General features: G+C 59.8%; 38 protein-coding genes and 1 pseudogene. 22 read left to right on the forward strand and 17 right to left on the reverse strand.

All coding sequences use genetic code 11. The features are described 5' to 3' along the window. Window positions 1-73: 73 nt before the first annotated feature. The 5 genes from F8N49_RS04705 to F8N49_RS04725 all read right to left on the reverse strand — a co-directional run bounded on the left by F8N49_RS04705 (window position 74) and on the right by F8N49_RS04725 (window position 2,605). Window positions 74-412: a HopJ type III effector protein gene (locus F8N49_RS04705; protein WP_151550915.1), complete on the reverse strand. Its 339-nt coding sequence runs from the start codon at window positions 410-412 to the stop codon at window positions 74-76. Continuing rightward, complete coding sequence (locus tag F8N49_RS04710) at window positions 405-701, reverse strand: DUF1244 domain-containing protein (protein ID WP_056782977.1); 297 nt, start codon at window positions 699-701, stop codon at window positions 405-407. Before F8N49_RS04710 ends, F8N49_RS04705 begins: the two co-directional genes overlap by 8 nt. A 121-nt stretch (window positions 702-822) precedes the next feature. Next, window positions 823-1,194 carry a dihydroneopterin triphosphate 2'-epimerase gene (folX, locus tag F8N49_RS04715; RefSeq protein WP_016771653.1) on the reverse strand — a complete coding sequence of 124 codons (372 nt, stop codon included), beginning with the start codon at window positions 1,192-1,194 and terminating at the stop codon, window positions 823-825. A gap of 72 nt (window positions 1,195-1,266) precedes the next feature. After that, window positions 1,267-1,977, reverse strand: a complete 711-nt coding sequence (gene folM / locus F8N49_RS04720; RefSeq protein ID WP_151550916.1) for a dihydromonapterin reductase — start codon at window positions 1,975-1,977, stop codon at window positions 1,267-1,269. Window positions 1,978-2,035: 58 nt separating this feature from the next. Beyond that, window positions 2,036-2,605, reverse strand: coding sequence for an antibiotic biosynthesis monooxygenase (locus F8N49_RS04725; protein WP_041477999.1), 570 nt, complete (start codon window positions 2,603-2,605; stop codon window positions 2,036-2,038). Window positions 2,606-2,816: 211 nt separating this feature from the next. Here F8N49_RS04725 and F8N49_RS04730 point away from each other — a divergent pair, with 211 nt between their 5' ends. Next, a complete protein-coding gene (locus F8N49_RS04730) occupies window positions 2,817-3,776 on the forward strand; it encodes a MerR family transcriptional regulator (protein ID WP_256675400.1) in 960 nt (319 codons plus the stop codon). A gap of 4 nt (window positions 3,777-3,780) precedes the next feature. Here the strand turns inward: F8N49_RS04730 and F8N49_RS04735 are convergent, their stop codons facing one another. Together F8N49_RS04735 and F8N49_RS04740 are read right to left on the reverse strand one after the other, a co-directional pair. Then, window positions 3,781-4,386: a hypothetical protein gene (locus F8N49_RS04735; RefSeq protein WP_024011639.1), complete on the reverse strand. Its 606-nt coding sequence runs from the start codon at window positions 4,384-4,386 to the stop codon at window positions 3,781-3,783. Between the two features lie 54 nt (window positions 4,387-4,440). Next, complete coding sequence (locus tag F8N49_RS04740; RefSeq protein ID WP_151550918.1) at window positions 4,441-4,917, reverse strand: PAS domain-containing protein; 477 nt, start codon at window positions 4,915-4,917, stop codon at window positions 4,441-4,443. Window positions 4,918-5,071: 154 nt separating this feature from the next. On the opposite strand from F8N49_RS04740, the gene F8N49_RS04745 reads away from it, so the two are divergent. The 4 genes from F8N49_RS04745 to F8N49_RS04760 all read left to right on the forward strand — a co-directional run bounded on the left by F8N49_RS04745 (window position 5,072) and on the right by F8N49_RS04760 (window position 8,451). After that, a complete protein-coding gene (locus F8N49_RS04745; RefSeq protein ID WP_056782981.1) occupies window positions 5,072-5,527 on the forward strand; it encodes a flavodoxin in 456 nt (151 codons plus the stop codon). 175 nt (window positions 5,528-5,702) lie between these two features. Continuing rightward, complete coding sequence (locus tag F8N49_RS04750; protein WP_151550919.1) at window positions 5,703-6,485, forward strand: class II aldolase/adducin family protein; 783 nt, start codon at window positions 5,703-5,705, stop codon at window positions 6,483-6,485. After that, window positions 6,485-7,387: an alpha/beta fold hydrolase gene (locus F8N49_RS04755; protein ID WP_122747696.1), complete on the forward strand. Its 903-nt coding sequence runs from the start codon at window positions 6,485-6,487 to the stop codon at window positions 7,385-7,387. Before F8N49_RS04750 ends, F8N49_RS04755 begins: the two co-directional genes overlap by 1 nt. Window positions 7,388-7,539: 152 nt before the next feature. Next, window positions 7,540-8,451 carry an SDR family oxidoreductase gene (locus tag F8N49_RS04760; RefSeq protein ID WP_056782986.1) on the forward strand — a complete coding sequence of 304 codons (912 nt, stop codon included), beginning with the start codon at window positions 7,540-7,542 and terminating at the stop codon, window positions 8,449-8,451. Window positions 8,452-8,492: 41 nt separating this feature from the next. Here F8N49_RS04760 and F8N49_RS04765 read toward each other — a convergent pair whose 3' ends face one another. Next, window positions 8,493-8,750 carry an immunity protein gene (locus tag F8N49_RS04765; protein ID WP_073473734.1) on the reverse strand — a complete coding sequence of 86 codons (258 nt, stop codon included), beginning with the start codon at window positions 8,748-8,750 and terminating at the stop codon, window positions 8,493-8,495. Next, on the reverse strand, window positions 8,747-10,783 hold the full coding sequence (locus F8N49_RS04770) for an S-type pyocin domain-containing protein (protein WP_241149624.1): 2,037 nt from the start codon (window positions 10,781-10,783) through the stop codon (window positions 8,747-8,749). The genes F8N49_RS04765 and F8N49_RS04770 overlap by 4 nt, the downstream gene beginning before the upstream one ends. Window positions 10,784-11,580: 797 nt before the next feature. Here F8N49_RS04770 and F8N49_RS04775 point away from each other — a divergent pair. The 4 genes from F8N49_RS04775 to F8N49_RS04790 all read left to right on the forward strand — a co-directional run bounded on the left by F8N49_RS04775 (window position 11,581) and on the right by F8N49_RS04790 (window position 21,075). Then, complete coding sequence (locus F8N49_RS04775; RefSeq protein ID WP_038860649.1) at window positions 11,581-13,374, forward strand: DUF1302 domain-containing protein; 1,794 nt, start codon at window positions 11,581-11,583, stop codon at window positions 13,372-13,374. A 23-nt stretch (window positions 13,375-13,397) separates the two neighbouring features. Continuing rightward, complete coding sequence (locus tag F8N49_RS04780) at window positions 13,398-14,765, forward strand: DUF1329 domain-containing protein (protein ID WP_016771641.1); 1,368 nt, start codon at window positions 13,398-13,400, stop codon at window positions 14,763-14,765. Window positions 14,766-14,903: 138 nt separating this feature from the next. Then, the gene (locus F8N49_RS04785) at window positions 14,904-17,459 is read left to right on the forward strand and encodes a LuxR C-terminal-related transcriptional regulator (protein ID WP_122747693.1); all 2,556 of its coding nucleotides are present in this window, start codon (window positions 14,904-14,906) and stop codon (window positions 17,457-17,459) included. 151 nt (window positions 17,460-17,610) lie between these two features. Further along, the gene (locus F8N49_RS04790) at window positions 17,611-21,075 is read left to right on the forward strand and encodes a dermonecrotic toxin domain-containing protein (protein ID WP_122747692.1); all 3,465 of its coding nucleotides are present in this window, start codon (window positions 17,611-17,613) and stop codon (window positions 21,073-21,075) included. Window positions 21,076-21,102: 27 nt separating this feature from the next. On the opposite strand, the gene F8N49_RS04795 is transcribed toward F8N49_RS04790, so the two are convergent. Next, window positions 21,103-21,882 carry an IclR family transcriptional regulator gene (locus F8N49_RS04795; RefSeq protein ID WP_024011648.1) on the reverse strand — a complete coding sequence of 260 codons (780 nt, stop codon included), beginning with the start codon at window positions 21,880-21,882 and terminating at the stop codon, window positions 21,103-21,105. A gap of 163 nt (window positions 21,883-22,045) precedes the next feature. On the opposite strand from F8N49_RS04795, the gene hmgA reads away from it, so the two are divergent. From hmgA to F8N49_RS04815, 4 genes are read left to right on the forward strand one after another with little or no spacing between them, the layout of a single operon-like run. Next, entirely contained in the window at window positions 22,046-23,350 is a 1,305-nt protein-coding gene (gene hmgA / locus F8N49_RS04800; RefSeq protein ID WP_122747691.1) for a homogentisate 1,2-dioxygenase, read from the forward strand. Between the two features lie 3 nt (window positions 23,351-23,353). Next, entirely contained in the window at window positions 23,354-24,658 is a 1,305-nt protein-coding gene (gene fahA / locus F8N49_RS04805; RefSeq protein WP_122747690.1) for a fumarylacetoacetase, read from the forward strand. A 12-nt stretch (window positions 24,659-24,670) separates the two neighbouring features. Beyond that, window positions 24,671-25,309, forward strand: a complete 639-nt coding sequence (gene maiA, locus F8N49_RS04810) for a maleylacetoacetate isomerase (RefSeq protein WP_151550920.1) — start codon at window positions 24,671-24,673, stop codon at window positions 25,307-25,309. A gap of 55 nt (window positions 25,310-25,364) precedes the next feature. Further along, the gene (locus F8N49_RS04815; protein ID WP_122707503.1) at window positions 25,365-26,735 is read left to right on the forward strand and encodes an aromatic acid/H+ symport family MFS transporter; all 1,371 of its coding nucleotides are present in this window, start codon (window positions 25,365-25,367) and stop codon (window positions 26,733-26,735) included. A gap of 90 nt (window positions 26,736-26,825) precedes the next feature. Here the strand turns inward: F8N49_RS04815 and F8N49_RS04820 are convergent, their stop codons facing one another. Further along, window positions 26,826-27,629, reverse strand: coding sequence for a SirB1 family protein (locus F8N49_RS04820; RefSeq protein WP_110646384.1), 804 nt, complete (start codon window positions 27,627-27,629; stop codon window positions 26,826-26,828). A gap of 184 nt (window positions 27,630-27,813) precedes the next feature. Between F8N49_RS04820 and F8N49_RS04825 the strand changes: the two genes are divergently transcribed. Next, complete coding sequence (locus tag F8N49_RS04825; protein WP_071174427.1) at window positions 27,814-28,833, forward strand: Glu/Leu/Phe/Val dehydrogenase dimerization domain-containing protein; 1,020 nt, start codon at window positions 27,814-27,816, stop codon at window positions 28,831-28,833. A 155-nt stretch (window positions 28,834-28,988) separates the two neighbouring features. On the opposite strand, the pseudogene F8N49_RS04830 reads toward F8N49_RS04825, so the two are convergent. Then, window positions 28,989-29,243 (reverse strand): annotated as a pseudogene (locus tag F8N49_RS04830) (YebG family protein); the annotation flags it as partial. A gap of 336 nt (window positions 29,244-29,579) precedes the next feature. Between F8N49_RS04830 and F8N49_RS04835 the strand changes: the two are divergent. Beyond that, window positions 29,580-30,080 (forward strand): phosphate-starvation-inducible protein PsiE, encoded by a 501-nt coding sequence (locus F8N49_RS04835; RefSeq protein WP_039759287.1) that lies wholly within the window; start codon window positions 29,580-29,582, stop codon window positions 30,078-30,080. Here F8N49_RS04835 and F8N49_RS04840 read toward each other — a convergent pair. Together F8N49_RS04840 and F8N49_RS04845 are read right to left on the reverse strand one after the other, a co-directional pair. Next, entirely contained in the window at window positions 30,077-30,394 is a 318-nt protein-coding gene (locus tag F8N49_RS04840; RefSeq protein ID WP_016771632.1) for a DUF3509 domain-containing protein, read from the reverse strand. The genes F8N49_RS04835 and F8N49_RS04840 overlap by 4 nt on opposite strands. Before the next feature lie 263 nt (window positions 30,395-30,657). Next, window positions 30,658-32,034 carry an L-serine ammonia-lyase gene (locus tag F8N49_RS04845; RefSeq protein WP_151550922.1) on the reverse strand — a complete coding sequence of 459 codons (1,377 nt, stop codon included), beginning with the start codon at window positions 32,032-32,034 and terminating at the stop codon, window positions 30,658-30,660. A gap of 135 nt (window positions 32,035-32,169) precedes the next feature. Here F8N49_RS04845 and F8N49_RS04850 point away from each other — a divergent pair, with 135 nt between their 5' ends. Beyond that, window positions 32,170-33,117, forward strand: a complete 948-nt coding sequence (locus tag F8N49_RS04850) for a LysR substrate-binding domain-containing protein (RefSeq protein ID WP_016771630.1) — start codon at window positions 32,170-32,172, stop codon at window positions 33,115-33,117. A 200-nt stretch (window positions 33,118-33,317) separates the two neighbouring features. Then, complete coding sequence (locus F8N49_RS04855) at window positions 33,318-33,725, forward strand: HPF/RaiA family ribosome-associated protein (RefSeq protein ID WP_016771629.1); 408 nt, start codon at window positions 33,318-33,320, stop codon at window positions 33,723-33,725. Window positions 33,726-33,998: 273 nt separating this feature from the next. Here the strand turns inward: F8N49_RS04855 and fecA are convergent, their stop codons facing one another. The 3 genes from fecA to F8N49_RS04870 form a co-directional block, all read right to left on the reverse strand. Continuing rightward, the gene (fecA, locus tag F8N49_RS04860; RefSeq protein ID WP_151550923.1) at window positions 33,999-36,332 is read right to left on the reverse strand and encodes a TonB-dependent Fe(3+) dicitrate receptor FecA; all 2,334 of its coding nucleotides are present in this window, start codon (window positions 36,330-36,332) and stop codon (window positions 33,999-34,001) included. Between the two features lie 88 nt (window positions 36,333-36,420). Continuing rightward, window positions 36,421-37,353, reverse strand: coding sequence for a DUF4880 domain-containing protein (locus tag F8N49_RS04865; protein WP_151550924.1), 933 nt, complete (start codon window positions 37,351-37,353; stop codon window positions 36,421-36,423). Beyond that, window positions 37,350-37,880 carry a sigma-70 family RNA polymerase sigma factor gene (locus tag F8N49_RS04870; RefSeq protein WP_110646388.1) on the reverse strand — a complete coding sequence of 177 codons (531 nt, stop codon included), beginning with the start codon at window positions 37,878-37,880 and terminating at the stop codon, window positions 37,350-37,352. Before F8N49_RS04870 ends, F8N49_RS04865 begins: the two co-directional genes overlap by 4 nt. Window positions 37,881-38,025: 145 nt before the next feature. Here F8N49_RS04870 and F8N49_RS04875 point away from each other — a divergent pair, with 145 nt between their 5' ends. The 5 genes from F8N49_RS04875 to F8N49_RS04895 are packed head-to-tail and all read left to right on the forward strand — an operon-like array spanning window position 38,026 to window position 41,791. Then, on the forward strand, window positions 38,026-38,331 hold the full coding sequence (locus tag F8N49_RS04875; RefSeq protein WP_041479671.1) for a DUF3649 domain-containing protein: 306 nt from the start codon (window positions 38,026-38,028) through the stop codon (window positions 38,329-38,331). Further along, complete coding sequence (locus tag F8N49_RS04880; protein ID WP_122747685.1) at window positions 38,328-39,911, forward strand: PepSY domain-containing protein; 1,584 nt, start codon at window positions 38,328-38,330, stop codon at window positions 39,909-39,911. Before F8N49_RS04875 ends, F8N49_RS04880 begins: the two co-directional genes overlap by 4 nt. Continuing rightward, window positions 39,911-40,237, forward strand: coding sequence for a DUF3325 domain-containing protein (locus F8N49_RS04885; RefSeq protein ID WP_073473707.1), 327 nt, complete (start codon window positions 39,911-39,913; stop codon window positions 40,235-40,237). Before F8N49_RS04880 ends, F8N49_RS04885 begins: the two co-directional genes overlap by 1 nt. A 1-nt stretch (window position 40,238) precedes the next feature. After that, window positions 40,239-40,805 carry an RNA polymerase sigma factor gene (locus tag F8N49_RS04890; protein WP_016771621.1) on the forward strand — a complete coding sequence of 189 codons (567 nt, stop codon included), beginning with the start codon at window positions 40,239-40,241 and terminating at the stop codon, window positions 40,803-40,805. Next, window positions 40,802-41,791 carry a FecR family protein gene (locus F8N49_RS04895; RefSeq protein ID WP_151550925.1) on the forward strand — a complete coding sequence of 330 codons (990 nt, stop codon included), beginning with the start codon at window positions 40,802-40,804 and terminating at the stop codon, window positions 41,789-41,791. Before F8N49_RS04890 ends, F8N49_RS04895 begins: the two co-directional genes overlap by 4 nt. The last annotated feature ends 47 nt before the right edge of the window (window positions 41,792-41,838 follow it).

The following is a 41,838-nucleotide window of genomic DNA, read 5'->3' on the forward strand; positions in this document are numbered from 1 at the left end:
CGTCCCAAAGCGGACGCAGAGCGTCCAATGAGGCATTCCCACGCGGAGCGTGGGAACGATCCGAATCCCGTTGTTAGCGGCGGGTCAGGGGTTGTGCGGTGAATTTCACCCCGGCCAGGCCGTGCTTGATCAACGCGCGGATATTGCCGTGATCGCTGCCCTCAGGCGTCGCCAGCACCGAACGGTAATGCTCGCCGAAAGCCAGCAGTGCTTCTTCATCGCTCAGACCTTCCAGCAGTGCCAGACCCAGGGTCTTGCAGGAGCCTTCGTTCTGCCCGGCAGCGTTTTCCACGCCGCCGTTGTTGAACGTTTGAGGCTGGTAGTCGTAACCGGCGGCGATGAACGCCAGGGTGTCGGCGAAAGCATGCTCGCCACTCTTGAGGCTGGCGCGCAGGGTGTTCAGATCAGTCATTGGGTTTTCCTTTGGCAAACGCCGCTTGTTGTTCGGCGCTGGCTTCTTGCTGGTATTGGGCTTTCCACTCGGCGTAGGGCATGCCGTACACCACTTCGCGGGCGTCATCGAGGCTGACCTCGATCTGGCGCTGATCGGCTTCGGCCTTGTACCACTTCGACAGGCAGTTGCGGCAGAACCCGGCAAGGTTCATCAGGTCGATGTTCTGCACGTCCTTGCGGCTGTCGAGGTGGGCGACCAGTCGGCGAAAGGCGGCGGCTTCGAGTTCCAGGCGTTGTTGATCAGTCATGGGGGGTCTCTTCGAGACAGCTTTGAGCGGCAAGCTTCAAGCTGCAAGATTGGATCGGGGTCGGCGGTTAGCTTACCGCTTGAAGCTTGAAGCTTGAAGCTTGAAGCTTGACGCTTGACGCTCAGCGACTCGCCGCGAGCGTAATCGATACCGACTCGGCAAAGCGCAGGGCGTGCGGTTTGTCGACTTCGACTTCGGCGTACAGCACCGATGCATTGGTCATCACCAGGTCGAGCAATTCCTGGGTCAGGCGTTCGAGCAGCGCGAAGCGGTTGCCTTCGACGTGGGCGATGATCGCTTTGGTGATGGTGCGGTAATTCAGTGCGTGGTCGATGTCATTGTCACGCACCGCCTCCTGCGCTGCGTACAGGATGGTCAGGTTGATCAGCACATCCTGCTTGTTGAGGATTTCGTCCTCGTTGATGCCGATAAAGGTGCGCAGGCGCAGATCCTTGACCCGGATGCGCGCCATTCCCGGTTGAAGTTGTGGCATTGATTTGCTCCGTCCAGTCTATTGCAGGCGTTCTGGTGGATCTTACTCGACTCGCGGCCGAAGCGGGACGGCCTATTTGACGTGCCGTCCACCGTTGACGGTGAGGGTCGTGCCGGTGACATAGGGATTGTCGAGCAGATAGCGCAGGCTCTGATAGATCACCTCGCTGCCCGGCTCGATACCCAGCGCGGACTTGGCCAACGCCTTGGCGCGGTACGCCGTGTCATCGTCGGGGTTGAACAATAACAGCGCCGGGGCGATGCCGTTGACCTTGATGGCCGGCGCAAAGCGCGCGGCAAACGACAGGGTCAGACTGTCGAGCCCGGCCTTGCTGGCGCAATAACCGATGTGCTTGCTGCTGCCTTTGCGGGTGACATCGTCGCTGATGTGGATGATGTCGGCAGGTGTCGAGCGCTGCAGCAACTCGGCGCAGTGCAGGTTGATCAGGTAAGGCGCGAGCATGTGAATGTTGAACATGCGATTGAAGGCTTGTGCTTCGCTGCCCTGGGTTTCCGTCAGCCATTCGGAGGCGTTGTGCACGACGGCGCGCAAGCTGTCGGTGTGGGCTTTCAGCGCGTCGATGAAGGCAAGAATCCCGGCCTCGCTGGAAAAGTCCGCGAACAGCGCTGTCGCGCCAAGATCGCGAAGGGCCTGCACGCCCGGTCGCTCGGTGCGGTAAGTGAAAATCAGCGGGTGGCCGTCCTCGATCAAGCGCTGCGCGCAGTGCAAACCGACACGCTGGCCGGCGCCGGTGATGAGGATCGGGGCTGCGGAATCTGGCATGGGCGGCTCGCATCGCGGTTGAAGCGAAAACTATAACAGGCTCGCCGCCCGCTGCAGATCAGCGATTCTGCGCCGACGGTGCGCCAGCCAATGGCCTTGTCGGCGTGCTGTTCAACCAGTTCGCCAGCAGACGCGTCGACAACGGGATGAAGAAATACACCATCAGCGGTGTCAGGCACGCCGTGCCGATCAAGATGCGCGGCAACAGGCTCAGCTCAGCGAGCAGCGGGCCGAGGGCAAAATTGAATATCAGCGACACCGGAAAAAACGCCAGCCAGATCGCCACGGCCTGTTTCCAGCGCGGTGGACGTTGTCCGGCAGCACCAAACCAGCCTTCAATGCCGCTGACCCGATGCTCTTTAGGGTGTTCGAACAAATCGCTGCCACGATTCAGCCAGGCGGTACGCGACGCCGAGTATTCCCAAGCATGCAGCGTCTGCTCATCGACAAAGCGAAAGATAATCTGGAATTCGTTGTCACCTGGCGGTGGCGCAAGGACGCCGGAGCCGAGGTAGCCGGGGAAGTCGGTGGCCAGTTGCTCACCTTCGCGCAACCATGCAATGAGATCGTGATAGCGGCCATCAGCGACGCGACGCGCTACCATCAACGTAACGGGGGAAGTAGACATTTTGTATCTCCGTATTTCGAGTGCGTCGTTCCGGGTAAGAACTTCGCCTGACGCAGGCCGGGGTAGCGGCCTGCGCTTTACAACAAGCAAGGATTATTCCTGAATTTGCCGATTAAACCAGCCACTTTCGTCGCAGATCACTACTTGAAGGTATCCAGCCCATCATGTTTAAAATGGGATCCAATGAACCGACATGGAAGTTGACCGCCAGATGCCTGTAAACACGGACACTCGCCCGGCTTCAACAGTACTCGGCACGATCGAGCGCGAAGAGCTTTTCCCTATCCGCGAAGTGGCGCGCCTGACCGGCGTCAACCCGGTGACTCTGCGTGCCTGGGAGCGCCGTTACGGACTCATCCAGCCGACCCGCACCGAAAGCGGGCATCGTTTGTATTCCATGAACGATATCGAGCGCGTGCGCAGCATCGTCGACTGGATCGATCGCGGCGTGGCCGTGAGCAAAGTCGGCAAGATCCTGGCGAAAACAGAGCCTCTGAAGGTGCTGGCAAACTTCATCCCCGATGACCATGTGCAGGCCGATTACAAGCAATGGCAGGAGCAGGTTCAGCAGGCGGTCAGTGCGTTCGACGATCAGCAGCTGGATCGCGTCTACGGGCAGATTTTCTCGTCCTACGCGCTGCCGGTGGTGTTCGAAGCCATTCTGATGCCGTTGTGGCGTCAACTGCTGCAGCGCCAGGACGCTTTCGGGCAAACCAGCGAATGGTTGTTTCTCGACGGATTTCTCAGGGTGCGTGTGTTGCAGCGCATTGTCATGTTGCGGAGTGCGCAACCGCGTCGGGTGATTGTCAGCGCGCTCGCGGGGCAATGCAGAGAGCTTGAGTTGCTGGTCGCGGCGCTGTTTCTCAGCGGCAACGATTCTGGCGTGCGGGTGCTGACCACGGGCCAGCCTTTCGATGAATTGACGCTGGTCTGCGAAAAGGTCAAGCCTGACGCACTTGTGCTGTTTTCCAATCATGCCCCCGGCCCAGAACTGCCCCGGCGCCTGAATCGTCTGGCACTGAGTCTGGATTGCCAATTGATGCTGGCTGGCGATGCCTCGGAACTGGCCGAAGACAGTCTGGCCGGTTCATCGGTGGCATGTCTGGGGAATGAGGGCGCGACAATGCGTCAACGCATGAAGCAATTCATGGCGGGCAAACTGGATACCTGAAAACTCAGGCGTGCAGGGCGGGGTGGGTCAACCGATGCTGTTGCAGAATGAACTGGCGCAAGCGCTCGGTTTCGTCGGCATCGGTCTGGCTCAGTTCGTAGGCGAAGAAACCTTGCTCGGTTTCACGCTCGAAATGGCCGCGCAACGAGATGCGCTCATAACCGGAAGGGCTGAACCACAGGGCGAAATGTTTCGGTGGTTTGGTCTTGTTGCGCACTTCCAGCAACACGCCTTTGTGCGACACCTCGTGTACCCACAGCGTGCCGGGCTGGCCTTTGGCGTTTTCCAGCGCCACGGGCTCTTCAAGAACCAGGCGCCATGGGCGCACCATCGGGCCGTCTTCGTAGATGCTCGGCACACCGAGACGCAGATGCAGCGCGTGGAACTCGTCTTCCACCAGATGCAGCGGAAAAGTCATCTGTTGATTTTCGAAGTTGGCCTGGATCGTCACCTGCTCGTGAGCAGCCAGACGTGTCAGCAGGTCACGGATCTGCGAACCACCATTAACCAGCAGACTCGACGTTGCATCCCGCACGTTAAGTTGCGGGTTGTGCTGCATGGTCTGGATAAAATCCAGCTCGTCCTGAGTGAGGAGGGCGTCGCGCTGCATGGCTAACTCGAAGTGAATAGTTACAAAGTCATTGGTGATTGTAGTTAATGACCATCAGTTCGCGGTTTTGTTTGCGCCGTTCGTCGCTTTCAACGCCGCAAGCTCGCTTTGCAGCGCCGCGACTTGCGCTTCCAGCTGCGCAACCCGCTGCTGCGCCTTGACCTGAAGCGTTACATCTTTTTGCACGCCGATGAAATAAGTCTGCCCGTCATCGGCATTTTTTATCGTCGACAATGACAATTCGTTCCAGAACGGCGTGCCATCCTTGCGATAGTTGCGCAGGGTCTCCCGGCAGGATCCTCCTTCACGCAATGTCTCGCGAATCAGCTGCAGACTTGGTTGATCACGGTCTCCAGCCTGCAAAAAACGACAGTCCTGGTAGAGGATTTCCTCACTGCTATAACCGGTCATGCGCTCGAAGGCAGGGTTGACGTAAATAAGGATGTTGTCCTGCTCGCCTTCCTTTTCAGCAACCACGATTCCGTCATTCGACGCGTTGATCACCATTTGCAGCAGGCTGGCGTTGATCATCCGAGAATCCCTTCCGTTATGTCAGTGGCAGGCATTCTAGAAGAAAGCTGCGGACTGTCTATAGGCCAGCAGCTTGCATTGAGAGCCAATCGCAACTTCGCGGCATGGGCTGTTACTATCGCGGCTCTTTTTTTTCAGTTCCAGGATCAGATTGATGAAAGTCGCCATCCTCTCAGGTTCGGTCTACGGCACCGCCGAAGAAGTCGCCCGCCACGCCCAGAACCTGCTGAAAGCCGCCGGCTTTGAAACCTTCTACAACTCGCGGGCCGCGCTGGCCGATATTCAGGCGTTCGCTCCTGAGGCTCTTTTGGCCGTCACTTCGACCACTGGCATGGGCGAGCTGCCGGACAACCTGCAACCGTTGTATTCGACCCTGCGCGATCAGTTGCCTGCTTCGTTGCGCGGCCTGCCCGGCGCGGTGATTGCCCTCGGTGACGCAAGCTACGGCGACACCTTCTGCGGCGGTGGCGAGCAGATGCGCGAACTGTTTGCCGAACTGGGGGTAAACGAGGTTCAGGAAATGCTGCGCATCGACGCCAGCGAAAGCGTCACGCCGGAAACCGATGCCGAGCCGTGGCTGGCGCAGTTGATTGAAGCGCTCAAGGGCTGATTGCGGGCAGTAATCGCTGCACCTTTTAAGCGTTGTTGCGTTGAAACGGGTCAAGGCTGTTTGCCCGGCTGACTCGTTCAGTCATCAAGCTGGCTGCCAATGCAACTACGCGATTCCCTGCGCCTGACTAGACTGCTGACACGAGCAGAACAAGAAGAACGCAGAGGTGCATACAGTGAGCGTAGCCCCCGTCCAATCGTCACCGAACGTCAAAGATCAGGTCAGCGCTGCCGAGTGGCAGACCCGTGTCGATCTTGCCGCCTGTTATCGCTTGGTCGCGCTGCACGGCTGGGACGATCTGATCTTCACGCATATCTCGGCCAAGGTGCCCGGCACCGAAGATTTCCTGATCAATCCGTTTGGCCTGATGTTCCACGAGATCACCGCTTCGAGCCTGGTGAAAGTCGATCAGGCCGGCAACAAACTCATGGACAGCCCGTACGAAATCAACCCCGCCGGCTACACCATTCACAGCGCCGTCCACGAAGTGCGCCACGATGTGGTTTGCGTGCTGCATACGCACACTGCGTCAGGCGTTGCGGTGTCGGCGCAAAGGCAGGGGGTGCTGCCGATCAGTCAACAGTCACTGTTTGTGTTGTCGAGCCTGGCCTATCACGCCTACGAGGGCGTGGCCCTGAATCATGAAGAAAAGGCGCGCCTGCAAGCCGACCTCGGCGACAACAATTTCCTCATGCTGCACAACCACGGTCTGCTGACTTGTGGCGGCACCATTGCCGATACCTTTCTGATGATGTTCACCTTCCAGCGAGCCTGCGACATTCAGGTCATGGCGCAGACGGGAGGTGCCGAACTGATCGCTATCGGGCCGCAGATTCTCGCCGGCGCCAAGGCAATGATTGCCGGCGTCACCAAAAGCGCTCAAGGCATGGGCGGCGCGCTGGCGTGGCCGGCGCTGCTGCGCAAACTCGACCTGCAGGATCCGGGGTATAAATTCTAATGCCACTCGCCGAGATTCCTCTGAGTGTCTGGCGCAAGCGCAGCCGGACTTTAGTCTTTCGTGGCCAGTCGATCCGCTACTGGACAGTCGGGCAGGGTGAACCGCTGTTGCTGATTCACGGTTTTCCCACCGCCAGTTGGGATTGGCACTACCTGTGGCAGCCACTGGCGCAGCGTTATCAGGTGATCGCTTGCGACATGCTCGGTTTCGGCGATTCGGCAAAACCGCGCAATCACACCTACAGCCTGCTGGAACAGGCCGATCTGCAACAGGCGCTGCTCGCCCATCTGCAGGTTGACCAAGCCGTGCACATCCTCGCCCACGACTACGGCGACAGCGTTGCTCAGGAGCTGCTCGCTCGGCACTACGAAAAACGCATTGAAGTGGCCAGTTGCGTATTCCTTAATGGCGGTCTGTTTCCGGAAACCCATCGTCCGCTGCTGATGCAGAAACTGCTGCTCAGCCCGATTGGCTGGCTGCTCGGCCGCGCCTTCAGCCGTGAGGCGCTGGTCAAAGGTTTCCGGCAGATCTTCGGCGCGCAGACCCAGCCCACTGAAAGCGAGCTGGATGACTACTGGAGTCTGGTCGAAAGCAACCATGGCCCGCGCATCCTGCATAAATTGATCACTTACATCCCCGAGCGCCGGGTGCAACGTGAGCGCTGGGTGACGGCCATGCAGCAGGGTGACATTCCCTTGCGGGTGATCGATGGCGCATTTGACCCGATCTCCGGCGTGCACATGGTCGAGCGATATCGCGAACTGATCCCTGATGCAGACACCGTGCTCTTACCCGGCATCGGCCACTATCCGCAAACCGAGGCGCCGGTGCTGGTACTCAAGCACTATCTGGCGTTCCGCGATCGTCTGGTATTGCCTCCGCGCAAGGTGGCTTACTCCTGATTCTCGCCGAGAGCACGGGCTCCCGGCGTCCGGACACTCGATCATCCCTCAGCCTTATCGCGCACCATTCAGCCGCAGCCGTGTTCGTTGTGACCCAAAGCGCCGTGCCTGACACTCGGGGCAATATCCCTTGGCCTGCTGGAGTTGCCGCGATGAATGAACCTGTGCGTTTTGAAGATAAAGTCGTGATTGTCACCGGCGCCGGTGGCGGCCTCGGGCGTGCCCATGCGCTGCTGTTCGCCAGACAGGGCGCCAAGGTGCTGGTCAACGATCTCGGTGGCTCGACGCAGGGCGAGGGCGCCAACGCTTCGGCTGCCGACCGCGTAGTGGCGGAAATCCGTGAGGCCGGCGGTATTGCCGAAGCCAACCACGACTCGGTGACTGACGGCGACAAACTGGTACAGAACGCCCTCGATGCCTTCGGCCGCGTCGACGTCGTGGTGAACAACGCCGGGATCCTGCGCGACAAGTCATTTCACAAGATGGACGACGCCGATTGGGATCTGGTCTATCGCGTCCATGTTGAAGGCGCCTACAAAGTTACCCGTGCTGCCTGGCCGCATTTGCGCGAGCAAAACTACGGTCGCGTGATTTTCACTGCGTCGACTTCTGGCATTTACGGCAATTTCGGTCAGTCCAACTACGGCATGGCCAAACTCGGGCTTTACGGGTTGACCCGAACGCTGGCGATAGAAGGGCGCAAGAACAACATTCTGGTCAACGCCATCGCTCCGACCGGTGGCACGCGCATGACCGAAGGCCTGATCCCGCCGCAAGTATTCGAGCAACTGAAGCCGGAACTGGTCAGCCCGCTGGTGGTGTACCTGGCCAGCGAGCAATGCCAGGAAACGTCCGGCCTGTTCGAGGTCGGCGGCGGCTGGATGGGCAAGGTGCGCTGGGAACGCAGCCTCGGTGCCGGCTTCGATCCGCGCGAGGGGTTCTCGCCGGAAGACGTCGCGGCGCACTGGCAGCAGATTTGTGATTTCGAAGGGGCGGCGCACCCGAAGGACAATATTGAAGCGTTGAAGGAAATGATGGCGAATTTGCAGAAGTATTCGATTTGAGTGAAGAGGCCACCAGGCTCAGGCTTGGTGGCCTCGTGAATTCATGAGTATCTACGCTCAGTAATAAACTTCGGCGCCTTCCAATTTGGTCCCTTGATTGGTATCGGACCATCACCATCTGCCAGCACGCCTTCTTTGAAAAGTTGTGCATATGTCGTTAATAGCTCGCCGCTCGCGATGAGTTCGAATTTATATCGCCCAATCATTCTATCCAAGGATGGGTATGCCATGCCGATGCCGAAAGCCGTCAGTACATCAGCAATTGGTTCGTGCTTGAGAATTTCTTCGATAGGAATCATTGGCCTGTTCCTTTAAGCAGTTGTTCATATATGCGTTGCATTTGCTTGTTTCCCGCCCGCAGCGCGTCAGGTGAATAAAGGACATGATCCTCGCTTCCGAGCTTGAAGTCCTCCAGAGCGGCGGTATGGGCATTATTCCAGGCGGGAGATCCGTTTTCGGGCTTGAAGTCATCGCTAAGTCCCATTGCTCGAAATCTTTCCAGTTCACGAATCTCATGTGTGTAATAACGTAAGTCCGTATCAGTAAGCACCCAGTGGCCGCTTAAGATCTTTTCCAGCCGCTGAATCATGATGTCGTTGGCGTCTGATTGATCGAGCCGACCGATGTGCAGTTTTACCAAGTCTATACCTGACTTTGTAATAACCGCCGTACGCCAATCCAGATCGAGAATCGCTCCTCCCGCCGCCTCTGGATTGAAGTAGCGGCCGCTGTATTTGCCTCTGACCGAAGCTCCTTCATAGGGATTGCTGAACACCACATACAGCGGTGCAATCCCGGAGTCATCAGGGAATACGATAATGAATCTCTCCCAGCCTTCGACGAGGATCGGGTTCAGGTCCAATCGCCCTTCAAGCGGAAGAATCGGAGCCCCCGAGTACGCGGATGGTCTTTTCCCAAAGATGGGCAATTCAGTCGAGCTGTCTTGCGGTGAAATGGCGGGGGTCCATGTCAGGAAGTCAGTGGGAGAATCCGGTAACGCGACTTCATAAACATCATTGAGCGAGTCATACGCCGCATTCAGGACAGGGATGCTTGAGCGAATATGAAAGTCATCGTTGGTCGCAACAAAGATTTGTACACCGGCATCGATTTGCCGGGCGCCCAAGCCGATATGCATCTCAAATATGCCCCGTTGATCAGCAATTTCACGCAATGCTCCCGCGGGCTCCGACGATAATTCAGCAAGTGGAACGCTCACCACAAACCGCTCGCCGTTGCCCAAGCGTGATGGCATGAGCAGCGCCGCAAACCCGACCAATGCCGGACTGCTCAACAGCGCGGGGCCGCCCGCTTCGAGTGTATGCAGGGCTGTACGCAGCGCTGCGAGAATTGACGAGGATTTTTCCGGACTCAGTACAGCAGCGACTGACGCAAATGAAAAAGCCGGACCAGTCGTTGCCTGCGCGCCGGATGCGGGAAATTCACGCTGAGTTTCGGGTGTTTCCACCCGCTGGTCGCGCGATTGCTTTTCGCGTTCGGCCTGGAGGTTCTCTTTCTGGCGCTGAGCCTCTGCCAGTGCCACCAACCGAGCGCGCTCCGCTGCCTGCTGTCGTTGCGCAGCTCGCGCTGCAAGCCTTGCTTGTTCTGATTCCAGACGCCTTGCTTCTGTCCTTGCCGCCTGTTGAATGCGCGCACGGATTCGTTGTCGCTTGGCCTCGGCGACTGCCATTTGGCGCTTTTGCTCGGCATCTGTTTGCGCTACCTGCTCCCGGCGCACCGCTTCGGCAATGTCACGCTGGCGCTGTTGCTCAGCGGCAATGTGGGCACGTTCTGCAGCTTGGCGTTGTGCCTCTGCCGCTGCCGCCTGGGCCTGATCCTGGGCTTGTACGGTGGCCAGCCAATTGAGTACGCCAGCCTGTTGCTGGTTGAGCAGCGCCAATGTCTGGCCCAGCAGCCGCGCTTCGTGGGCGGCCCGAAAGGACTCGCTCCACAACGCTCTGCTGCGGACCGCTGCGCCCTGCGCGCGCCGATTGGCCGATGCCTGATTCAGGTAATCCTTGAAGGTTTTTCCCAGTGGATCGCTGCCATAAAAGCGGTTGGCGATGGCAGTCTGCCGTTGAAACTCGGCGCTCTTGCGTTGAATCAAGGTGTTCCTGACGCCCACTTCGCGGGCCAGTGCTGCGGCCGGTGGCAGAGGATTGGTCGGTTCTTCCAGCCTGGTCGCCGCCAGTTCGACCTCAATGGTTTGGGGAATCGAGGCGGTTCTTGCGTTGAATTCCTGTTCCACGGCGACTTGCGTTTCATGCATCAATTCACGCGTCTGCGGATTGGCGCCGGCAGGGCCGAACATGCCGCTGTAGGAGTAATTCATGTCGCGTTCTTTGAATGGTTCGAAGCCATCAGGACCGAACTCCCTGATATGTACTGGATCCAGTTCCAACGGTGGAGGCTTTGGCATATTCATGTCCTTTTGAATGTGCGTTTTCACTCGCTCGAAAAGTGCGCACGGGTGGCGATGACATCCGTGTCACCAGCGAATGGTTGAGGTGTTTCAAGTTACCTCAGAGTGGCGGTTATCAAATCCGAGAAGCCCGTCAGTAACAGGGCGTTATGTCGAAAGGGTTTTCGCGGGTTTTTATCGGTGCAGAGGGAATTCGTCCGAGCTTCGAAGAAATGTCTGACGCGCTGATCGGAAGCTTTGCCGAACCGCTATCCAGCCTTTTTAAACGCCCATAAAAAAGGCCGCTGCAAACGCAGCGGCCAAGGTAAGACGTTGGATCAAGGAGCTACAAATCAACGTCAGTGAACAGCGGGGCGGTAAACCGAAAACATCGATTTATCCAGAATCTGTAGCCAGTCGCTCGCGATTCAGCGTAGCGGGCTTCGCGCTTTGCGGCGTGTGCCGGGAAAGCGCGCTCAGAATAAGGTCTCAAGCCTGTAGGAAAAATACCGATTCCAGACATGCACTGTTACGGGGCGCGCAACAGTGGGGTGCCCATGAATGGCGCTGATGATGCGCCATCCAGCCAGCCCATGAACCGCTCAAGGCCCCGCCGTGCGAGGCCATTCATCCTTTCGAGCGACAACGCAAATACCTCCTTGGTGCGCTTATCGACCGCAGCGACCGGCAGTAGGGTGGGGCCTTCTGTCACTCACCGGGGAAGACGCATGACAAAAACAACAATGCGCGCCATCTTCACACCGCAGGCGCTTGCCGCTGCGGTGGCTCTGGGTTGCGGCGCCCAGGCGCACGCGGTCGCCTTCAACATCGGCGAAATCGAAGGCACCTTCGACTCGTCACTTTCGGTCGGCGCGAGCTGGGGCCTGCGCGATGCCGACAGTTCGCTGGTCGGCACGGTAAATGGCGGCAGCGGACAATCGTCCACCGGTGATGACGGGCGGCTGAATTTCAAGAAGGGCGAAACCTTCTCGAAAATCTTCAAGGGTATCCACGACCTCGAACTGAAGTACGGCGATACCGGCGTGTTCGTGCGGGGCAAATACTGGTACGACTTCGAACTCAAGGACGAAGACCGCGAGTTCAAACAGATCAGCGACAGCGGCCGCAAGGAAGGCGCCAAGTCTTCCGGCGCGCAGATCCTCGATGCTTTCGTTTATCACAACTACGCCATCGCTGATTTGCCCGGCACCGTGCGGGCCGGCAAGCAGGTGGTGAGCTGGGGCGAAAGTACCTTTATCGGCAACTCGATCAACAGCATCAACCCGGTTGACGTCTCAGCATTTCGCCGTCCCGGTGCCGAGATCAAGGAAGGCCTGATTCCGGTGAACATGCTGTTTGGTTCGCAGAGCCTGACCGACAAACTTTCGGTCGAAGGCTTCTACCAACTGGAGTGGGACCAGACCGTTCTCGACAACTGCGGCACCTTCTTTGGCGTCGACGTCGCGGCGGATGGTTGCAACAACGGCTACACCGTCGGCAGTCCGGCGGTGGCGCCACTGGTGCCGCTGACCACCGCGTTCGGCCAAGGCATCCAGGTCACCCGCGAGGGCGTGGTGATTCCCCGTGGTGGCGATCGCGATGCGCGCGATTCCGGGCAGTGGGGCACGGCGCTGCGCTGGCTCGGCGAAGACACCGAGTACGGTCTCTACTTCATGAACTACCACAGCCGTACGCCGACGGTCGGCACTACCACGGCGGGGCTGTCGACACTGGCGGCGTTGCCAGGCATGGTCGGCATTGCCAACGGCCTCGCGCCTGGCAGCGGTGCGGGGCTGGCGCAAAGCGTGATGCTCGGGCGCGGTCAGTACTACCTCGAATACCCGGAAGACATTCGCCTGTACGGCGCCAGTTTTTCCACCACGCTGCCCACCGGCACCGCGTGGACCGGCGAGGTCAGCTACCGGCCGAACGCGCCGGTGCAGGTCAACACCAACGACCTGACCCTGGCGCTGGTCAACCCGATTGCCGGCGGCACCGCATCGCCACTCGCTACTTCGCCGGGTGCGGACAACAAAGGCTACCGGCGCAAGGAAGTCACGCAGATCCAGAGCACCCTCACACACTTCTTCGATCAGGTGCTCGGCGCCGAACGCTTGACTGTGGTCGGCGAAGCGGCGGTGGTGCATGTCGGTGGTCTGGAGTCCCGCAGTGAGCTGCGTTACGGCCGTGATTCGGTCTACGGCCAGTACGGATTCGGCGGCGATACCGACGGCTTCGTCACCTCGACTTCGTGGGGCTATCGCGCCCGGGCGATTCTCGATTACGCCAACGTCATCGGCGGGATCAACCTCAAGCCCAACCTGTCGTGGTCCCATGACGTCGCCGGTTACGGCCCCAACGGTCTGTTCAACGAAGGTGCGAAAGCCATCAGCTTCGGCGTCGATGCCGACTACCGCAACACCTACACCGCAAGCCTGAGTTACACCGACTTTTTCGGTGGCGACTACAACGTCCTCGAAGACCGTGACTTCGTGGCCCTGAGCTTCGGCGTGAACTTCTGATCTGCCCGAGAAGGATGACTGCAATGCGCAAAACGATTCTGCAATGTGGCGTGCTGGCCTTGAGTCTGCTGGCCGCCAACGTGATGGCGGCGGTGTCGCCGGATGAGGCGAACAAACTTGGCACCAGCCTGACCCCGCTAGGCGCCGAGAAGGCCGGCAATGCGGACGGTTCGATCCCGGCCTGGACCGGCGGCATCCCGAAAAACGCCGGTGCGGTCGACAGCAAGGGCTTTCTCGCCGACCCGTTTGCCAACGAAAAACCGTTGTTCACCATCACCGCCGCGAACGTCGAGCAGTACAAAAGCAAGCTCTCCGATGGCCAGGTGGCGATGTTCAAACGCTACCCGGAAACCTACAAGATCCCGGTCTACCCGACCCACCGCACCGTGGGTGCGCCAGCGGAAATCTACGAGTCGGCCAAGCGCAGCGCGCTGAACGTCAACGCGATCAACGATGGCAACGGCCTGGCCAATTTCACTGGCAATCGCTACTACGCTTTCCCGATTCCGAAGAACGGCGTCGAGGTGCTGTGGAACCACATCACCCGCTACCACGGTGGCAATCTGCGGCGGATCATCACCCAAGTAACGCCGCAGACCAACGGCAGTTACACGCCGATCCGCTTCGAAGAAGAGATCGCCGTGCCGCAATTGATGAAAGACATCGACCCGGATAAAGCCGCCAACGTGCTGACCTTCTTCAAGCAATCGGTGACCGCCCCGGCGCGGCTGGCCGGTAACGTGCTGCTGGTGCACGAAACCCTCGATCAGGTGAAGGAACCGCGTCTGGCGTGGATCTATAACGCCGGTCAACGCCGGGTCCGGCGCGCACCGCAAGTGGCCTATGACGGCCCGGGTACAGCGGCCGATGGCCTGAGGACTTCCGACAACTTCGACATGTTCTCCGGAGCGCCGGATCGCTATGACTGGAAACTGGTCGGCAAGAAGGAAATGTACATTCCCTACAACAGCTACAAACTCGACTCGCCGAAGCTCAAGTACGACGACATCGTCAAGGCCGGGCACATCAATCAGGACCTGACCCGTTACGAACTGCACCGCGTCTGGGAAGTGATCGGCACGGTGAAACCGAACGAGCGGCACATCTACGCCAAGCGCCACATGTACATCGACGAGGACAGCTGGCAAGTGGCACTGGCCGATCACTACGACGGTCGCGGGCAACTGTGGCGCGTCGCCGAAGGTCACGCCCAGTACTACTACGATCATCAGGCCCAGGCTTACACGCTGGAAGCGCTCTACGACATCATTGCCGGCCGCTACATTGCGTTGGGCATGAAGAACGAAGAGAAGCACAGCTTCGAATTCGGCTTCGAAGCCAAGGCTGCCGATTACACTCCGTCGGCCCTGCGCGCCGAGGGCGTGCGATAACGGGTCTGCTGCACCGCTGGACAAAAGGCGACCGCACGGTCGCCTTTTTTATGGCCATCGATCAGCGTGCTGAATACTCGTCAACAAGGGTGCGTGAGAGGGCTAGGGTGAGCGCACAACGATAAGAAGGCTCACCCGATGACCGCCATGACCCCGTGCCTGGATCGACCCGGATTTTTGCCCAGGCTTTCTTCGCATCATCAACCTCGCAGCCGTTTGAGCGCACCTTTGCTGGCATCCAGCGCGCGGGTGAAGCTGTTGTGCGCGCCCGCGGGCAGTGGCAAAACCGCACTGCTCACCGAATGTCTTCTTCAGGTGCGCGCGGAGTGCGAGGCAATCTGGCTGCCGCTGGCGGGAGCAGCGCTCAGCGCCGATGAATTTTGCCGGCGTCTGACGCGGGCGCTCGGGCTGGTCGAAGGCCTTGATGATACGCAGCTGATGGCGGAGCTGGCCCATTGGTCGAGGCCGACGTCGCTGTTTATCGACGATTACAGTCGGCTGCCGGATCCGGCTGTGGATGCTCTGCTGGATCGCTTGCTGGCGGTCAGCAGCCCGGCGCTCACTTGGTGGATCAGCACTCGCCGCCGGCCGCAGTGCAACTGGCCGCGCCTGTTGCTCGATGACGAACTCTACGAATTCGAAAGCGCCAGCCTGGCGCTGACTCACGATGAAGTGGTATCGGTGCTGCACCATTTGCCGCCAGACCAGGCGGAGCGTGTCGCTGCCCGTATCATCCAGCGTACCGGCGGCTGGTGCGCGGGGGCGCGCATGGCGCTCCTGCAAAAGTGCGACTGGTCGCAAAACCTGCAGCCGCAGCAGCGTGTCGACACTCTGCTCGATTATCTGCAGCACGAACTGTTCAGCAACCTGACCCCGGAGCAGGACGAGGCATGGCGTGTGCTGGCTCATCTGCCACGGTTCAACGCGCCGTTATGCGAGCATTTGTTCGGCCCTGGCGAAGGCGCTCAGCTGCTGCGTGATCTGCAAGTGCTGGGCTGCTTCATCGAGCCTTGGCAAGCGTCCGCTGACTGGCTCCAGGTGTTCCGCCCGCTGTCGCGAATCATCCAGGAGTCGCACTGGCCGTGTGCGCGTTCCTGGCACCGGCGCGCCTGTCAGTGGTTCAGCGCGACGCAGGATTGGCGAGCGGCGTTCGAGCAAGCGTTGTTGGCCGAGGAATACGAAACTGCCGTCAGCCTGTTGCAGCATTTCGGCTTCGAAGACTTGTTCGAAGACCAGACGGTCGTCCTGCTGTTGCGTTTGCACGAGCAGCAAAGCCAGCAGCTGACCCTGATGACACCCCAGCTGATCGTGCTGGTCACGGGCGCCTTATTGTTTGCCGGCCGGTTCGAACAGGCCGGGCAATGCCTGGCTCATCTCGGCCGCTTCATGCCACAACCGACAGCGCAGCTGGAGCAGCAACTGCTGGCCCGCTGGCAGGCGCAACAGGGATGGCTGTTTCACCTGCAAGGGCAAATGGAGCCGGCACGCGCCTGCTTTCAGGAGGCGTTGTCTGCGCTGGCTGACGAGGCCTGGCAGGCCCGTGTGATGTGCCTGTCGGGACTGACCCAGCAGGCGTTGCTGTGCGGTGAGCTCGATCAGGCCCATGCCCTCAACCGCGAGGCGCTGTGCCTGGCGCGGGCTCACGGCTCGTTGCTGTTCGAAGGCTTGCTTGAGCTTGACCATGCGCAATGGCTCGAGCAGCGAGGCGCGCCTTTGCGTGCGGAAAGCCTGCTGGTGGAGATCGAGCACTTGCTGCGTCAACGCAGCATGGTGCCCACGCCGCTGCTCGGCCGTATCGCCCTGCGACGCGGACGACTCGCGCTGTGCATGGGCCTTGAAGAGCAGGCTGCGCAGCTGTTCAGCCAAGGCCTTGAAGATTGCTTGCGCAGCCAGGACAAGCGGGTCCTGTATGGTTATCTGGGGCAGGCGCAACTGGCCGGCAATCGCGGTGATTATGCCTGCGCTTTCGAGCGCCTGCGCGAGGCCGAAAGGGTCATGCAGCAGCGGCAGATTCCCGATACGGTCTATCGCGGGGTTGTGTTGCAGGTCAGCAGCCAGTTCTGGTTGCAGCAGGGCCGACCGCATCTTGTCCAAGAAGCGTTGAGCCGACTGTTACGGCATTACCGGGGACCTTCTGCGTTGCAGGCGCCACCCGCGACGTTCGAGCTGATTATCCGCATCGAATACCTGCTGGCCTGCGCGAATGCGCAATCGGACCCGGACGAAACCGCTCTGCCCACTATTGAGCGATTGTTGAAGCGCGCTCAGGCCAAAGGCATGTTGGCGGCAGAAACAGAGTTGCTGCTGGCCTTCGCCCAGTTGGCCGAATCGAACGGTGATGCGGTGGCGGCGCAGCAAGCTTTCCAGCGAGCCGCAATGCTGGCGGAGCGCTGCCGGTTGCAGCAAGCCATGCGCGAGTGGGAATTACGCCGAGGCAGCACCGGCACGGCGTCTGGCAAGCAGATTCCTGTCTGGCTGAGCGATAACGCTGATCACGCCCCGGGCCTCAGTCGACGCGAGCGCGAAGTGCTGACATTGATTGCTCAAGGTGCTTCGAATCAGCAAGTTGCCGAACAACTGTTTATTTCATTGCATACAGTAAAAACCCATGCGCGACGTATTAACGGAAAGTTGGGTGTGGAGCGCAGAACCCAAGCGGTGGCAAAAGCAAAGTTGATGGGGATACTGATTTAGGTTGTGAGGTTTTGCAGTACAAAGGATTGCATGTGTTTGTTGGCATGTTTTGTAAATTGTTCGCCCTTCAAGTTGCCTGGAAAAGAAACTACCTTGCAACTATCTACAGTGGCTGTGTTCGCAGCTCTGGATAGTCAAGTAAGGAAAAGATGTGGTCAAGTCATATAAAAGTCTGATGCGTGGTTCTTTGGGTGAGCAACTTACCTGGCCTGAAGAGTGGGAAAAGGCAATCCAGGCAAAAGAAGATCTTTTCAAGATCGTCGACGTCATGCCGAGCGTGCTGGATATTCTTCGTAGCATGCTTGGCAGTGAATTGAAGCGTTTGGGCAAGACAATCGATATTGACAAGGTTTATATCAATACAGACTCGGCTTTTCCTGATAATGGAAGTCGCCCTTCTGGCACTCTTTGGGAAGTGACTGTTCATTGTCTTGATAATAATGTCAGCCCCGCTTACATAATGGGCGGTGATGGGGTTTATTCTCTGCCGGACACCCGGAATGAGCAGTTCAAAGTCAGTGCTCTCAATGTCCTTATTGTCGAGGATCTGATTGCTGCGGTGATCACCGGGTTGCAAAAGACGTTGCAAACCGAGATCGCAAAGTTCTGGGCGGCGCCAGCCAGGTCCATGCGACCGGACACGGCACCGTTGACCAATAAGCAGGCTTTCATCGAAGCCTGCGCCGTGGTCACCAGTGCAGAGCTTTCGCTGTCGGTCATGGCCAACAATTTTGACGCCTGGTTGGGCGAGCGATTCGCTCATCTGCTTGAAGCAGATGGCGGTCGCGCAGCGTTTGAAGTCAGGCTGCAACCTGAACAGGATTACCTGCTGTCGCTTCAGCCTTGTTTCGTTCTGGACAACGCCGAGCGTGCGGATGCAGAAATGCCGCTGGTGAATGAGTCAACCTCTTATCTGCTGCATACGCCGGAAAACGGCTTTGAATTTTTTGAAAAAAATATCGATCTGCATAGCAAACTTCAGCAGCGACTGTCCCTGGGTGGAGACCAGATCAGGTATCTGAAAGCTGCGCAAAGTCCTCATGCATTTTGTGCCGAGGCTCACCTCAAGGGTCAGCTTGAAAGTGTTTCACTCTTGATCGGTGGCCAGGAACAACTGGCAAAACCGCTGACTTCCATGCTGCAGGACAATCAAGGCCTGCATGTGCTGCGTTACGGCATCGAAACCCGCTTCTATCTGCTGTGGGCTGCATTGAAACGCACCGATTGGCCGCTATGGCTGCATGCCGCGGGTAGCGATATGCAACAGCGCTATAGCGAGCTTGAAGAGTCGCGGGATCAATACCAGGCTGTCTACTCAAACACCTTCGATGCATGTTTTTCATTCAAGGATTATGTAGTGCGCACATTCGCCGAATGGGCGGACAGGGTACTTGGTGAACAACTGGATCCGGAATCGATAAGTGTCCATAGCTCGTACAGTCTGCAAATTGCCGGGCGTACTATCGAACAGGAAGAAACCCGAACGCTGACGGAGTTTATTGTTTTCGGGCTGCACGACACTGGTTATAAAGCGGCTCTGACTATAATCGGCGCTCCCGCCGGAAGTCGGTTGACGGCAGTAGCGCTTGAACAGTGGCTGGAAAATCGTAACCTGCGACTGGAATTTACCGGCAGTCTTGCATACTCGCCCTCGGTGGCTTACCAAGAGGCTTATCGCAACTATCTCTGCAGTCAGATGGAGTTCGCGGCTTTTGTTGCTCGTCACTCCGGGAAACTGGATTCCACTGATGCCAATATCATCGCGCGGGCCATGGCCAATGATCCTGCGGTGACGGTTCAGGGAATGCGAATCCGATCCCAGGTGCCGGCGTTGAAAGAGGTCCTGATCATTTCGGCCCGAGAGTATGTACCGTCGCTGATGTTGATCAAAACGCCTGCCGGTGAATTCGAACTGCATAAATTTGCCGATATCTACGCGGCAAACCGCTGGCTGGAGTCGGCGTTGTCCGCTGATCGTGAATACGCTGCATTGCTGATCCATCCGGACTATCTGCACGAAGCGGGTGAGTTGCTCGGCAGCGCTCGTACACAACTGAGCTATCGCTATACGCTCGATAGCCGACCGGTTGATCTCGGCCTGAATCCCAAAGCACAGCTGGCTGATTACGCAAATGCCGCTTACCGCGCCGAAGTTGCCTTGCACAAGGCCATTGCACCGGCCGGTTATCGAGCACTTGGCGTCGAGGGCCGCAAGCGCTATTCGCGTCTGAGCACCGAATTCAAGGCACTGTCCATGGTTGATGCGCGAGACAATGGTTTTCCGACATTCGAGCAATTCACTTATGACTCGGTGAAAGCTCAGATCGAAGACATTTTGCGTTCGCGTGGCAGTAACGTTTCGGTCGATCCCGACCAGATCATTGTGCAAACCGAAGACTTTCGTAAGAGTGTTACCGACGTTTTGCTTGAAGGACTCGCTTTTGAAGCGGCGCACCCGTCCTACGAAACGAAATTCAGCCCGAAATACTATTTGGTCAACGGCCATCCCATCGTTGAAAAACTGGATATCCGCGACCTGTCCTCGCTGTCGAAAACATTCCGTCCCGGCGACAGATATACCGCCATGCTGAAAGAGCAATATCAGAACAAGGCGCATCCTGATTACTCATTCAAACGCGCTGTACACGCCCGGAAAATCCGTTGTGAGATGTACCGCAATGCGTTTGCCGACTTTACCAACGGCAGATTAACCACTGAATCTTTCTCTGCTGTCCAACGGGTTATCGACAATCTGAAAGAAGGTGGCGGCTATCCATCAATCGTCAATAGCGTCTCCGAAGGCGACATCGGGCTGTATAAATTCAACATCGGCACGCTGGGTCTGACGGCTGCCGGGGACCGTACAGTGGGTGGCGTTTATATTTTTCGACTGAAGTTATCGTCAGGTTTCTTCGACTTGCTCTATACGCCTGACGCGCCGGATCAAGTCAGCTTCCGGCCGATCGCTGAGTTCATTCCTTCGATTCGTTTTCGGAAAGGCCCGTTCAGGACCTACTACAGCGAGCGGATCCGGCTGATTGACCAGAAAGTGATCAATGATTACTTCGATAATCTGGTCGCAACGGTTGATACCCGACCGGTCATTCGCACGCAGCAGCGTTCGTTACTGCCCGATCTGTTCACTTTCCACGACGAGCGCGTGCGCCGTGTATTGAGTGACATCGACGAACGGACCACCAGTCTCAATGAAATAATTGCCGCCCTGGTTTATGAAAACCTGTTGAAGGCCGCGAACATCGTCAGCCTGGTTGTGCCACCCGTAGGCACTGTGGTGGTGGCTGTGCAGGTGATGAAAAGCATCTACGACGCGTCGCAGTCGCACCGACGGGGTGATTATTCCGCCGCGCTGGGGCATGTGCAGGATGTATTGAGCGGACTGCTGACATTGGGTCAGGCTGCAGCGGCGGGGGCGCCGGTTAAAGAACTGACCCGTGCGCAACGCTCGTTTCTAAGTCTGTTTGAAGACGCCCGCACGGTCGCGGAACTCGTAACGTATTACACCGGCCATGAAGACCCCGCCGATGAGCTGATCGGTTTCTTCAAGTCACTGATGCAAGAGGGTGACAGCGCATTGAGCAAGACCACGGTGCGTTGAGTCGTTTCGAGCGCACATAAGCATTACTTAACTTTCGTAACCCATGCGCCAACTCACGGCCCGGGTCGCAGCCAACAACCGCTGCGCCGCCGGGCCGTTTTCGTCGGCGTGGAACAGCGAGGTCGGGCCGACGATGGTCAGTACCGCGGCGATCTGCCCGACCGCGTTGAACACTGGCGCAGAAAGCGCATCCACGCCCGGCATCAACAAACCATGCACGTGATGCAGACCGCGTTCGCGGATCTGTTCACACAGCGCTGCATAGGCTGTTTCATCCTTGAGCGGATGCTCCGCGACAGCGATTTCCTGCTCGCGCAATTCATCGGTTTCCCGGTGTGGCAGGTAAGCGCTGAACACCAGCCCGGTGGACGAACTGAGCAGCGGCAGCACCGAACCCAATTGCGTCACCACCGTCACCGCGCGCACCGCCGGTTCGATATGCACCACGGTTGCGCCCTGATTGCCCCACACCGCGAGAAAGCAGGTTTCGTTGAGTTCGTCGCGCAACTCGGAAAGCGGCAGGGCGGCGACTTTCAGCACGTCCATGCTGTTGAGTGCGGCCAGGCCCACCCGCAGCGCTTCGCGACCGAGGCCGTAATGGTTGGTGGCGGCGTTCTGTTCGGCAAACCCCGAAGCAATCAACGCTTGCAGATAGCGATGCACCTTGCTCGCCGGCATCTGCACGTGTTCGGCCAGACGCGACAGCGAAGTCGACGGTGACAACTCGGCCAAAGCCTTGAGGATGTCGGTGCCGACCTCGGCGGAGCGGACTTTCTGTTTGCCGTTGCTGTCGCTGGTTTTTTCCATGGGGCTGGCGGTTCCGGTTCGAATGGGCGTCTTTATAGCTTGACGCTGGATAGCGAGCAAATTACGTTATGCGTAATCAGATTACGATAATAACAACCCCGGCGTGCCGAGACCTCTGAGCCAGAGCGATGGGCCATTGCCGACTCCCTGTTCAGGAGGCTCCATGAACCTCGATTCAACCGCGCAGGACCTGGTTTACCAGTCCGGCTTCGGCAACGAATTCAGCACTGAAGCGTTGCCCGGCGCGCTGCCCGTTGGCCAGAATTCCCCGCAAAAAGCCCCGTACGGCCTGTATACCGAATTGTTCTCCGGCACCGCGTTCACCATGCCGCGCAGCGAAGCGCGCCGCACCTGGATGTACCGGATTCAGCCATCGGCCAATCACCCGGCGTTCGTCAAACTGGAACGGCAACTGGCCGGCGGACCGTTGGGTGAAGTGACGCCCAATCGCCTGCGCTGGAATCCACTGGAGCTGCCGACCGAACCGACGGATTTCATCGATGGCCTGGTCAGCATGGCCGCCAACGCCGGCGCCGAGAAACCGTCCGGCATCAGCATTTATAACTACACCGCCAACCGTTCGATGGAACGGGTGTTCTTCAACGCTGACGGTGAAATGCTGCTGGTGCCGCAACTCGGTCGCCTGCGTATCGCCACCGAACTGGGCGTACTCGAAGTGGCGCCGCTGGAAATCGTCGTGCTGCCGCGTGGCCTGAAATTCCGCGTCGAATTGCTCGACCCGCAGGCACGCGGTTACCTCGCCGAGAACCATGGCGCGCCGCTGCGCCTGCCGGATCTGGGGCCGATCGGCAGCAACGGTCTGGCCAATCCACGGGATTTCCTTACCCCGGTCGCCGCCTACGAAAACCTCCAGCAACCGACCACTCTGGTGCAGAAATTCCTTGGCCAGCTGTGGGCTACTGAACTCAATCACTCACCGCTCAATGTGGTCGCCTGGCACGGCAACAACGTGCCGTACAAATACGACCTGCGCCGTTTCAACACCATTGGCACGGTGAGTTTCGATCACCCGGATCCTTCGATCTTCACCGTACTGACTTCGCCGACCAGCGTGCATGGTCTGGCGAACCTCGATTTCGTGATCTTCCCGCCGCGCTGGATGGTCGCCGAAAAGACCTTCCGGCCGCCGTGGTTCCACCGCAACCTGATGAACGAATTCATGGGCCTGATCCAGGGCGAATACGACGCCAAGGCTGAAGGTTTCGTGCCCGGCGGCGCGTCGCTGCACAGCTGCATGAGCGCCCACGGCCCCGACGGCGAGACCTGCACCAGGGCGATCAACGCCGAGCTTGCACCTGCAAAAATCGATAACACCATGGCCTTCATGTTCGAGACCAGCCAGGTGCTGCGCCCAAGCCGTTTCGCTCTCGACTGCCCTCAATTGCAATCCAGTTACGACGCTTGCTGGGCGACGCTGCTCGTCACGTTCGACCCGACCCGGAGATAACCCATGACACAGAATTCCATCCCCCGCAGTTGGGTCGCTTCGGCCAACGGTCACAGCGATTTTCCGTTGCAGAATTTGCCGCTGGGCGTGTTCAGTCTCAACGATTGCAGTCCGCGCGCGGGCGTGGCGATCGGCGAGCACATTTTCGATTTGCAAGTCGCGCTAGAGGCCGGGCTGTTCGACGGCGTCGCACGCAGTGCGGTGGAAGCCATGCACGGCGGGCAGTTGAACGCGTTCTTCGAACTTGGCCGTGAGGCGCGGGTTGCCCTGCGCGAACGCCTGATCGAACTGTTCAGTGAAGGCAGTACCCTGCGCGGCAGCATCGAAGCGCAAGGCGCGAAAGTCTTGCCACTGGCTGCCGATTGCCAGATGCACCTGCCGGCGCGAATCAGCGATTACACCGACTTCTACGTCGGCATCGAGCACGCGCAGAACGTCGGCAAACTGTTCCGTCCGGATAACCCGCTGTTGCCGAACTACAAGCACGTGCCGATCGGTTACCACGGTCGCGCTTCCACGGTGCGAGCGTCCGGCACCGACGTGCGTCGGCCGAAAGGCCAGACGCTGCCAGCCGGGCAGACCGAACCGGTCTTCGGCCCGTGTGCGCGGCTGGATTACGAACTTGAACTGGGCATCTGGATCGGCCAGGGCAATGAGATGGGCGAGCCGATTGCCATCGGTGACGCTGCCGAGCACATCGCCGGTTTCTGCCTGCTCAACGACTGGTCGGCGCGGGATATCCAGGCCTGGGAATACCAGCCACTCGGCCCATTCCTGTCGAAGAGTTTCATCACCAGCGTCTCGCCGTGGGTGGTGACGGCTGAAGCACTGGAACCATTCCGCACGGCGCAACCGGCGCGCCCTGAAGGTGATCCGCAGCCGCTGCCGTATCTGCTCGACAAGCGTGATCAGGACGGCGGCGCCTTCGACATCGAGCTGGAAGTGCTGCTGCGTACCGAAGCCATGCGCGAGCAGAAGCTGCCCGCCCATCGCCTGACCCTGAGCAACACCCGCTACATGTACTGGACCGTGGCGCAAATGGTCGCGCACCACAGCGTCAACGGCTGCCAGTTGCAGGCCGGCGACCTGTTTGGTTCGGGCACTTTGTCCGGCCCGGAAAACGGCCAGTTTGGCAGCCTGCTGGAGATTACCGAGGGCGGTAAGAAACCGATCGAACTGGCTTCCGGCGAAGTGCGCAAGTTCCTTGAGGACGGTGACGAAATCATCCTGCGCGCCCGCTGTGCCCGCGAAGGTTTTGCCTCGATCGGCTTCGGCGAATGTCGCGGCACCGTGATCGCGGCACGCTGACAGGAGCGGCTTATGGATCTCTATGGCTATTACCGTTCCACTTCATCGTACCGGGTGCGGATTGCGCTGGCGTTGAAGGGCCTCGATTACCAGGCGCTGCCGGTCAACCTGATTGCGCCGTCGGGCGGTGAACATCGGCAGCCGGCGTATCTGGCGCTCAATCCCCAAGGCCGGGTGCCGACATTGCGCACCGATGACGGCGCGCTGCTGATTCAGTCGCCGGCGATCATCGAGTATCTGGAAGAGCGTTATCCACAGGTGCCGTTGCTGCCGGATGATCTGCTGGCGCGCGCGCAGGTGCGCGGCGTTGCGGCGGTAATCGGCTGCGACGTGCACCCGCTGCACAACGTCAGCGTGCTCAATCGCCTGCGCCAGTCCGGGCAGGATGAAACGCAGGTAATGGAGTGGATCAGTCACTGGATCAGCCAAGGGCTGGCGACAGTGGAGCAGTTGATCGGCGACAGCGGTTTCTGTTTTGGCGAATGGCCGTGTGTGGCGGATGTGTATCTGATTCCGCAGTTGTATGCCGCAGAACGGTTCAATGTTTCGCTGGAGGCTTACCCGAAAATCCGCCGCGTTGCTGCGCTCGCTTTGGAACATCCAGCGTTCATCAAGGCCCATCCCGCCAACCAACCAGATACCCCTAAATGATCGCTCCCACGCGGAGCGTGGGAACGATCAATAAAAACAAAAACAGGTACTTGCGATGCATAACCAGATTGCCAGCTTCCGTGCGGCGCTCGACGCCCGGCCTGTGTCCCGTTATCAGTGGTTGCTGTTGATTCTGCTGGCGTTGCTGCTGGTCACCGACGGTTATGACGCCCAGGTGCTCGGTTATGTAGTGCCGGCGCTGGCCCAAGACTGGGGACTGGAAAAATCCGTGTTCGGGCCGGTTTTCAGCGCCAACCTGCTCGGCCTGACCCTCGGTTCTCTCGCGGTTACGCCGCTGGCTGACCGCTTCGGTGTGCGTCGCATTCTGCTTGCCTGCGTATTGATCTACGCCACGCTGACGGTGCTGATGGTTTTCGCCGATTCGCTGAACACGCTGATGATCGCGCGATTCATCTGCGGCATCGGCATGGGCGGCGCGATGCCCAGCGCCATGGCCTTGATGTCGGAATATTCACCACCGCGTCTGCGTACGTTAATGGTGACGCTGGCTGCCTGTGGTTTCTCGTTCGGTGGGGCGGCGGGCGGTTTTGTTGCCGCCGGTTTCATCGATCAGTTCGGCTGGCAGGCTGTGTTCCTCGCTGGCGGCGTGACGCCGTTGCTGCTGTTCCCGTTTCTCTGGTGGATGTTGCCGGAATCGCTGCCGCGTTTGCTGCGTGATGCACCGCCGTATGCACGGCTGCGCAAAGTCAGCGCGCGGATGTTGCCGGACTGGCAGCCACCGCTGGCCAGCGTCGAGCAGAACGAGCGTGAGCAGGGCAGCAAACTGACCGTGGTCGAGTTGTTTCGCAACGGCTACGCGCGGCCAACCTTGTTGATCTGGGCGACGTTTTTTGTCAGCCTGATTCTGTTGTATTTCATGATCAGCTGGCTGCCAACGCTGCTGCTGGAAAGCGGATTGAAACTCAACGAAGCCAATCTCGTGACGTCGATGTTCCTGTTCGCCGGGACCCTTGGCGCGATCTGTATGGCCTGGTTCGCCGACCGTTTGCAACGCAAGGTGCGCCTGTTGTCCGGCGTACTGGCAGGGGCGGCGCTGTGCACGATTCTGCTCGGGCTCAACCACGACGATCCGCGTTTTCTGGTGGCCTGTGTGTTTGCCGCCGGGTTCTGCATCATCGGCGGGCAACTGACGCTGAATGCCTTTGCCAGCAATTTCTACCCGGCCCATGTGCGCGCCACGGGCACCGGATGGGCATTGGGCGTGGGACGTTTCGGTTCGATCCTCGGCCCGCTGTTCGGCAGCCTGCTGCTGGCAATGCATATACCGGTGGCGCAGATTTTCTTCTTCTGCGCGATCCCGGCGGTGATTGCCGCACTGCTGATCATTCAGGTGCGCTCGCCCACTGATGCCTCCCGAGCCACCGTGGGAGCGAGCCTGCTCGCGAAGAACGATAACGCGGTTTGACCGGAGACCGAGGTGCCTGCTTCGCGAGCAGGCTCGCTCCCACACAGCTTTGTATGGGCCTCAAGGATGGGGGCAGCCTGCGGAAGGTAGTCAATGTACGACGGAGTTGGGCGGCAGATGGCCGAGGCGTTCGGTCAGGCGCAGGCGCTGGATCGGGTCTTCACTGAGCATCAGCGCGTGCTCAAGGTCGAAGCGCTCAGCGTTCGGGCAATCCAGCCGTTGATACAGACTGGCCCGGGCCATGTAATCAGAGGCCTTCGCATCACCCAGTTCGAGCACTCGTTCTGCGTCGATCAGCGCGGCGATGTGATCGTCGTGGGTCAGATGCAATTGGCGCAGATTGCGTGACAGACGCTGCAGCATCTGCACTGGCGTGGCCGTCAGCAGATGCTCGGCGCTGAGCTGCATGTTCGGCCCGTATTGGCGTTGCAACAGTTCGCGACAGTCGTTGGGATACAAGCGTCGCCCGCCGCAAGGGTCGAGCAAGTGGTCGGCGCCGGGTACCCGCAACAGGAAATGCCCGGGGAAGTTGACCCCGACCAAAGGAATTTCGAGGCCATGCGCCAGTTCCAGTGCGATCAACGCCAACGCCAGCGGCTGACCGCGCTGGGTGTGCAACACGCGGTGCAGCAGCGCCGCCTGCGGGCGCAGCGGCAGGAAATCATCCTGTGCGAAACCGAGATCGACCATGCGCCGCAACAACGGTTGCGCCAGTTCGCTGACCGGCAGCATCGGCAAACCATAGCTGACGCGTAGTTGCAGATCCTTGAAGGTACGCAACCATGCCTCGGGCTCGAGGGTTTTGTCGTGCTCGGCACTTATCCACAGCGCAGCTTCCAGCAGCGCTGGCGGTGAACGATGCAGGCATTCGAAAAAGCGTTGGCGCGCACTCATCAAAATCTCCCTCCAATGCCTCGTTTTAGCCCCGTCCGGGTTGTTCGTCCAGTGCCGGGCGCGTTGAGCGCGAGTTATAGCGGCGCAACATTGTCCGCTCGGCGGCTCATGCCGGTGCGCGCCAGCAATTTTCAGGGGCAAGCCTATACTGGCGTTCTACAAGAAGTGATTCGGGAGCCTGTCGATGTTCGCTCTCATGCAAAGCACTCGCCTGGAATCGCTGCACTTGAGCGTGGACCCGGTCACCGGGTTGAAGGCGGTCATTGCCATTCATGACAGTCGCCTGGGGCCAGCCCTGGGCGGCTGCCGTTACCTTGCCTATCCCAACGACGAATCTGCGGTCGAGGACGCCATTCGCCTGGCGCAAAACATGAGCTACAAAGCGGCGCTCGCCGGCCTTGCGCAGGGCGGCGGGGTGGCGGTGATCGTGCGCCCGGCCCATGTCGAGAATCGCGCCGCGTTGTTCGAGGCTTTCGGCCGTTGCATCGAGCAGCTCGACGGTCGCTACATCACCGCCATCGACAGCGGCACTTCAGTGGCGGACATGGACTGCATTGCTCAACAGACGCGGCATGTCACCAGCACCACCTCGGCAGGCGATCCGGCACCGCACGCGGCCATGGGCGTGTTCACCGGCATTCGCGCCACGGCGATGGCGCGTCTGGGCAGCGACAACCTCGAAGGCCTGCGCATCGCGATTCAGGGGCTTGGCAACGTCGGTTATGCACTGGCCGAGCAACTGCACGCTGCCGGCGCCGAGTTGCTGGTCAGTGACATCGACCACGGCAAGGTGCAACTGGCGATGGAGCAGCTCAATGCTCACCCGATCGCCAACGACGCATTGCTCAGCACGCCGTGCGACATTCTCGCGCCTTGTGGGTTGGGCGGGGTGCTTAATAGTCACACCGTTTCACAGCTGCGCTGTTCCGCTGTGGCCGGTTCGGCGAACAATCAACTTTCCCATCTGGATGTGGCGGATCAACTGGAACGGCGCGGGATTCTTTATGCGCCGGATTATGTGATCAATGCCGGCGGGCTTATTTACGTTTCGCTTAAACATCGTGGCGAGGAGTTGCCGACCATCACGGCACATCTGTCGAAGATCAGTTCGCGGCTCACGGAGGTCTTCGCTCACGCGCAGGCGGAAAAACGTTCGCCGGCGCGGGTGGCGGATGAGTTGGCGGAAAAGGTTTTGTATCGCTGAAAGCAAAAGATCGCAGCCTTCGGCAGCTCCTACACTCGGAATGTGGGAGCTGCCGAAGGCTGCGATCTTTTTGATTACTTCGGCGCTTTCGCTGCTTTGGCGGGCTTCGCCGGCGCCTCGTCAGGTTCTGCCGATTCAGCTTTTTCGACAGGCTCGGCTGGCGCATTGATCAGCTCCGACAGCGCATCCGGCTGGCTCTTGAATGCCCGGGCGAACACATCACGATTCTTCGCCATGTAGATCCCGGCTTCTTCCACTTGCTGTTCGGTCAGGGACGGAACGGCTTTTTGCAGTACATCGGCCAGATATTCGGCCAGTTCGAGCATTTTGTCATGACGATCAGCTTCGGCTTTATCCATGAACAAGCGCTCCAGATCTCGGCTGCTGCGGTATACCACTTCGACGGCCATTCACCACCTCACATGCCTTCACGTTAAGTTGTCTTGACGACTACTGTATCCATATACAGCGAAAAGGATAAGCGAATCCCTGCGCCATGGGTAGTGGCTTTTCAATGTAGACCGGATTTGGCGTTTGTCAGGGGACGGGGTGGCTGCTATTCGCGAGCAGGCTCGCTCCCACAGAAACTCCAGCGGTGCGACCAAACGCCACGGCGCGGGATTTGCGGCGGATCGCCATGATGCGTGGCCCTGAACCTGCATGAAAACCGTTGCAACAAGGCGCGCGCGCAAAACCGTCACGTGCGATACGCATCATCCGCCCGAAACGGGCTAAGGAAACTCATCGTGAAAATAAACTGGGCCGAGAAACTGCGGCGTAATGTGCATCAACTGGCCGAGTCCCTGGGCAACCTGTTCGTTGAAACCTTTCACTACCTGGCGCTATTCGCCATTGGTGCGGTGACGGCGTGGGCGGCGGTGATGGAGTTTCTCGGGATGCTCGAAGTCGGGCACATCAAGATCGATGACATTCTGTTGCTGTTCATCTATCTGGAACTGGGCGCGATGGTCGGGATTTATTTCAAGACCAACCACATGCCGGTGCGCTTCCTGATCTACGTGGCGATCACTGCACTGACGCGCCTGCTGATCTCCAACGTCTCGCACCACAACCCGCCGGACATGGGCATCATCTACCTGTGCGGCGGCATTCTGCTGCTGGCGTTTGCGATCCTGGTGGTGCGTTACGCTTCGTCGCAATTTCCTTCGGTGAAGATCGAGAACCCGCAGCGCAAGCTCGGCACGGGCTCCAGCGAACATCCTGAAGTGGAGAAGGGCGAGCTTTAAAGGCCCGCCGCCTGGCCGGGCTGGCCTTTGACCCGTGGCGGTGGCGGGGTCAGCCCGGCGCCGCTGGTCATGGCTTCGAGGATCGACATGGCGCTGTGACCCTGTTCGATGGCGATGCCGAACTGGATGCTTTGTACCAGCCGTTTCAAACGCTCGGGATCGTTGCGCTGTTCGGCACTGATCATGCGTTTGGCCACGATGCGGCCGGCGTTGGACAGGGTCAGCATGATGCTGCCGTCCAGGCCCTGAATGCTCAGATTGATCTGATAGTCCGGCGCGAAGGCATCGGTAATGATTTGAAATGGGTTGTCCATGATGCGTCACCGCCTGATTGAACGTGCAGTTGTTGACCGGCCATGATCCGATTTGGTTCGCAACACCAGACCACTGGCATCTCGTTCGCTGAGGTTTGCAATGTCCGTTTGCCTCAAGGGTGATATAGCAAGGTGCATGCCGGAAAAATTGTCGAACAATAAACACGGCGAAAAAAACGGCGAGCCTCGGGGCTCGCCGTTTTTTGTGGCGCGTTTTCAGGGCAGGAATGAGCTGATGATCGCTGACAGTGCAGTCAGGCCGATCAGCACTCCACCCAGTTCACCGCCAGCCCGCCCCGCGAGGTTTCCTTGTATTTGTCGTGCATGTCGGCGCCGGTGTCGCGCATGGTGCGGATCACCCGGTCGAGGGAAATGAAGTGATTGCCGTCGCCGCGCAGGGCCATTTGCGTGGCGTTGATCGCCTTCACCGCCGCGATGGCATTGCGCTCGATGCACGGCACTTGCACCAGGCCACCGACCGGATCGCAGGTCAGACCGAGGTTGTGTTCCAGGCCGATTTCGGCAGCGTTCTCCAGTTGCTCCGGTGTCGCACCAAGGACGTCGGCCAGGCCGGCGGCGGCCATGGCGCAAGCCGAACCGACTTCGCCCTGACAGCCAACTTCGGCGCCGGAGATGGAGGCGTTTTTCTTGCACAAAATGCCAACGGCGGCTGCAGCGAGAAAGAACGCGACGACATCATCGTCAGACGCATCCGGATTGAATTTCATGTAGTAGTGCAGAACCGCCGGAATGATCCCGGCGGCGCCATTGGTCGGCGCGGTGACCATGCGCCCGCCTGCTGCGTTTTCTTCGTTGACGGCGAGGGCGAACAGGTTGACCCATTCCATTGCCGACAGGGTCGAACTGATCACATTCGGTTTGCCGATTTCCAACAGGCTGCGGTGCAGTTTCGCTGCGCGACGCGGTACTTTCAGACCGCCGGGAAGGATGCCTTCGTGGCGCAAGCCTTGTTCGACGCACTCGCGCATCACTGACCAGATGTGCAACAGGCCTTGGCGAATCTCGGCATCGCTGCGCCAGGCGCGCTCGTTGGCCATCATCAGTTCGGACACGCGCAGATTGTGCTTTTTGCACAAAGCGAGCAGTTCGGCGGCGCTGGAAAAATCGTAGGGCAACACCACGTCGCTGGTTGGCGCCACGCCAGATTCGGCTTCAGCCGCTTCGACGATGAAACCGCCGCCGACCGAGTAATAGGTTTGCGCGAACAGCTCGGCGCTTTCGCCAAAGGCGCTCAGCGACATGGCGTTGGGGTGGTAGGGCAGGCTCTCGTCGAGCAGCAGCAGATCGCTCTGCCAGTCGAAGGCAATCGAACGTTGACCGGCGAGGGACAGTTGCCCGGTTTCGCGCAGTTGCTGGATGCGTGGCTCGATGGTCGAAGGATCGATGCTGTCCGGCCATTCGCCCATCAGGCCCATGACCGTTGCGCGGTCAGTGGCGTGGCCGACGCCGGTGGCAGAGAGCGAACCGTAAAGGCGGATCTGCACACGTCGCACATCATTGAGCAGATGCTGATCGATCAGAGCCTGGGCAAAGGTCGCCGCTGCACGCATCGGACCGACGGTATGGGAACTGGACGGGCCGATGCCCACCTTGAATAGATCGAAAACACTGATAGCCATGCTAAACCCTTACAAGCAATGGAGTAGGAATCGCTGCCATTTTTTGTCGGACAAGCGCAATGTCGGCGATACTGCCTGCCTCGGTTCGAGGTGACCAACGAAACCTCCTAAGACAGCCTTTAGCAGGACTAAACAATGAGTCGTCAATTGCATGCCCAGACCTATGTCTGGCTGCAGGTATTTGCCTGTGCCGCGCGGCACCTGTCGTTCACCCGTTGTGCCGAAGAGCTGCACATCACCCCGGGCGCGGTCAGCCAGCAGATTCGCCAATTGGAAGAGCGCCTGGGCTTTCGCCTGTTTCATCGGCGCGCGCGTGGCGTTGAGTTGAGTGCACAGGGGCAGCGGCTGGCGATTACCGTCAACGAAGCCTATGGCAGCATCGATGCGGAATTGCGCCGACTGGACGCCGGGATGATCAGCGGAACTCTGCGGTTGCGCTCGATCCCGTCGTTTCTCGGCAAGTGGCTGACTCCGCGCCTGCCGCGCTTGCAGCAACGCTTTCCGGATATCCAGTTGCGCCTGGTGGCCGAGGACAGCAGCGTGCCATTGCATGAGGGCGATTTCGATCTGGCCATCGACCTTAACGATGGCAGTTACCCAGGATTGTTATCCACAGCCTTGCTCGACGAGCAGATATTTCCGGTGTGCGCGCCGAGCCTGCTCCGCGGGCGACCGCCGTTGCACGGTCCGGCCGATCTGGTGCATTTCCCGTTGCTGCACGACATCACCGCCTGGCGTGGCAGTTACGAATACGCGGAATGGGAGTTCTACCTGAACGCGATCGGCTTCGAAGGCGCCGATGTGCGACGCGGCCACACCTTCAATCGCAATCACCTGACCATCGAAGCGGCGATTGCCGGCATGGGCGTGGCGATTGCCCGGCGCACGTTGCTCAACGATGAGCTGGAGCGCGGCACGTTGATCGTGCCGTTCGGCTTGTCAGTACCGAACCATAAACGCTATGTGCTGCTGTATGCACCGGGGGCGTTGAGCCATCCGGGCGTGCGCGCTGTGCATGATTGGCTGGTGGAGGAGGCGGGAATTTTCCGCAGTCTGCACCCGCTGAACGAGCAGCAGATGTGAGCAGATTTTTCTGCGGAGCGGGTCGACCCAACTCCCGACATTAACAGCGCCTCGCTCGGTTGTCCGGCTTTTTTTGCGAATGAATATTTTTCTTTTTTCAGGGGTTGAAATGTTCGCCGCTCGGGCCGATTGTTGTAACCAGGAGGTCAGGAAATTCACTTCAAGGCCTCCAGCGAGCTAGCTGAAATAAGGGATGAACTATGCAAATCCAAGTCAACAGCGATAACCATATTCAAAGCAGTAAGCGACTGGAGGAGTGGGTACGTACAACTATTGAGAGCACGCTCGACCGTTATGAAGAAGACCTGACCCGTGTCGAAGTCCACCTGAGCGACGAGAACGGCGAGAAACCAGGTCCCCATGACTTGCGCTGCCAACTGGAAGCGCGGCCAAAAGGCCACCAACCGATTTCCGTGACCCATAAAGCCGATTCGCTGGAACAGGCGATCGACGGTGCCGCCGAGAAACTGGAGCACAAACTGGATCATCTGTTCGGCAAACTGCGAGGTAAACCACGCGCCGCTGTAGTGCCATTTACCGGCAAGGCCAACGACAAGCTGTTGGCGGAAGAATTTGACGAGAACGAACAGGCAGCGATCAACAGTTGATGCGCTGATTTCACAAGTGACTAAGGAGAACGGGCCTGCTGATGCAGGCCCGTTTTTTTGTTTGTGGTGTTGGTGATTGCTCGCAGGGTTTAAGACCGTAGCCCCTCACCCCAGCCCTCTCCCGAGGGAGAGGGAGCCGATTCCGGTTGTTTTCAGGTCCAGCGTTCGGCTCGATATTGCAGGCGAGCGTAAATCGTAAATACACCTCGGTCAGTCCCCTCTCCCTCTGGAAGAGGGTTAGGGTGAGGGGCTTTTGATCTCCATGGGTTGGGATCAGAACGCCACCGACGTCTGCACATAAACCGTCCGCGGCTCTCCCACGTACTTGCCCTTGTTGTTGTCATCGAACGAGCGTGTGAAGTACTGCGTGTTGAAGATGTTCTTCACGCCCACCGCCACATTCAAATCCGACAGTTGCGGTCCGAAGTCATACCCGGCGCGGCTGCTGAACAGCATGTAGCCGGGGATCTTGCCGGTGCTGCCATCGGCGCTTTCTTTCGAAGTGTTGGCGTTGTCGGCGAACTGGTCGCTCTGGAAGCTGCTGTCCAGATTCAGCTTCCATGGCCCTTCGGTATAACCGACGCCAATCGTGCCTTTGTGTTTGGAGGAAAACGGCACGCGGTTGCCTTTGTTCGGCCCGTCCTCGCGGATGGTGGCGTCGACATAGGCATAACTGGCGTAGACATCGAAACCGGCCAGCGCCGGGCTCAAGTCATCCAGCGCGTAATTGACGCTGGTCTCGATGCCCTGATGGCGGGTTTCGCCGCGAGCGATCACCGAGTCGTTGGTCTGGTTGCTTTCGTATTGGTTGTCGAAGTTGATCAGGAATGCGCCGATCTCCGCGCGCAGGGCACCGTTGTCGTAGCGCGTGCCGAGTTCCCAGGTGCGGGCCTTTTCCGGTTTCACTTCGCCGCTGCTCACGCGGTTGGGCATCTGGCTGTATTGCACGCTGCCGAACGAGCCTTCGGTGTTGGCATACAGGTTCCAGCTGTCGGTGAGGTGATAAAGCACGTTCAGCGCCGGCAGCGCGGTGTTGTAGTCGCCCTTGTATTTGACGTTGGTCAGGTTGTTGGTCTGTTGCGACTCGATCATCTCGTAGCGCACGCCCGGAGTGATGGTCCATTTGCCGATGTCGATGCGGTCATCGACGAAGAACGCGTTGGCCTCGGTACCACCGCGAGTGTCGCGGTCGTTGCGGCTGCTGGTGGTCGGGTATTCGTTGGCGCTGATCGGCGTGCGATAACGCAGTTCGTGGCCGGCCTCGTTGATGTAGCGGTAGCCGACGCCGACTTCATGGCTGCTCGGACCCAGGTCGAAGCCTTGGGCGAAACGGGTTTCCAGGCCACGTACCCAATACTCGCGGGGCGACAGCGAAAGGAATGTGCCCTGATCCAGATAACCGCTGCGCAGGGTTTTGGTGAAGAAGGTGTTGGCGGTGAATTCGCGGCGATCTTCCTGGTAGCGGTAGCCGAAGTTGAACATCGTGCGGCGCCCCCAGAACTGGTCTTTCGGCCGCGTCGATTGATACGGATCGGCATCGTAATCGGCGACGTTGAGACCGCCGGGCATGTCGGCCTTGCCCTCGTAATACTGGGCAATGGCGTTGAAGCTGTTGGCCTCGTCGAGCTGGTACTTGCCCTTGAGGATCAGGTCGTCGATCTCGGTATCGCTGTGTTCGCGCCAGTCACCGCCACGGGTGCCGGAGTACAACAGCGCACCACCGAGGCCGTTGGCGTTGGTGCCGCCGGCCAGCAGATTGGCGCTGGTCTTGAAACCGTCGTGGCTCGACGATGGGCTGGTTTCATTCTGGAAACCACCCTTGATCGTTGGCTCGTCGGGAATCGCCCGGGTCACGAAGTTGACCACGCCGCCGACGTTCTGCGGGCCGTAACGCACCGCGCCGCCGCCACGCACCACGTCCACGGCATCCATGTTGCCCATGCTGATCGGCGCGAACGACAACTGCGGCTGACCATACGGCGCGAACGGCACCGGGATGCCATCCATCAATACTGTCGAGCGCGCGGCCAGGCGTGGATTCAAACCACGAATGCCGAAGTTCAGTGCCATGTCGTGGCTGCCCGTGCCGTTGTTCTCCGGCGCATTCACACCGGGGATGCGGTTGAGCACATCGCGGGCCTGGGTCGCGCCCTGGCGTTCGAATTCTTCCCGGCGGATCACATCACGCGCCCCGGGGTGTTCGAAGACATTGATCTGCGCCGCATCGCCGAGCCAGTCGCCGACTACGGTCGAGGTGCCCAGCTCCAGCGCCGCGTCAGCCAGCGGTTGCAGGCTGAAGGCATTGTCGCCTTCGGCGCGGGCTTGCAGGCCGGTGCCTTCGAGCAGGGCATCGAGGCCTTGTTGCGTCGTGTAATTGCCCTCCAGACCCCGGCTCTGCACACCGCTGGTGACTTGCGAGCCAAAGGAAATCAGCACGCCGGCTTCACGGCCAAACTGGTTCAGCGCGGTTTCCAGCGACGCCGGGGCGATGTGATAAACCTTGGTCTCGGCGCCCAGCGCAGCGGGCAGGGCGGTGAAACTCAGGCTGGCGCCGAGCAGAAGATTGCGCAGGCTGCGGGCCAGTGGGGTAAGGCGGGTGGGCTGCATGTGGATGATCCTGAGAAGGTGGAATCAAGGGGGCTTTCCTTCTCTGTCACGCCAGATCTGAAAAACGGCTCATTGTTTTGGCGTTTTTTTACACCCGCGCTTCGACGCTCACCCAATAACGGGTAAAGCGCTTCACTCTGACCGGCAGACTGACCTGCAACAGGTCGAGAATCCGCTCGCTGTCATCCAGTGGATACGTTCCGGAAATCAGCAGATCGGCAACCTGGCTGTCGCACCGCAGCTGCCCGCGCCGGTAGCGGCCAAGCTCTTCGAGGAAATCGCCGAGGCGCATATGAGCGGCGACCAGCATGCCGTCAGTCCACGCACCGCTGTTGGCGTCCAGTGGTTTGGCCGCGCTGACGGAGCTGGCAGTGAAACTCAACTGCCGCGCGACCGGCAGCAGCAGGGGCGCGCGCTGGTTGGCGACGAGTTCGACTCGTCCTTTGAACAGGGCGATCTGCGTGCGATCAACAAACTGCCGCACATTGAGGCGCGCACCTTGGCTTTTCAGCACGCCGTGTGCCGTGCGTATCTCGAACGGATTTGCAGCGCTCAACAGCATTTCGCCTTCGAGCAGACGAATCGTACGCTGCGCGTCATCGACATCGACGGAACTTGCGGTATTGAGCTGTAACGAATCGGCACCGCCCAATCCGATCTTGCGCCGCTGGCCCACCGGCGTGCGGTAATCGGCGAGCAGCGACGGCAACGGCGTGTGCTCGCGCAGGCCCCAGGTCGCCGCTGAGCCGGCACCGAGAATCAGCAGCATTTTCAGCGCCTGACGACGGCTGCCAGACTTCGGCCCGTTCAACGCCGCGTGGGCCAACGGCGACGAAACGCCGCGCAGACGCTGGTTGACCCGTTGCATGTGTTCCCACGCCCGGCGGTGTTCGCTGTGTGCATCCAGCCATTGTTGCCAGGCCTGTTGCTGGCGTGGGGTCAGCGTGCCCTGCTGCATTTCCAGCAGCCAGTGCACCGCCTGTTCGGCGACTTGCGCGGAGAAATCCGGCACCCGATTCACAGGGCGAAATAGCAGCGCATGGCCGCTTTGTTCAAATGGCGTTTGACCGTGGCCACCGAAATACCCAGTTCTGCGGCGATCTGTGGATAAGTCAGACCATCGACCTGCGCGAGCAGAAAGGCGCGTTTGACCTGGCGCGGCAAGCCGTCGAGCAGCTCATCGAGTTCGATCAACGTCTGCAGGATGATCGCTTTGTGCTCTTCCGACGGCGCGACCATCTCAGGCATCTGCGCCAGTGTCTCGAGGTAGGCGCGTTCCACATCCTGGCGTCGGTAATGATTGAACAGCACGCGCTTGGCCAAGGTGGTGAGAAAGGCGCGCGGTTCGATGATCACCGGTGGTTCGCGGGCGGTCAGCACCTTGATGAACGTGTCCTGAGCCAGATCCGCCGCGCTGTCGGGGCAGCCGAGCTTGCGCCGCAACCAGCCGGTGAGCCAGCTGTGATGAGCGTGGTAGAGCGATTCGACGGGATGGGCGGGCGGCAACGAAATGACTCCGGACGCAAAACTTGCGTAGAGAACGTGCATTAGAGAACAAGAACGGTTCGCATTGTAGAGGCTGGCGACAGTGTCCGGCAATCAGATGCTTTTGCGTATGAGAATATTTATCATTAATATTGCTCGCCTGTAGATTCGGCTTGTCGGCCGAACGTTTCCGTTTCAGGGTCGAAACATGAAAGGCAAACTCGCCACCCTTCCCATGTCCTATCGTCTGGCCGTCACTTCGCGAGTGCTGGCGGCGATTTTCGGCGGCTATCTGGTGGCGGCGCTGGCCAGTGTCACCCTGACGTTGTGGCTGCCGTTGAACCGCGCCGAAGCGGTGGTCACTGGCATGACCGTGTCCTTTCTGGTCTATCTGGTCGCGGTGCTCTGGTGTTTTGCCTGCCGCAGCGCGTGGTCGGCGTGGGTCGGCCTGTTGGTGCCGAGCGTGATTCTCGCCACCGTTTCCGGTGCCGCGCGCGGTCTGGGGCTGGCATGAAAGAGGGCTTCCGGCAGGCGATGGCCTGGCTGCACACCTGGGCCGGGCTGGTGTTCGGCTGGTTGCTGTTCGCGATTTTTCTCACCGGCACGCTCGCTTATTTCAAAGATGAAATCAGCCACTGGATGCAGCCGGAAATCGCTGCACATTCGCTTGATAGCGAAGCGAGCCTGGCGCTGGCGCAAGATTATCTGCAACAACACGCCGCCGGCGCCTCGCGCTGGCTGATCGATTTGCCCGATGCCCGCGACCCTGGCCTGACGGTGCGCTGGCAACAGGCGCCGGGCAAACCCGGCGAGCGCGGCCGCTTCGAATCCCGAACTCTCGACGCTCAGACCGGGGCCGAGGTGCAGGGCCGCGAAAGCATGGGCGGCGAGTTCTTTTACCGCTTTCACTTCCAGTTGCAGATGCCTTATCCATGGGGGCGCTGGCTGGCGACTCTCGCCGCGATGGTGATGTTCGTTGCGTTGATCAGCGGGATCATCACCCACAAGAAAATCTTCAAGGACTTCTTCACCTTCCGCCCGCGCAAGGGCCAGCGTTCCTGGCTCGACGGGCATAACGCCGTGGGCGTGCTGGTGCTGCCGTTTCACTTGATGATCACTTACAGCAGCCTGGTGATTTTCATGTCGATGGTCATGCCGGCCAGCATCGTTGCCTCTTACGGCAGCGACGTGCGCAAGTTCTACGACGAAGTCTTTCCCGCCTCGAAGACGCCCGAGCGCGCCGATGTCGCCGCACCGCTGACCGCCATGGCGCCGCTACTGGCCAAGGCCAGCGAGCAGTGGTCGGGCGGCCATACCGCGCGCCTGTCGGTGAGCAACCCGGGCGATGCCAGCGCCACGGTGGTGCTGTCCCGCGCGGGCGATCGGGTGGTGCATGATTTCGGCCGGGCGGTCACCTTCAATGGCGTCACCGGGCAGCTTCTGAGCAGCACCCCCGATCAACCCGTAGCGATGGCCGTGGGTGGCGCGTTCTACGGTTTGCACATGGGCCATTTCGCCGGGCCGCTGTTGCGCTGGCTGTATTTCATTTGCGGATTGGCTGGCACGGCGATGATCGGCACCGGGCTGGTGATCTGGCTCGGCAAGCGGCAGCTCAAGCACGTGAAAAGCGCGGCGCTGCCCTTCGAGTTGCGCCTGGTCGAGGTGCTGAATATCGCCAGCATGGCCGGCCTGGTATCGGCGGTGGCGGTGTTCTTTTTGGCCAATCGACTGCTGCCGGTGAGTCTGGCAGGGCGGGCCGATTGGGAAGTGAACGCGTTCTTCATAGGCTGGGGCCTGAGCGTGGTGCACGCCGTGTTGCGTCCGGGGCGCAAGGCGTGGATCGAACAGCTGACGCTCGGCGCCGCGCTGTTTATCGCGGTGCCGCTGATCAATGCGCTGACCACACCGTGGAATCTTGGCGCCAGCCTGATGCAGCGCGACTGGGCACTGGCCGGATTTGATCTGACGTGTCTGGCGACGGGGCTTTTTCTCGGCTGGGCTGCGCGCAAGATGCAGCGTACGGGCGACTCCGTCAGCGTTCGCAACGCAAGTCCTTCGCCTCGCTCGATCACAGTCGAACAGGGGGCCAACTGATGCTGCTGGTCCTGTTGCTCACCTATGCCGGCTTCACCGCGTTGTGCCTGTCGATGCCACGTCATCACGCCGAATTGCTCGGCGCCAAACCGTCGACACGCCGCCGTCAGGGTCTGGCGTTGGCAGGATGGCTGTTGCTGGCGCTTTCGCTGTGGGCAGCGGTCGCGGGCAGTGGCTGGAGTTTCGGTCTGGTCGACTGGTTCGCGGTGCTGATGCTCAGCGCTTTGGCATTGGTGCTGTTGCTGCCGTATCGCCCGCGTCTGGCCATGGCCCTGGCCGGGTTGAGCCTGTTGGCGAGCCCGGTCGCCGCCTGGGCGCAGTGCTGAAGTGCTGATCGGTCTGCCGCCGGAATCGCGTGACGATGAAGCGCGTGGCGCGCGTGCGCATTTTCTTCAGGTGTTTCTGTCCCAGCGTGCGCAAATGGAGGCGCTGGTGAATCGGCGCGTCGGTTGTCGGGCGACGGCGGCGGATCTGGTCCAGGATCTGTTTTTGCGCTTCTGGCGTCGGCCGCTGGTCCAGGTCGAAGAGCTCAGCACTTATCTGCTGCGCTGCGCCGGCAACATCGCCATCGATCATTTGCGCAGTGAAGGCACGCGCACGCGGGTCAACGAAGGCTGGCAGCCGGACGAACCCGACAGCCATGGCAGCGAACCCCAGGCTGCGCTGGAGGCCGGTAATGATTTGCGCCATGTCGAGGCGGCATTGCGCGCCTTGCCCGAGCGTACCCGGCAGATCTTTCTGCTCAATCGCATTCACGGGCGCAAGTACGCCGAGATCGCCAAGGCCATGGGCCTGTCCCAAAGTGCCGTGGAAAAACATATGATGCGCGCCCTCGAGGCCTGCAAGGCCAGCCTGCGCGACCCCGCGCCACGCCTGCCAGGGAAAGCACCGTGAAGCCATCAAACCCGATCACGCCGACACCGGCCCAGGAACAGGCCGCGCTGGCCTGGCTGAGCCTGTTGCACGACCGCCCGAGCACTGGCGATCAGCTGACCTTCAGCCAATGGCTGCGCGCCGATCCGGCCCATGCCCAAGCGTATGCGCAGGCGCAGGTGATCTGGGAACTCAGCGAAAGCCCGGCGCGCACGCTGGCCGATGAAGATGCGCTCGCGATGCAAGGTTATCTGCAGGCGATGGACGCCCCGCGTCGTTCGCCGATGTTGCGTTGGTCGGGCGCGCTGGCGATGGCCGCGTGTCTGCTGTTGATGGTCAGTCTCGGCACGGGGTGGCAGGCGCAACGCTGGCTCGACGATCTGCGCGCTGATCATGTCTCGGCACCTGGGGAAATTCGCACGGTGACACTGGCCGATCAGTCGCAAGTGACGCTGGATGCCGACAGCGCGATTGTTGTGGATTTCAGTCATGGCCAGCGCCGCGTGAAATTGATCAGAGGCGCTGCTTTCTTCAGCGTCACTCACACCGGCGATCCGTTTGTGGTGGCGGCGGAGCAGGGCGAAGCGCGGGTGCTCGGCACGCAGTTCGAAGTGCGCCGGCAACTCCACGGCGCGCAAGTGACGGTATTGTCCGGACGTGTCGCAGTGACGGCGGATGAGCATGGCCAACAACAGATTCTCACGGCCGGCCAGCAAGTTGCTTATGCCGACGGCACTGCGGAAAAACTGCATGCCGTGGACAGTGAAGCGCAACTGGCCTGGCGTCAGGGTTGGCTGACCTACTACAAGACCACGCTGGCCGATGTCGTCGAGGATCTGCGCCGCTATTACCCGGGGCGGATTGTGCTGCTCAACGATGAGCTGGCGGCGCGCAAGGTCAGCGGCAGCTTTCCGAGCAAGGACCCGCAGGCGGTGCTCAATTCGTTGCAGGGCGTGTTGGGGTTTGAGCAGCATCGGGTGTTGGGGCAGCTGATTATTCTGCGCTGAGGCTGCCGGCCTCTTCGCGAGCAGGCTCGCTCCCACAGGGAACGCAT

The sequence above is a fragment of the Pseudomonas sp. GXM4 genome (assembly GCF_008923895.1).
In the GTDB taxonomy this organism is placed as follows: domain Bacteria; phylum Pseudomonadota; class Gammaproteobacteria; order Pseudomonadales; family Pseudomonadaceae; genus Aquipseudomonas; species Aquipseudomonas atacamensis.

Excerpts from the sequence above, each read along its gene's own strand:
- fecA (WP_151550923.1), bottom strand. The coding sequence starts at position 36,332 with ATGCAGCCCACCCGCCTTACCCCACTGGCCCGCAGCCTGCGCAATCTT.
- F8N49_RS04880 (WP_122747685.1), top strand. The coding sequence starts at position 38,328 with ATGAAAGAGGGCTTCCGGCAGGCGATGGCCTGGCTGCACACCTGGGCC.
- F8N49_RS04725 (WP_041477999.1), bottom strand. The coding sequence starts at position 2,605 with ATGTCTACTTCCCCCGTTACGTTGATGGTAGCGCGTCGCGTCGCTGAT.
- F8N49_RS04730 (WP_256675400.1), top strand. The coding sequence starts at position 2,817 with ATGCCTGTAAACACGGACACTCGCCCGGCTTCAACAGTACTCGGCACG.
- F8N49_RS04740 (WP_151550918.1), bottom strand. The coding sequence starts at position 4,917 with ATGATCAACGCCAGCCTGCTGCAAATGGTGATCAACGCGTCGAATGAC.
- F8N49_RS04780 (WP_016771641.1), top strand. The coding sequence starts at position 13,398 with ATGCGCAAAACGATTCTGCAATGTGGCGTGCTGGCCTTGAGTCTGCTG.
- F8N49_RS04840 (WP_016771632.1), bottom strand. The coding sequence starts at position 30,394 with ATGGACAACCCATTTCAAATCATTACCGATGCCTTCGCGCCGGACTAT.
- F8N49_RS04735 (WP_024011639.1), bottom strand. The coding sequence starts at position 4,386 with ATGCAGCGCGACGCCCTCCTCACTCAGGACGAGCTGGATTTTATCCAG.
- F8N49_RS04760 (WP_056782986.1), top strand. The coding sequence starts at position 7,540 with ATGAATGAACCTGTGCGTTTTGAAGATAAAGTCGTGATTGTCACCGGC.
- F8N49_RS04785 (WP_122747693.1), top strand. The coding sequence starts at position 14,904 with ATGACCGCCATGACCCCGTGCCTGGATCGACCCGGATTTTTGCCCAGG.
- F8N49_RS04765 (WP_073473734.1), bottom strand. The coding sequence starts at position 8,750 with ATGATTCCTATCGAAGAAATTCTCAAGCACGAACCAATTGCTGATGTA.
- F8N49_RS04755 (WP_122747696.1), top strand. The coding sequence starts at position 6,485 with ATGCCACTCGCCGAGATTCCTCTGAGTGTCTGGCGCAAGCGCAGCCGG.
- F8N49_RS04870 (WP_110646388.1), bottom strand. The coding sequence starts at position 37,880 with ATGCACGTTCTCTACGCAAGTTTTGCGTCCGGAGTCATTTCGTTGCCG.
- F8N49_RS04875 (WP_041479671.1), top strand. The coding sequence starts at position 38,026 with ATGAAAGGCAAACTCGCCACCCTTCCCATGTCCTATCGTCTGGCCGTC.
- F8N49_RS04710 (WP_056782977.1), bottom strand. The coding sequence starts at position 701 with ATGACTGATCAACAACGCCTGGAACTCGAAGCCGCCGCCTTTCGCCGA.
- F8N49_RS04775 (WP_038860649.1), top strand. The coding sequence starts at position 11,581 with ATGACAAAAACAACAATGCGCGCCATCTTCACACCGCAGGCGCTTGCC.
- F8N49_RS04850 (WP_016771630.1), top strand. The coding sequence starts at position 32,170 with ATGAGTCGTCAATTGCATGCCCAGACCTATGTCTGGCTGCAGGTATTT.
- F8N49_RS04825 (WP_071174427.1), top strand. The coding sequence starts at position 27,814 with ATGTTCGCTCTCATGCAAAGCACTCGCCTGGAATCGCTGCACTTGAGC.
- fahA (WP_122747690.1), top strand. The coding sequence starts at position 23,354 with ATGACACAGAATTCCATCCCCCGCAGTTGGGTCGCTTCGGCCAACGGT.
- folM (WP_151550916.1), bottom strand. The coding sequence starts at position 1,977 with ATGCCAGATTCCGCAGCCCCGATCCTCATCACCGGCGCCGGCCAGCGT.
- F8N49_RS04815 (WP_122707503.1), top strand. The coding sequence starts at position 25,365 with ATGCATAACCAGATTGCCAGCTTCCGTGCGGCGCTCGACGCCCGGCCT.
- hmgA (WP_122747691.1), top strand. The coding sequence starts at position 22,046 with ATGAACCTCGATTCAACCGCGCAGGACCTGGTTTACCAGTCCGGCTTC.
- F8N49_RS04885 (WP_073473707.1), top strand. The coding sequence starts at position 39,911 with ATGCTGCTGGTCCTGTTGCTCACCTATGCCGGCTTCACCGCGTTGTGC.
- F8N49_RS04820 (WP_110646384.1), bottom strand. The coding sequence starts at position 27,629 with ATGAGTGCGCGCCAACGCTTTTTCGAATGCCTGCATCGTTCACCGCCA.
- F8N49_RS04705 (WP_151550915.1), bottom strand. The coding sequence starts at position 412 with ATGACTGATCTGAACACCCTGCGCGCCAGCCTCAAGAGTGGCGAGCAT.
- F8N49_RS04795 (WP_024011648.1), bottom strand. The coding sequence starts at position 21,882 with ATGGAAAAAACCAGCGACAGCAACGGCAAACAGAAAGTCCGCTCCGCC.
- maiA (WP_151550920.1), top strand. The coding sequence starts at position 24,671 with ATGGATCTCTATGGCTATTACCGTTCCACTTCATCGTACCGGGTGCGG.
- folX (WP_016771653.1), bottom strand. The coding sequence starts at position 1,194 with ATGCCACAACTTCAACCGGGAATGGCGCGCATCCGGGTCAAGGATCTG.
- F8N49_RS04845 (WP_151550922.1), bottom strand. The coding sequence starts at position 32,034 with ATGGCTATCAGTGTTTTCGATCTATTCAAGGTGGGCATCGGCCCGTCC.
- F8N49_RS04855 (WP_016771629.1), top strand. The coding sequence starts at position 33,318 with ATGCAAATCCAAGTCAACAGCGATAACCATATTCAAAGCAGTAAGCGA.
- F8N49_RS04770 (WP_241149624.1), bottom strand. The coding sequence starts at position 10,783 with ATGAATTACTCCTACAGCGGCATGTTCGGCCCTGCCGGCGCCAATCCG.
- F8N49_RS04745 (WP_056782981.1), top strand. The coding sequence starts at position 5,072 with ATGAAAGTCGCCATCCTCTCAGGTTCGGTCTACGGCACCGCCGAAGAA.